General features: G+C 55.1%; 59 protein-coding genes, 2 tRNA genes and 1 pseudogene (1 of these 62 cut by a window edge). 23 read left to right on the top strand and 39 right to left on the bottom strand.

Annotated elements, in window-relative coordinates; translation table 11 throughout:
- The 4 genes from ACMWLG_RS02895 to fumD all read left to right on the top strand — a co-directional run.
- On the top strand, positions 1-362 hold the end of the coding sequence (locus ACMWLG_RS02895; protein ID WP_045401420.1) for a methionine ABC transporter ATP-binding protein. 661 nt of this gene lie to the left of the window's left edge; only the last 362 of its 1,023 coding nucleotides appear in the window; the start codon falls outside the window, past its left edge; the stop codon is at positions 360-362.
- A complete protein-coding gene (locus ACMWLG_RS02900) occupies positions 355-1,023 on the top strand; it encodes a methionine ABC transporter permease (protein ID WP_414762949.1) in 669 nt (222 codons plus the stop codon). The genes ACMWLG_RS02895 and ACMWLG_RS02900 overlap by 8 nt, the downstream gene beginning before the upstream one ends.
- Positions 1,024-1,050: 27 nt before the next feature.
- Positions 1,051-1,863 (top strand): MetQ/NlpA family ABC transporter substrate-binding protein, encoded by an 813-nt coding sequence (locus ACMWLG_RS02905; protein WP_045401416.1) that lies wholly within the window; start codon positions 1,051-1,053, stop codon positions 1,861-1,863.
- A gap of 110 nt (positions 1,864-1,973) precedes the next feature.
- The gene (gene fumD / locus ACMWLG_RS02910) at positions 1,974-2,183 is read left to right on the top strand and encodes a fumarate hydratase FumD (RefSeq protein ID WP_045401410.1); all 210 of its coding nucleotides are present in this window, start codon (positions 1,974-1,976) and stop codon (positions 2,181-2,183) included.
- Here fumD and ACMWLG_RS02915 read toward each other — a convergent pair.
- Genes ACMWLG_RS02915 through ACMWLG_RS02930 form a run of 4 tightly spaced genes read right to left on the bottom strand, consistent with a single transcriptional unit; the run spans position 2,164 to position 5,258 of the window.
- Complete coding sequence (locus tag ACMWLG_RS02915; protein WP_045401407.1) at positions 2,164-2,850, bottom strand: amino acid ABC transporter permease; 687 nt, start codon at positions 2,848-2,850, stop codon at positions 2,164-2,166. The genes fumD and ACMWLG_RS02915 overlap by 20 nt on opposite strands.
- On the bottom strand, positions 2,834-3,610 hold the full coding sequence (locus ACMWLG_RS02920) for an amino acid ABC transporter permease (RefSeq protein WP_045401405.1): 777 nt from the start codon (positions 3,608-3,610) through the stop codon (positions 2,834-2,836). Before ACMWLG_RS02920 ends, ACMWLG_RS02915 begins: the two co-directional genes overlap by 17 nt.
- The gene (locus ACMWLG_RS02925; protein ID WP_045401402.1) at positions 3,610-4,425 is read right to left on the bottom strand and encodes an amino acid ABC transporter ATP-binding protein; all 816 of its coding nucleotides are present in this window, start codon (positions 4,423-4,425) and stop codon (positions 3,610-3,612) included. Before ACMWLG_RS02925 ends, ACMWLG_RS02920 begins: the two co-directional genes overlap by 1 nt.
- Positions 4,426-4,427: 2 nt before the next feature.
- The gene (locus tag ACMWLG_RS02930; RefSeq protein WP_162467373.1) at positions 4,428-5,258 is read right to left on the bottom strand and encodes an ABC transporter substrate-binding protein; all 831 of its coding nucleotides are present in this window, start codon (positions 5,256-5,258) and stop codon (positions 4,428-4,430) included.
- A gap of 245 nt (positions 5,259-5,503) precedes the next feature.
- Between ACMWLG_RS02930 and ACMWLG_RS02935 the strand changes: the two genes are divergently transcribed.
- Complete coding sequence (locus ACMWLG_RS02935) at positions 5,504-5,671, top strand: hypothetical protein (RefSeq protein ID WP_014831607.1); 168 nt, start codon at positions 5,504-5,506, stop codon at positions 5,669-5,671.
- Between the two features lie 92 nt (positions 5,672-5,763).
- Here ACMWLG_RS02935 and ACMWLG_RS02940 read toward each other — a convergent pair whose 3' ends face one another.
- A complete protein-coding gene (locus ACMWLG_RS02940) occupies positions 5,764-5,904 on the bottom strand; it encodes a hypothetical protein (protein WP_003857665.1) in 141 nt (46 codons plus the stop codon).
- A 125-nt stretch (positions 5,905-6,029) separates the two neighbouring features.
- Here ACMWLG_RS02940 and ACMWLG_RS02945 point away from each other — a divergent pair, with 125 nt between their 5' ends.
- On the top strand, positions 6,030-6,812 hold the full coding sequence (locus tag ACMWLG_RS02945) for an MBL fold metallo-hydrolase (RefSeq protein ID WP_045401400.1): 783 nt from the start codon (positions 6,030-6,032) through the stop codon (positions 6,810-6,812).
- A gap of 72 nt (positions 6,813-6,884) precedes the next feature.
- On the top strand, positions 6,885-7,520 hold the full coding sequence (locus tag ACMWLG_RS02950; protein WP_023311344.1) for a carbonic anhydrase: 636 nt from the start codon (positions 6,885-6,887) through the stop codon (positions 7,518-7,520).
- Between the two features lie 28 nt (positions 7,521-7,548).
- Here the strand turns inward: ACMWLG_RS02950 and ACMWLG_RS02955 are convergent, their stop codons facing one another.
- The 4 genes from ACMWLG_RS02955 to mdtK form a co-directional block, all read right to left on the bottom strand.
- On the bottom strand, positions 7,549-9,144 hold the full coding sequence (locus tag ACMWLG_RS02955; RefSeq protein ID WP_045619804.1) for an FAD-NAD(P)-binding protein: 1,596 nt from the start codon (positions 9,142-9,144) through the stop codon (positions 7,549-7,551).
- A 119-nt stretch (positions 9,145-9,263) separates the two neighbouring features.
- Positions 9,264-9,340 (bottom strand) — tRNA-Val (locus ACMWLG_RS02960).
- Positions 9,341-9,344: 4 nt separating this feature from the next.
- Positions 9,345-9,421 (bottom strand) — tRNA-Val (locus ACMWLG_RS02965).
- 153 nt (positions 9,422-9,574) lie between these two features.
- Entirely contained in the window at positions 9,575-10,948 is a 1,374-nt protein-coding gene (gene mdtK / locus ACMWLG_RS02970) for an MdtK family multidrug efflux MATE transporter (protein WP_045401396.1), read from the bottom strand.
- 225 nt (positions 10,949-11,173) lie between these two features.
- On the opposite strand from mdtK, the gene ACMWLG_RS02975 reads away from it, so the two are divergent.
- On the top strand, positions 11,174-11,818 hold the full coding sequence (locus ACMWLG_RS02975) for a riboflavin synthase (RefSeq protein ID WP_023311347.1): 645 nt from the start codon (positions 11,174-11,176) through the stop codon (positions 11,816-11,818).
- A 31-nt stretch (positions 11,819-11,849) separates the two neighbouring features.
- On the opposite strand, the gene cfa is transcribed toward ACMWLG_RS02975, so the two are convergent.
- Both cfa and punC read right to left on the bottom strand, forming a co-directional pair.
- Complete coding sequence (gene cfa, locus ACMWLG_RS02980; protein ID WP_045401393.1) at positions 11,850-12,998, bottom strand: cyclopropane fatty acyl phospholipid synthase; 1,149 nt, start codon at positions 12,996-12,998, stop codon at positions 11,850-11,852.
- A gap of 298 nt (positions 12,999-13,296) precedes the next feature.
- Positions 13,297-14,487, bottom strand: coding sequence for a purine nucleoside transporter PunC (gene punC / locus ACMWLG_RS02985; protein WP_045401390.1), 1,191 nt, complete (start codon positions 14,485-14,487; stop codon positions 13,297-13,299).
- 114 nt (positions 14,488-14,601) lie between these two features.
- On the opposite strand from punC, the gene punR reads away from it, so the two are divergent.
- A complete protein-coding gene (punR, locus tag ACMWLG_RS02990; protein WP_023311350.1) occupies positions 14,602-15,513 on the top strand; it encodes a DNA-binding transcriptional activator PunR in 912 nt (303 codons plus the stop codon).
- An 18-nt stretch (positions 15,514-15,531) separates the two neighbouring features.
- Here the strand turns inward: punR and purR are convergent, their stop codons facing one another.
- A complete protein-coding gene (gene purR, locus ACMWLG_RS02995) occupies positions 15,532-16,557 on the bottom strand; it encodes an HTH-type transcriptional repressor PurR (protein WP_023335431.1) in 1,026 nt (341 codons plus the stop codon).
- A 297-nt stretch (positions 16,558-16,854) separates the two neighbouring features.
- Between purR and ACMWLG_RS03000 the strand changes: the two genes are divergently transcribed.
- Entirely contained in the window at positions 16,855-16,944 is a 90-nt protein-coding gene (locus tag ACMWLG_RS03000) for a YnhF family membrane protein (RefSeq protein ID WP_008500596.1), read from the top strand.
- Positions 16,945-17,107: 163 nt separating this feature from the next.
- A complete protein-coding gene (locus tag ACMWLG_RS03005; RefSeq protein WP_414762950.1) occupies positions 17,108-18,274 on the top strand; it encodes an MFS transporter in 1,167 nt (388 codons plus the stop codon).
- Positions 18,275-18,312: 38 nt separating this feature from the next.
- Here the strand turns inward: ACMWLG_RS03005 and sodB are convergent, their stop codons facing one another.
- Together sodB and ACMWLG_RS03015 are read right to left on the bottom strand one after the other, a co-directional pair.
- Positions 18,313-18,894 (bottom strand): superoxide dismutase [Fe], encoded by a 582-nt coding sequence (gene sodB / locus ACMWLG_RS03010; protein WP_023311353.1) that lies wholly within the window; start codon positions 18,892-18,894, stop codon positions 18,313-18,315.
- A 122-nt stretch (positions 18,895-19,016) separates the two neighbouring features.
- Complete coding sequence (locus ACMWLG_RS03015) at positions 19,017-19,790, bottom strand: C40 family peptidase (protein ID WP_023311354.1); 774 nt, start codon at positions 19,788-19,790, stop codon at positions 19,017-19,019.
- Positions 19,791-20,128: 338 nt separating this feature from the next.
- Here ACMWLG_RS03015 and grxD point away from each other — a divergent pair, with 338 nt between their 5' ends.
- The gene (gene grxD, locus ACMWLG_RS03020; protein ID WP_003832760.1) at positions 20,129-20,476 is read left to right on the top strand and encodes a monothiol glutaredoxin 4; all 348 of its coding nucleotides are present in this window, start codon (positions 20,129-20,131) and stop codon (positions 20,474-20,476) included.
- A 44-nt stretch (positions 20,477-20,520) separates the two neighbouring features.
- Here grxD and rnt read toward each other — a convergent pair whose 3' ends face one another.
- The 5 genes from rnt to eptA all read right to left on the bottom strand — a co-directional run bounded on the left by rnt (position 20,521) and on the right by eptA (position 25,193).
- A complete protein-coding gene (rnt, locus tag ACMWLG_RS03025) occupies positions 20,521-21,171 on the bottom strand; it encodes a ribonuclease T (RefSeq protein WP_023311355.1) in 651 nt (216 codons plus the stop codon).
- Positions 21,172-21,267: 96 nt separating this feature from the next.
- Positions 21,268-21,675 carry a lactoylglutathione lyase gene (gene gloA, locus ACMWLG_RS03030; RefSeq protein WP_013096923.1) on the bottom strand — a complete coding sequence of 136 codons (408 nt, stop codon included), beginning with the start codon at positions 21,673-21,675 and terminating at the stop codon, positions 21,268-21,270.
- Positions 21,676-21,775: 100 nt separating this feature from the next.
- Entirely contained in the window at positions 21,776-22,873 is a 1,098-nt protein-coding gene (locus ACMWLG_RS03035; RefSeq protein ID WP_023311356.1) for an alkene reductase, read from the bottom strand.
- A 53-nt stretch (positions 22,874-22,926) separates the two neighbouring features.
- Complete coding sequence (locus ACMWLG_RS03040; RefSeq protein ID WP_045401387.1) at positions 22,927-23,526, bottom strand: TetR/AcrR family transcriptional regulator; 600 nt, start codon at positions 23,524-23,526, stop codon at positions 22,927-22,929.
- Positions 23,527-23,567: 41 nt separating this feature from the next.
- Entirely contained in the window at positions 23,568-25,193 is a 1,626-nt protein-coding gene (eptA, locus tag ACMWLG_RS03045) for a phosphoethanolamine transferase EptA (protein ID WP_045401382.1), read from the bottom strand.
- Positions 25,194-25,342: 149 nt separating this feature from the next.
- On the opposite strand from eptA, the gene ACMWLG_RS03050 reads away from it, so the two are divergent.
- The 3 genes from ACMWLG_RS03050 to sodC all read left to right on the top strand — a co-directional run bounded on the left by ACMWLG_RS03050 (position 25,343) and on the right by sodC (position 27,126).
- Positions 25,343-25,582 carry a DUF1289 domain-containing protein gene (locus tag ACMWLG_RS03050; RefSeq protein WP_008500587.1) on the top strand — a complete coding sequence of 80 codons (240 nt, stop codon included), beginning with the start codon at positions 25,343-25,345 and terminating at the stop codon, positions 25,580-25,582.
- Positions 25,583-25,630: 48 nt separating this feature from the next.
- Complete coding sequence (locus ACMWLG_RS03055) at positions 25,631-26,527, top strand: aldo/keto reductase (RefSeq protein WP_045401379.1); 897 nt, start codon at positions 25,631-25,633, stop codon at positions 26,525-26,527.
- An 80-nt stretch (positions 26,528-26,607) separates the two neighbouring features.
- The gene (gene sodC, locus ACMWLG_RS03060; RefSeq protein ID WP_023311361.1) at positions 26,608-27,126 is read left to right on the top strand and encodes a superoxide dismutase [Cu-Zn] SodC; all 519 of its coding nucleotides are present in this window, start codon (positions 26,608-26,610) and stop codon (positions 27,124-27,126) included.
- On the opposite strand, the gene ACMWLG_RS03065 is transcribed toward sodC, so the two are convergent.
- From ACMWLG_RS03065 to ACMWLG_RS03075, 3 genes are read right to left on the bottom strand one after another with little or no spacing between them, the layout of a single operon-like run.
- Complete coding sequence (locus ACMWLG_RS03065) at positions 27,105-29,138, bottom strand: FUSC family protein (RefSeq protein ID WP_045401376.1); 2,034 nt, start codon at positions 29,136-29,138, stop codon at positions 27,105-27,107. The genes sodC and ACMWLG_RS03065 overlap by 22 nt on opposite strands.
- Positions 29,138-29,998 (bottom strand): HlyD family secretion protein, encoded by an 861-nt coding sequence (locus ACMWLG_RS03070; protein ID WP_045401373.1) that lies wholly within the window; start codon positions 29,996-29,998, stop codon positions 29,138-29,140. The genes ACMWLG_RS03065 and ACMWLG_RS03070 overlap by 1 nt, the downstream gene beginning before the upstream one ends.
- A 2-nt stretch (positions 29,999-30,000) precedes the next feature.
- Positions 30,001-30,237: a DUF1656 domain-containing protein gene (locus tag ACMWLG_RS03075; RefSeq protein WP_023311364.1), complete on the bottom strand. Its 237-nt coding sequence runs from the start codon at positions 30,235-30,237 to the stop codon at positions 30,001-30,003.
- A gap of 186 nt (positions 30,238-30,423) precedes the next feature.
- Here ACMWLG_RS03075 and slyA point away from each other — a divergent pair, with 186 nt between their 5' ends.
- A complete protein-coding gene (gene slyA, locus ACMWLG_RS03080; RefSeq protein WP_024909359.1) occupies positions 30,424-30,864 on the top strand; it encodes a transcriptional regulator SlyA in 441 nt (146 codons plus the stop codon).
- 36 nt (positions 30,865-30,900) lie between these two features.
- On the opposite strand, the gene ACMWLG_RS03085 is transcribed toward slyA, so the two are convergent.
- Positions 30,901-32,262 (bottom strand): GGDEF domain-containing protein, encoded by a 1,362-nt coding sequence (locus tag ACMWLG_RS03085; protein ID WP_045401371.1) that lies wholly within the window; start codon positions 32,260-32,262, stop codon positions 30,901-30,903.
- A 199-nt stretch (positions 32,263-32,461) separates the two neighbouring features.
- The gene (gene slyB / locus ACMWLG_RS03090; protein ID WP_023311367.1) at positions 32,462-32,929 is read right to left on the bottom strand and encodes an outer membrane lipoprotein SlyB; all 468 of its coding nucleotides are present in this window, start codon (positions 32,927-32,929) and stop codon (positions 32,462-32,464) included.
- A 255-nt stretch (positions 32,930-33,184) separates the two neighbouring features.
- Between slyB and anmK the strand changes: the two genes are divergently transcribed.
- The 5 genes from anmK to pdxY all read left to right on the top strand — a co-directional run bounded on the left by anmK (position 33,185) and on the right by pdxY (position 37,767).
- Complete coding sequence (anmK, locus tag ACMWLG_RS03095) at positions 33,185-34,309, top strand: anhydro-N-acetylmuramic acid kinase (protein ID WP_045401368.1); 1,125 nt, start codon at positions 33,185-33,187, stop codon at positions 34,307-34,309.
- Between the two features lie 93 nt (positions 34,310-34,402).
- Positions 34,403-34,726: a C-type lysozyme inhibitor gene (gene mliC, locus ACMWLG_RS03100; RefSeq protein ID WP_023311369.1), complete on the top strand. Its 324-nt coding sequence runs from the start codon at positions 34,403-34,405 to the stop codon at positions 34,724-34,726.
- A 57-nt stretch (positions 34,727-34,783) separates the two neighbouring features.
- The gene (gene pdxH, locus ACMWLG_RS03105; protein WP_024909355.1) at positions 34,784-35,440 is read left to right on the top strand and encodes a pyridoxamine 5'-phosphate oxidase; all 657 of its coding nucleotides are present in this window, start codon (positions 34,784-34,786) and stop codon (positions 35,438-35,440) included.
- A 125-nt stretch (positions 35,441-35,565) separates the two neighbouring features.
- The gene (gene tyrS / locus ACMWLG_RS03110) at positions 35,566-36,840 is read left to right on the top strand and encodes a tyrosine--tRNA ligase (protein ID WP_023311370.1); all 1,275 of its coding nucleotides are present in this window, start codon (positions 35,566-35,568) and stop codon (positions 36,838-36,840) included.
- A gap of 66 nt (positions 36,841-36,906) precedes the next feature.
- The gene (gene pdxY / locus ACMWLG_RS03115; protein WP_045401365.1) at positions 36,907-37,767 is read left to right on the top strand and encodes a pyridoxal kinase PdxY; all 861 of its coding nucleotides are present in this window, start codon (positions 36,907-36,909) and stop codon (positions 37,765-37,767) included.
- 60 nt (positions 37,768-37,827) lie between these two features.
- Here pdxY and gstA read toward each other — a convergent pair whose 3' ends face one another.
- From gstA to blr, 12 genes are all read right to left on the bottom strand, one after another.
- The gene (gstA, locus tag ACMWLG_RS03120) at positions 37,828-38,433 is read right to left on the bottom strand and encodes a glutathione transferase GstA (RefSeq protein ID WP_045401362.1); all 606 of its coding nucleotides are present in this window, start codon (positions 38,431-38,433) and stop codon (positions 37,828-37,830) included.
- Between the two features lie 100 nt (positions 38,434-38,533).
- The gene (gene dtpA, locus ACMWLG_RS03125; RefSeq protein ID WP_023311373.1) at positions 38,534-40,042 is read right to left on the bottom strand and encodes a dipeptide/tripeptide permease DtpA; all 1,509 of its coding nucleotides are present in this window, start codon (positions 40,040-40,042) and stop codon (positions 38,534-38,536) included.
- 590 nt (positions 40,043-40,632) lie between these two features.
- Positions 40,633-41,268: an endonuclease III gene (gene nth, locus ACMWLG_RS03130; protein ID WP_008500570.1), complete on the bottom strand. Its 636-nt coding sequence runs from the start codon at positions 41,266-41,268 to the stop codon at positions 40,633-40,635.
- Positions 41,265-41,951, bottom strand: coding sequence for an electron transport complex subunit E (locus ACMWLG_RS03135; protein WP_023311374.1), 687 nt, complete (start codon positions 41,949-41,951; stop codon positions 41,265-41,267). The genes nth and ACMWLG_RS03135 overlap by 4 nt, the downstream gene beginning before the upstream one ends.
- Before the next feature lie 2 nt (positions 41,952-41,953).
- Entirely contained in the window at positions 41,954-42,574 is a 621-nt protein-coding gene (rsxG, locus tag ACMWLG_RS03140; protein WP_045401359.1) for an electron transport complex subunit RsxG, read from the bottom strand.
- 10 nt (positions 42,575-42,584) lie between these two features.
- Positions 42,585-43,637 carry an electron transport complex subunit RsxD gene (gene rsxD / locus ACMWLG_RS03145; RefSeq protein WP_045353851.1) on the bottom strand — a complete coding sequence of 351 codons (1,053 nt, stop codon included), beginning with the start codon at positions 43,635-43,637 and terminating at the stop codon, positions 42,585-42,587.
- Entirely contained in the window at positions 43,638-45,773 is a 2,136-nt protein-coding gene (gene rsxC / locus ACMWLG_RS03150; RefSeq protein ID WP_045401355.1) for an electron transport complex subunit RsxC, read from the bottom strand.
- Positions 45,766-46,344, bottom strand: a complete 579-nt coding sequence (rsxB, locus tag ACMWLG_RS03155) for an electron transport complex subunit RsxB (protein ID WP_023311378.1) — start codon at positions 46,342-46,344, stop codon at positions 45,766-45,768. The genes rsxC and rsxB overlap by 8 nt, the downstream gene beginning before the upstream one ends.
- A complete protein-coding gene (gene rsxA, locus ACMWLG_RS03160; RefSeq protein WP_014883581.1) occupies positions 46,344-46,925 on the bottom strand; it encodes an electron transport complex subunit RsxA in 582 nt (193 codons plus the stop codon). The genes rsxB and rsxA overlap by 1 nt, the downstream gene beginning before the upstream one ends.
- A gap of 76 nt (positions 46,926-47,001) precedes the next feature.
- A complete protein-coding gene (locus tag ACMWLG_RS03165) occupies positions 47,002-47,442 on the bottom strand; it encodes a DUF2569 domain-containing protein (protein ID WP_023311379.1) in 441 nt (146 codons plus the stop codon).
- 86 nt (positions 47,443-47,528) lie between these two features.
- Entirely contained in the window at positions 47,529-47,744 is a 216-nt protein-coding gene (gene ydgT, locus ACMWLG_RS03170; protein ID WP_013096896.1) for a transcription modulator YdgT, read from the bottom strand.
- Between the two features lie 231 nt (positions 47,745-47,975).
- On the bottom strand, positions 47,976-48,101 hold the full coding sequence (gene blr / locus ACMWLG_RS03175; RefSeq protein WP_168112406.1) for a division septum protein Blr: 126 nt from the start codon (positions 48,099-48,101) through the stop codon (positions 47,976-47,978).
- A gap of 243 nt (positions 48,102-48,344) precedes the next feature.
- On the opposite strand from blr, the gene ACMWLG_RS03180 reads away from it, so the two are divergent.
- The gene (locus tag ACMWLG_RS03180; RefSeq protein ID WP_045401352.1) at positions 48,345-49,385 is read left to right on the top strand and encodes an oxidoreductase; all 1,041 of its coding nucleotides are present in this window, start codon (positions 48,345-48,347) and stop codon (positions 49,383-49,385) included.
- Positions 49,386-49,437: 52 nt separating this feature from the next.
- Here ACMWLG_RS03180 and add read toward each other — a convergent pair whose 3' ends face one another.
- From add to ACMWLG_RS03195, 3 genes and pseudogenes are all read right to left on the bottom strand, one after another.
- On the bottom strand, positions 49,438-50,439 hold the full coding sequence (gene add, locus ACMWLG_RS03185; RefSeq protein WP_045353860.1) for an adenosine deaminase: 1,002 nt from the start codon (positions 50,437-50,439) through the stop codon (positions 49,438-49,440).
- Positions 50,440-50,535: 96 nt separating this feature from the next.
- Complete coding sequence (locus ACMWLG_RS03190) at positions 50,536-51,708, bottom strand: MalY/PatB family protein (RefSeq protein ID WP_045401349.1); 1,173 nt, start codon at positions 51,706-51,708, stop codon at positions 50,536-50,538.
- 48 nt (positions 51,709-51,756) lie between these two features.
- A pseudogene (locus tag ACMWLG_RS03195) lies at positions 51,757-52,224 on the bottom strand (glucose PTS transporter subunit EIIB); the annotation flags it as partial.
- A gap of 418 nt (positions 52,225-52,642) precedes the next feature.
- Here ACMWLG_RS03195 and ACMWLG_RS03200 point away from each other — a divergent pair.
- A complete protein-coding gene (locus ACMWLG_RS03200) occupies positions 52,643-53,365 on the top strand; it encodes a YagK/YfjJ domain-containing protein (RefSeq protein WP_059368960.1) in 723 nt (240 codons plus the stop codon).
- The last annotated feature ends 767 nt before the right edge of the window (positions 53,366-54,132 follow it).

Genomic DNA, 54,132 nt, shown 5'->3' on the forward strand with positions numbered 1-54,132 from the left:
AAGAGGGCGACGTGCTGAGCGTCTTTACCCATCCGCAGCAGCCGATTACGCAGCAGTTTGTCCGTCAGGTAAGCCAGTACGCTGAGGAAGAAACCTTCAATACCGAACTGGCAAACGATCTGGAAGGCACGGTCATCAGGCTGACCTTTACCGGGCACAGCACCCATAAGCCGATTGTGGGTGAACTGACCCTGCGCTACGGCCTGCCGTTTAACATCCTGCACGGGAAAATGACGCAAACCGCCCACGGCGTGTTTGGCCAGCTCTGGGTGCACGTGGTGGCATCCGATGAACAACTGAACAATATCCTCGCCGACCTGAAGCACAGCGATATTGAAGGCGAGGTGATTAAACATGGCTGAGAATCTCTTTCCGCATCTGAAGTGGGATCAGCTCTGGGCGGCGACGCTGGAGACGCTGTACATGACCGCGCTGTCCGGCGTGGCGACCTTTGTGCTGGGCATCGTGCTGGGGCTGGCGCTGTTTTTAACCGCGCGCGGCGGATTGTTTCACAACCGCACGGTTTACAGCGTGATTTCGATTGTGGTGAACGTGTTCCGCTCCATTCCGTTCATCATTTTGATTGTCCTGCTGATCCCGTTCACCAAGACCGTCGTCGGCACCATTCTTGGCGCCAACGCGGCGCTGCCGGCGCTGATTGTGGGCGCGGCACCGTTCTACGCACGCCTGGTGGAAATCGCCCTGCGTGAAGTGGATAAAGGCGTCATCGAAGCAACGCGCTCGATGGGCGCACGACTGAGCACGTTAGTGTTTTGGGTTTTACTGCCGGAATCATCACCCGCACTGGTATCGGGTATTACGGTGACGCTCATTGCGCTGGTGAGCTACAGCGCAATGGCGGGGGTGATTGGCGCCGGCGGTTTGGGAAATCTGGCTTATCTGGAAGGATTCCAGCGCAACCATGGTGACGTCACGCTGGTGGCAACGGTGACCATACTGATCATCGTTTTCATTATCCAGTTCTGCGGCGATGTCATTACTTCACTGTTAGATAAAAGATAATCTCTAATAACACACAGGAACCACATCATGAAAAAAACACTGACACTGATCGCCGCCGCAACCCTGAGCGCCCTGAGCTTCGCGTCCTGGGCTGACACCCTGACCGTGGGCGCATCCAACACGCCGCACGCCGAAATTCTGGAGCAGGCAAAGCCAATTCTGGCAAAGCAGGGTATTGACCTGGAGATCAAACCGTTCCAGGACTACATTCTGCCGAACACCGCGCTGGCGGGTCATGACATCGACGCGAACTATTTCCAGCACATTCCTTACCTGAACAGCGTGCTGAAGGATCATGCGGGCGATAAGGACTACGATTTTGTCAGTGCGGGCGCGATCCACATTGAGCCAATCGGCATCTACTCCAAAAAATACAAGTCGCTGAAAGACCTGCCGGAAGGTGGCAAGATCATCATGCGTGACGCGGTTTCTGAAGAGGGTCGTATTCTTTCCATCTTCGAGAAAGAGGGCGTGATCAAGCTGAAGCCGGGCATCGATAAAGTGACCGCGCGCATCAGCGACATCGTCGAGAACCCGAAAAAGCTGAAGTTCACGCCGAACGTGGAAGCGTCTCTGCTGCCGCAGATGTACAACAACAACGAAGGCGATGCGGTGGTGATTAACGCCAACTACGCGATTGACGCGGGTCTGGATCCGGTTCACGACCCGATTGCGGTAGAGAGCGGTGAAAACAACCCGTACGCCAACATCATTACCGTGCATCGCGGCGACGAGAAGAAGAAAGATATCGTTGCGCTGGTGAACGTGCTGCACTCGAAAGAGATTCAGGACTGGATCCGCACCAGGTACAAAGGCGCGGTCATCCCAGTAAACAACTAAATTACTGATTTTACAGATGAAGCCCGGCGAGTCTCTCGTCGGGCCAGTATTTTGTATCCGGCAGGAGAATCATTTAAGCTCAACGTTTAACAGGCAATGGAGTGATGACGATGGGTAACGTGACCAAAGATGATGCGTTGTACCAGGAGATGTGCCGGGTGGTCGGAAAGGTGGTGCTTGAGATGCGTGATTTAGGGCAGGAGCCAAAGCATATTGTCATTGCCGGAGTCCTGCGTACCGCGCTGGCGAACCAGCGCGTGAAACGCAGTGAACTGACAACCGAAGCGATGGAAACGGTGGTTAAAGCGCTGGCCGGGTAATGCGCCAGCGTTTCGCAAGCTGTTCGAGCGAGCAGCAGAGCAGGTAGTAGACCACGCCCGTAAAGATAAAAATGGCTGCCGGGTAGATTTGCACCCGGTTGTTGACCTGTCCCGCCACCGTGGTCAGCTCCGGTACGTTCACGATAAACGCCAGCGACGTATCCTTCAGCAGGCTGATAAAAATCCCCACCAGCGACGGCAGAATATTCCTCAGCGCCTGCGGCAGCAGCACGCGCAGGAGTGTTTGCTGCGTGCTGAATCCCTGTGACAGTGCGGCCTCGTACTGCCCGGACGGTAGCGCGTTAAGCCCGGCCAGTACCGAGTGCATTACGGTTGCCGCGGTAAACCAGGCCAGGGCCAGCGTGACGGTCAACGCTCCCGGCAGATCGCCCCCGGTCATAAGCGGCAGAAGATACCACATCCAGAAAATTACGAAGATGAGCGGGATACCGCGAATCAGCTCTGCCCATAAAAAGAGGACCTTTCGCACGAGCCCGGTAAAGCGCCAGGCCAGACATGCGAGCACTATCCCTCCGGGCAGAGCGATAACGGCGGCCCCGGCAGCCATCATTAACGACAGCAATACTCCCCCCGGTTCACCCGTTGCCGCGCGTCCCCACAGCAGATAGTCGAGGTTATCGGTGATGACGTTAAGTCCGGCAATCATGTTTTTCACTCCGAGTGGCGGCGGCGCCTGGGCGTTTACGTTTCGCGTCAGGTCCGATGCGAACCAGCACCATCCCCATGACCAGGCCGGTCAGCAGATAGAGCGCGGTTCCGAGGGTAAACGCCTCCAGCGCGTGCGCGTTATAGCTCTCGATCTGCCTGACCTGATAGGTCAGCTCGGCGAAGCCAATCCCGCTGGCGAGCGAGGAGAGCTTCATCAGATTAAGATACTGCCCCACAACGGGCTGCCAGGCGTTGGCCAGCCCCTGCGGCAGAAGGATGTAACGAAACAGACGCCACGCGGAGAATCCCTGCGCGAGCGCCGCCTCCCGCTGTCCGGCAGGCACGGAACGTAAGCCCGATTCCACCTCTTCGATTAAAAACGCCGAGGTAAAGACGCCCAACCCCCAGGCAGAACATAAAAATTCGGGCGTAAACCACCAGACGTTACCAGGTAGAATTGACCAGCTGTGATCCGCGTTCACCGCGTCGCGGAACGCCTGCGGTAGCCCGTTCCAGGCGGCAAAATACCAGAACAGCAGTTGCAACAGCAGCGGCGTATTGCGAAACAGCGACACCCAACTGCTGACGACCGCGTTCCCGGGGCGTCCGCCGGAAAGGCGCAGGAGCATAAAAAACAGTGCGAGCAGGCTGGCCAGCAGCATCCCGGCAAGCGTTACCCACAGGGTGGTGAGGAATCCGGAGAGTATCCACTGCAGAGGCTGTCCGGTCAGTACCCCCTGCCAGTCGAGCGCGGGCATTACAGATGCTCCTGATGCAGCGGGTTGAGCACCTTCTGCAGGAACCGCTGCGCGCGCGGATGCGACGGCTGGCTGAAAAACTGCGCCGGCGGCGCGGTTTCCAGAATTTGCCCGCCGTCGATAAAGACAATCCGGTCGGCAATTTCCCGGGCAAACTGCATCTCGTGGGTCACCACGATCATCGTGATCCCGCTGTGGGCGAGGGCTTTCATCACGTACAGCACTTCACCAATCATCTCCGGATCCAGCGCGGAGGTGGGTTCATCGAACAGAATGATTTGCGGTGAGGAGGCCAGGGCGCGGGCAATCGCGACGCGCTGCTGCTGTCCACCGGAAAGTTCTGCCGGGAAATGGTGGGCTTTTTCCAGCATCCCGACCTTCTCCAGCAGGGCCAGCGCGCGCTCCCGGGCAGGCTGCGGCTTCCATCCGTGAACCTGCTCCAGCGCCAGGGTGATGTTCTGGCTGGCGGTGAGGTGGGCGTAAAGATTGAACTGCTGGAACACAAACCCCACGCGGCTGCGCAGCTGGCGCAGCCCGGTACCGGAGAGCTTTGCGGTAGGCTTGTTGTCGACCAGAATCTCTCCGCCGCTCAGGGTTTCAAGCTGGTTGATGAGACGGATCAGGGTGGATTTACCGGAACCTGAAGGGCCGAGGATGGCGACCACTTCACCGGGCGTGATGGTGAGGTTAATGTCGTTTAAAACCTGATGGTCACCGTAGCGTTTGTCCACGTGACGAAACTCGACGCTGGCCTGTTCCAGATGTGAAAAATCCGCGGCACCGGCCGCGGAGTGTGAAAATAAACCTGAGAGCATAATTATCTGGCTTCTATTTTAAAGGCGCGAGGCTGTGGGGAAGGCGTGTTTGGGCCAAACCAGACATCGTAGATTTTTGCTGCCTGACCGTTCTTCTCGAGGTTAACCAGCTCGTCGTTAACGGCCTTCAGCAGCGCCGTTTCGCCTTTTTTCACCCCAACGCCAATCTCTTCTTTGCTGAGCAGGTCGGGCAGGATTTTAAAGTTCGCTTTATCCGGCGCCTGCGCCAGCAGACCGGCCAGAATGGTGCTGTCCTGGGTGATGGCCTGTAAGTTACCGTTGCGCAGTGCCGTCAGCGCCAGCGGAATATCGTCATAAGAGAGCACGCGTGACTGCGGGAAACGCTGGTGAAGCGCCTGCTCGCCCGTCGTTCCTTTGACCGCGCCAATACGCGCCCGGCTATAGTCATCAAGCTTGTCCGGTGATTTAGCCGGCACGAGGAACTGCTGGCCGGTGACAAAGTAAGGCGTCGAGAAATCAATCACCTGCGCGCGTTCCGCGGTGATAGTGATATCCGCCACGATCAGATCGGCTTTTCCGGACTGCAGCAGCGGAATACGGTTAGCCGGATTGGTGGCAACCAGTTCAAGCTTCACGCCGAGCGATTTTGCCAGCGCTTTGGCGAAGTCCACGTCATAACCGACGATCTCGTGCGTTTTGGCATCAATAGAGCCAAACGGCGGGTTGGCGTCAAACGTGGCCACTTTCACCACCCCTGCGGCCTTAATATCCGCCAGCTGATCGGCCTGTGCCTGCGCTGAAAGCAGGCTGCCCGACGCCAGTAATCCCAGAACCAGTGTCCGTTTTGTAAACCCTTTCATGTTTGCTGCCATAGTCATTCGCCATCTCGTTGTTTTTGTTTTACCCCTCTACGCTCCCATAAGCGAAAGCTATCGCCAAATAAGAAATCGTTCTTTGCTATGAGCAAAAAAGCATTAGTGAACAAGGTGTTAATGAAGAGTGAAAAGAACGGGAGGCTATTTGCAAATCCTGCACATCGACAGTGGATTTTGGTATTTCCCCCGCGCGGCATTTGAGTGCTTAACTGAGATCAGACACGGCGAGAGAGGGTAAGACGATGAAAAAATGGATCAGCACGTTACGGCGGTTTTTTGCGACCCGACCAGTGAATGCGGAGAACAGCGCGCAACGTGTTCTTGAGTCAATACTGCCTGTCGCCAGCCTGTATGGCGTCGACGTCGCCAACATTGACCCGGAGTGGTTCCATGATAAAACGTCACGCTGAACTGCGCCGCACGCGCGAAACGTACTGGAACGAGGTGTGCGTGACGTGTAACGAGTGAAATAAAAAAGCACCGGCTTCCCGGTGCTTTTTTATTAGATCTTGCAGGCGTCGCCGCAGTCGTCGTCGGCGACAATCGCTTGTGCTTTTTTGTCTGCATCGTCCAGACGTTCCGCATTACGCTCTTCGGCTTCATCCAGACCGTTAAAGACTAAGTTATCGAGATCAATTTCCATGTGGCACCTGCTCTGTTCAGTTTTTGATACTGGCACAGTATAGGGCAAAAAAAGCCAGCAATGTACCTCGCAGCACATAAGGATAATCCCTGCCATACTCAGTGCTTTATCGCTGAGGAGAGCACATGATTACACTCTGTAAAACCTGCGGAACCGCCTACGATGCCCGCCCGGACAGATGCCCAATTTGCGAGGATGAACGCCAGTACGTGCCCGCCACGGGCCAGGCATGGACCGATCTCGACACCGTCACCGCCACGCATAGCAATAAATGGCAGCAGCTGGAGCCGCGGCTGTTTGGGATCAAAACGGTGCCCGCGTTTGCGATAAACCAGCGGGCGCTGTTCCTGCAAACGCCCCACGGGAATATCCTCTGGGACTGCATCGCCAACCTCGACCCCGCAACCAAAGCGCTCGTTACCGCCCTCGGCGGCATCAGCGCGATTGCTATTTCACATCCGCACTATTACACCACCATGCTGGAGTGGGCTGCGGCGTTTGATGCGCCGGTGTATCTGCACGCCAGCGACAAAGAGTGGGTCATGCGCGACAGCCCGGCCATTCATTTCTGGGAGGGGGATGCGCTGGATATTTTCCCGTCGGTCACCCTGCTGCGTCTGGGAGGGCATTTTACCGGTGGAACGGTGCTGCACTGGCAGGAGGGGGGCGGGGTATTGCTGGTGGGCGATATTCTGCAGGTCACGCCGGGTAAAGACGCCGTCTCGTTTATGTGGAGCTATCCGAATTATCTTCCGCTGCCGGCCCGCACCGTGGCGTCGGTGGTGAGTCATCTCGAAGGCAAAACCTTTGAACGTCTTTACGGCGCGTTTGAAGGGCAGAACATCCAGGCCAGTGCGGACGAGATTGTGCAGCGGTCGGGCCAGAAATATATTGCTTGTCTGAAGTAAACCACGATGGGTAAACTTTACGAGTGTGATCTCGATCATGCCTAAACTAAAACAGATAAAAGAGACATTGCTATGCAACATATCATTGAAGGTTTTCTCAGCTTTCAAAAAGAGATTTTCCCGCAACGTAAAGAACTCTTCCGCAGTTTAGCGTCCAGCCAGAATCCCAAAGCGCTGTTCATCTCATGCTCCGACAGCCGTCTGGTCCCGGAACTGGTCACCCAGCAAGAGCCAGGACAACTCTTTGTCATTCGTAATGCTGGCAACATCGTACCGCCTTTCGGGCCGGAGCCTGGCGGCGTGTCCGCCACTATCGAATACGCCGTGGTGGCGCTGGGCGTCACGGATATCGTGATTTGCGGTCACTCCAACTGTGGCGCGATGAAGGCGATTGCCGATAACGCGAACCTGGAGCCGATGCCTGCTGTGTCACACTGGCTGCGCTATTCAGACGCGGCGAAAGCCGTGGTTGAGAAGAAAACCTGGGATAAGCCGATCGATAAGGTCAATGCGATGGTGCAGGAGAACGTGTTTGCGCAGCTGAGCAACATTAAGACCCACCCGTCCGTCGCGGTGGGCCTGCGTAATAACTCCATCCGACTGCACGGCTGGGTGTACGACATTGAAAGCGGCAAAATTCTTGCCCTGGATAAAGCGACGAAAACCTTCGTTTCGCTGTCTGAAAATCCGGAAGTCTTCTTCGAGTAATCCGCGACAGCAGGGCATGGAAGCCCTGTCAGTTCTCGATATACGGTAATCTGCGCCGCGATCGAGACGCGGGTTTTTCCGCCGCCTTCGCCATTGCTTCCGCAATCTCTGCACACTCAGCCAGCCCCTGAACGAAGGGACGATCGTGCATCAGCCACGGTATCGCGCCGAAGGCAATGCGCCCGCGAACGGCGTCAGGCGCATTTAAGGTGTAATCCTCACCGACGTCCGGTATCTCTTCGCCCGTGGCTTCCAGCTGTTTGCGCAGCGTCGGAAAGGGCAGATCCTTCGTTTTGAGCGGCTTCTGCCCGCGCGCATCAATAAACACGTCGAAACGGTAAACGGTCTCTTGTGTAGTGATTACCGTTCGATCGCTGCCAATATCCAGCGCGTAATCGTCGCCGAGCGTCGCCACGCTAATGATGCCGGCTTCGCGAAGCGCGAGCAGCCTGCGGATAGACTGCGGAGGGATGGCCGCATAGTTGTCGATGAATACGCGGGCGAGGCCTTGCTTAAAGCGCTCTCTGTCCCGTTCGTTGAGGTGGGGAACAATCTCCTGAACCACCTCATGCAGCCGAAGCACGGTATAGCGCCAGGCTACGGTGCGCCGCTCGCGTTTGTTCCGCTCAACCTCGTTGAGATTCTCCTCTGCCCAGGTAAAGGGGCCGTGCCGTTTACGATCCTCAAACCAGGCCTCACGAATGCTGTCCGCATTCTGCTTATGCAGGGATATTTTCTCACACCACGTCGGGTCAGCCAGCTGAAGCTCTTTGACCATCAGGGTAAATATACGGTCGAGCAGGCCATCCGATCCTTGGGCAATCTCGCTTTCAGCCGCGCCTTCGGTCAATACCGACAGCGGTTCGTAAGGAATAGGGCAGTAAAAATCGGCTTCCGGCAGAATACCCGTTCGGGACATCAGGACAATCTTCAACGCGTCGCTGCCTTTATCCAGCACGAATTTATCATCACGAAATTCACCGTGCTGCATCACCACCGCCATGGCCGCGTCGAGACCGCTTAACGATGTCCCAATGATACCGACGCGGCAGGGAGGGATACTGGCGTCCATCAGACCGGACCACGGGCTTGGGAAGAACGTGCGCGTGGATTCGTCCTCGTCTGGCCAGACGTGGCCGGTGGCGATAACCGCAAGGTCGAATTGTTCAGGCAAGACGCTGCCGTTGACGGAAAGCGTAACGCCGGTTGTCGCGGGAATGATGTCTGTGACCTTCGCAGATTCATGGACATCAACGTTGAATCCCAGCCTTTTTGCCTCTTTTACGATGGAAAGAAAGCTGTCGCGGAAATATTGACCCAGCAGAAGCCGCGGCAGGAACTGCCGGTCATGCAGGCGGGTTTTATCAACCTTAAAGCGCGCAATATGGGCGTCACTCTGTTCCTTGAGCCAGTCGAGGTAGGTGATAAAAATGGGCGGGATTTCAATGCTCGCAATGTTCGCCAGCATTAGCCGGGAATTATCGTCGTCGTTATAGGGCATACCCACGCCAGCGTCTTCGGATTGTTCGAAAACGGAAATGGAGAGCGGCGTGCTGTTCTTGAGGAGGTGATAAAAGGTGTAAATCCCTGTGGGGCCGGAGCCGATAATCGCGATCTTCTTCATCAACACGTTTCCTGTGTTTTTTTCCATAAGAAAAGCGTAGCAGGAGAATAATGATGAAAATAAGGGATTAGGATAATTCAGGATATCAGAAGAGGATTTGCACCATTTCAGGACTGAAATGGTGCGTCCGAGTGGACTCGAACCACCGACCCCCACCATGTCAAGGTGGTGCTCTAACCAACTGAGCTACGGACGCAGAATGGTGCGTTCAATTGGACTCGAACCAACGACCCCCACCATGTCAAGGTGGTGCTCTAACCAACTGAGCTATGAACGCAACGTGTTGTCGGTGACAACGGGGACGAATATTAGCGGCACAGCACCGAGGTGGCAAGAGGGAAAATGCAATTTTCTCTCTGATTTCACGCGATTGCTGTATTACCGCGCAAAGTGAAGAGAAAGTAGCCGCCGGGTGGCGGCTACTGCGTATTTAACGGGCAGCGCGTTGCAAAATGATCGTTGATGGCTGGCGCTGCAGGAAGCGCATTCGCATCATCATCATAATCGCCGCCGACGTCAGGCCGATGATAAAGCCCATCCAGAACCCTGCCGGCCCCATGCGCTCAACCACTAAGTCCGTCAGGGCCAGAATATAGCCACACGGCAGACCCAGCACCCAGTAGGCGATGAAGGTGATAAAGAAGATGGAGCGCGTGTCTTTATATCCACGCAGCACGCCGCTGCCAATCACCTGGATGGAGTCAGAGATCTGGTAAATCGCGGCCAGCAGCATCAGGTGCGATGCCAGCGTGACCACTTCCGGGTTGTCGTTATAGAGCAGGGCAATCTGCTCGCGTAATGCAACGGTAAAGAGCGCCGTACAGACAGCCATGCAGACGCCGACGCCCAGCCCGGTCCGGGCGGCCGTTTGCGCATCCAGCGTTGAGCCCTGGCCCAGGCGGAAGCCGACGCGAATCGTCACCGCCGCCGCCAGCGACATCGGTAGGACGAACATCAGGGAGCTGAAGTTCAGCGCAATCTGGTGCCCGGCCACGTTCACAATGCCCAGCGGGGAGACCAGCAGGGCAACCACGGCAAACAGGGTCACCTCAAAGAACAGGGCGAGGGCGATCGGTAACCCTAACTGCACCAGACGCGTCATGATGTTCCAGTCCGGCGTGCTAAATCTTTTCTCGTTACGAATGTCGCGCATGGAGCGGGCGCGTTTTACAAAGGCGATCATGGAGAAGAACATCACCCAGTAAACGGCTGCCGTCGCCACGCCGCACCCGACGCCGCCGAGCTCCGGCATCCCGAAATGACCGTAAATAAAGACATAGTTCACCGGAATGTTGACCAGCAGGCCGATAAAGCCCATCACCATCCCGGGCTTGGTTTTCGCCAGGCCCTCACACTGGTTACGCGCCACCTGGAAAAAGAGGTAGCCGGGCGCACCCCAGAGCAGGGCGCGCAGATAGCCCACGGCTTTATCAGCCAGTGCCGGGTCAATGTTATGCATAGCGCGAATGATGTGGCCCGCGTTCCAGAGCACGACCATGATCAGCAGGGAAACAAACCCTGCCAGCCAGAAACCCTGACGAACCTGATGGGCAATGCGCTCGCGACGACCCGAGCCATTGAGCTGAGCGATAACCGGCGTGAGCGCGAGCAGCAGACCGTGGCCGAACAGGATGGCCGGAAGCCAGATTGACGTGCCGATAGCCACGGCCGCCATATCGGTGGCGCTGTAGCCACCTGCCATTACCGTATCCACAAATCCCATTGCGGTCTGGGCCACTTGCGCGACGATCACTGGTATAGCCAGTGCCAATAGCTGGCGCGCTTCATTCATGTACTTCTGCACGTGAACACCTTTATTTTGTAGTTATTTGAGAGACTAAAAAAGCCGCCGAAACGGGCAGCAAGAAGAAAATGCAGGGGGGTGCCAGCTATTGTAGCGGGCTTTAGCTATTTATCTAGTGAAAAAATCGCCAGAAAATGCGCTCCGCTGGCAACCTCTTTTTCCAACTGTTATTGTGGTGGGATTAAACGGTGTCACCACCGTCCGGAAAAAACAGGAGTTGTAAGCATGTTTACTGGTATTGTGCAGGGCACCGCCAAAGTGGTGTCCATTGATGAAAAACCTAATTTCCGTACTCATGTTGTTGAGCTGCCGGAATATATGCTTGAGGGTATTGAAACCGGCGCGTCGATTGCTCACAACGGCTGCTGCCTGACCGTTACCGAAATTAACGGCAACCAGATTAGCTTTGATTTAATGAAAGAGACGCTGCGCATCACCAACCTGGGCGAACTGGCGGTAGGTGATACCGTTAACGTTGAGCGGGCGGCGAAGTTTAGCGATGAGATTGGCGGCCACCTGATGTCCGGGCACATCATGACCACCGCCGAAGTGGCAAAAATCGTGACCTCGGAAAATAACCGTCAAATCTGGTTTAAAATGCAGGATCCTTCATTAATGAAATACATCCTCTATAAAGGATTTATTGGCATCGATGGGATTAGCCTGACGGTGGGTGAAGTAACGCCAACGCGTTTTTGCGTGCATTTAATTCCTGAAACGCTGCAGCGCACCACGCTGGGTGCCAAAAAACTGGGGCACCGCGTGAATATTGAAATCGATCCGCAAACCCAGGCGGTGGTGGATACGGTTGAGCGCGTGCTGGCAGCAAAAGAAGCGGCAATAATAAAGACCGCCGCAGAAGAAGAATAAAAAATAACCCCGGGCATCCGGGGTTATTTTTTTAGCGTGCGACACGTAGTCCGTGTTCAATCCCACGGCTGAATACCACCTGCCAGAGCTGAATATCCCGTGCGCGAAACGCCCCCGCGCAGGCATTCAGATAATAGCTAAACATCCGCCTGAATCGTTCAGAATAGTTGTCCGCAATCTCAGGCCAGGTCTCCTGAAAACGCGCATGCCATGCCATCAACGTGGTGTCGTAATCCGCGCCAAAGTTATGCCAGTCTTCCATCACGAAATGGGGTTCACTGGCGTTGGCAATCTGGCGGACGGAAGGCAAACAGCCATTCGGAAAGATGTATTTGTTGATCCACGGGTCGACGTTATTGTCGGTTCGCTTAGAGCCGATGGTGTGCAGCAGGAAGATGCCGTCCAGTTTCAGATTCCGATCCACCACCTCAAAATAGGTAGCGTAGTTTTTCGGCCCTACGTGCTCGAACATGCCGACGGAGACGATCCGGTCAAACTGCTCGTTCAGGTCACGGTAATCCTGCAGCCGGATATCCACGTCAAGACCCTCACAGCGCTCCCGCGCCATTTTTTGCTGTTCCGCTGAGATCGTCACGCCGACCACGCTGACGCCATAGTGTTTCGCCATAAAATACGCCAGCCCGCCCCAGCCGCAGCCGATATCCAGCACGCACATGCCGGGCTGTAGCTGCAGCTTTTCGCTGATCAGACGCAGCTTGGCCTGCTGGGCCTCTTCAAGCGTCGACGCGTCTTTCCAGTAGGCGCAGGAGTATTGCATGAAAGGGTCCAGCATACGGCTGAACAGGTCGTTGCCCAGATCGTAGTGTTCTTTGCCAACGATCCACGCGCGTTTTTTACTTTGCAGATTAAACAGTCGGGCAGAGGCGACACGCAAAGTGTCTTTCAGATTGCGAGGGAGTTGATTTTCAAGACCGGCACGCAGCACGCTGGCGAAAAAGGTATCCAGACGTTCGCACTCCCACCAGCCGTCCATATAGCTTTCTCCCAGGCCTAACGATCCCTCTCGCAGCACGCGTTTAAAAAAGTCGGGATGTTTAACCTGAGGATCGGATGGCGATGATCCATTGATAGTGATGCCTGCTCGACCTAACAGTTCACTGACGATCCGGGACCAGTTGTCGTCCGGAACGCTGACTTCTTCTATACACGATGAACTCATAGCTTCTCCATCACCCTACTGTGATCAGAACCTTAAAACAGCGTAGACGCTTTTTTTGGTTTGTGAGAAATCTCACGGTAAATACCGCGAGGCTAATATCCGACGTAGAACAGAGGAAGGGAGATAACCCTTGCCGAAATGCCTTCCATGGTAAAACGGGAGCACTCCGGCTCCCGTTAACACTTAATATTTATCGTATTTAATCGAACCAAATTTAGTATAGGCCTCAAAATTTGGTGATTCAACAGAAAATTCTTAGCAACCTAATCACTGAAAATTAACATAGTTTCTGGCGCGATTAGGCATGCGAGGTTTCTACCTGCGTGCTCTCACCCTGCGCGGAAGCCTGCATGCGATAGCCTATGACGGCCAGCGCAACGGTAGCCAGCATCACGCTGGTTGTCGTCAGCAGCGGCGTGGCAATCAGCGCGGAGACCACCAGGCTTGCCAGGAAGCACAGCCCCAGCTGCAGGGTGTTCTGCAGCGCAGCCGCGCGGCCTGTCGCCTGCGGGAACGGACGCAGTGCCTGGGCTACAACGATAGGGTAGATCGCCCCGTTGGCGATGGCCATCACGCAGAATGGAATCAATATTTCGGCCAGACCCGCGCCCGGAATAAAGCCAACGGCCCAGGTGCCGATGACGCTCAGCGCATAGAGCACCAGCAGCCACGGCAGCATCTGCTGGCCTTCCCATTTTTGCAGCGCCGCGCGACAGCCGTACCCGCCCACCAGGAACGCGATGGTCTGCGGAACGTAGCTCAGGCCAATGGCCGCCGGGCTATAGCCCATATCGTGCAGAATAAACGGCGAGCCGGTCAGCCACGCGAAGAAGCTTGCCGAGCAGGCGGCATAGATCAGGACATTCCCGCGATACGCTTTGGCGCTGAGCAGGGAAGTAAAGGTAATCGGCTTCGCGTCAGTATGCGCTTCTTTTTTATGCGCGGGCTTGAGGGCGAACGCCGGCAGCATCAGTACCAGAGTAATGGCAAACAGCGTGGCGAAAATGGCCTGCCAGTCGAAATGCGCGAGGATCCAGCTGCCCAGCAGGGGAGCGAGGGCAGGTGAGAGACCCACCAGCGGCATAATGGTGGCGAAAATACGGTTTGTGCGGTTAGCCGGGTAATAGTCGGTGACCAGCGCCTGCCAGGTCACGGCCGCGGCACAGACGCCCACGGCCTGAATAAACCGCAGCACCAGCAGCCAGGTGGCATCGCGTACCCATAACATTCCCAGGCAGCCTACCGCAAAAATGGCCAGGCCCAGCAACAGTACCGGTTTACGACCAAAGCGATCCGAGAGCGGTCCCCAGAGCAGCTGAGCGAAGGCAAAGCCGGCGAGGAATAAACTCAGGCTGGCGCTGATGGCGGCAGCAGGCGTTTGTAAATCTTCCTGCATGGCGGCAAACGCCGGCAGGTACATATCGGTGGCCAAAAAGCCCAGCACGCTCAAGCCGCCGAGCCAGACTAAAAAACCGTTCCTGGGTTGCACTGTTTTATTCTCCTGAGGAGGCAGGTATACATTGGCGCTGAGTGTAGGGAGTGCAAAGCCGCTTGTGAAACGCTAATATTTGGCGGATGCATTCAAAAATTTTGCAGGCAGAAAATGTGGTCAGATTATTCTCTTGAAGTGGTCGATGCTGTTGCGCGTAACGGCAGCTTTAGCGGTGCGGCGCAGGAGCTGCACCGCGTCCCTTCGGCCATCAGCTACACGGTGCGCCAGCTGGAGGAGTGGCTGGCGGTTCCGCTATTTGAACGGCGGCATCGTGATGTGGAATTAACGCCCGCAGGCGCGTGGTTTTTGAAAGAAGGGCGTTCTGTTATCAAAAAAATGCAGATCACCCGCGAACAGTGTCAGCAGATCGCTAACGGCTGGCGGGGACATCTTTCCATCGCGGTGGATAACATTGTTAAACCCGAGCGCACCCGGCAGATGATCGTCGATTTCTACCGTCATTTTTCTGACGTCGAGTTGCGGGTCTCGCAGGAGGTGTTTAACGGCGTCTGGGATGCGCTGGCGGACGGCAGGGCAGAGATGGCGATTGGGGCCACGCAGGCGATCCCGGTCGGGGGACGTTACGCTTTTCGCGATATGGGAATGCTGAGCTGGAAATGCGTGGTGGCAAGCGATCATCCGCTGGCGGCGATGGAAGGGCCGCTGAGCGATGACACGCTGCGCAACTGGCCGTCGCTGGTGCTGGAGGATACGTCCCGTTCATTGCCCAAGCGTATCACCTGGCTTCTCGACAACCAGCGGCGGGTGGTGGCCCCTGACTGGGAATCGTCGGCGACGTGCCTCAGCGCCGGGCTGTGCGTCGCGATGGTGCCCGTTCATTTCGCGCGTCCGCGCATCGATACCGGAGAGTGGGTTGAGCTGACGCTGGAGAATCCGTTCCCGGATGCGGCCTGCTGCCTCACATGGCAGCAAAATGATGTCTCGCCTGCGATGGCCTGGCTGCTGGATTATCTGGGAGACAGCGAAACGCTGAACCGGGAATGGTTACGGGAGCCAGCGTAGCTGGCCCCCGTAAAGCGATTAACGACGGTAGTCGCGGAACGGACCATCCGCAACGGAACGGCGTTCGATAAGACGCGGGTGAACTTCAATGGACTGCGACTCTTCACGCTTGTTGACGATTCTGTCCATCAGCATGTTAAAAGCCGTTTCGCCCAGCGAGTCTTTTGGCTGGTGAATGGTGGTCAGCGCCGGGGTGAAGAAGCGCGCGTTACGCACGTTGTCATACCCGATCACGGAAATATCCTGCGGTACGCGCAGGCCCAGCTCGTCGGCAGCGCAGAGCGCGCCCATGGCCATGATGTCGCCTCCGCAGAACACGGCGGTCGGACGGTGCGGCTGGGAGACGATCTGCTGCATCGCGCGGTAGCCCGATTCCGGCTCAAAGTCGCCCTGCACAATCCAGTTTTCCGGCACGTTGATCAACGCTTCTTCCATCGCTTTCATAAAACCGGCCAGACGGCCCGCGCCGGTGTTGCGCTCCAGCGGACCGGGGATCACGCCAATCTCGCGGTGACCGCGTTCGATCAAATAACGACCGGCCATATAGCCGCCTTCAAAGGCGTTATCGATAACGGAATCGGTGAAGTCTGCGCGCGCTTCGCCCCAGTCCATCACCACCATCGGAATATGGCGATACTCTTCCAGCATCGACAGCACTGACTCCGGATACTCGGAGCACATTACCAGCAGGCCATCAACGCGCTTTTGCGCCATCATCGACAGGTAGGCACGCTGTTTTTCAATGCTGTTCCACGCGTTGCCCAGAATCAGGGTATAGCCTTTCTGGAAGCAGTTCTTTTCGACCGCTTCAATGATCTCGGCAAAATAGGCCGCTTCACTGCTGGTTGCCAGCAATCCAATGGACTTGGTGTGATTAACCTTGAGGCTACGTGCAACCGCACTTGGCGAATAGTGCAGCTCTTTGATCGCTGCCCAGACGGCGTTGCGCGTCTCTTCCGCCACAAAGCGGGTTTTGTTAATTACATGTGATACGGTTGTAGTGGAAACGTTTGCGCGTTTTGCTACGTCTTTAATTGTTGCCATTAAATGTCACTCCAGACCATATCCTAAGCTCCTGAAAAACTTGAAGGTAAACGTTTGCCTTCTCTCACCCTTATCTCGCAATGTTGAATTGCGGCACGCCGGGAAAACGACACGGGACGTCAGGAGGGGGTCAATGGCCGGTACGCTAATAAATTTAGCGTGGAATTTTGTCCTATCTTGATGAAAAGGGGAAGAGGTAAAGTGGTTATCAGTATAAATCCAGGAAGATTTTTGACGTAATCTGTGCAAAAATGAGCAAGCTCACTTTTCGTGTGGGGATTAAAAGGAGAAAAATTGATGAGTTCCGATCTTAAGTTTTCGCTGTTCACCACCGTTGTTGTGCTGGCTCTGATTGTTGCGGCCGGTCTGACGGCTGCGCTGCACTGATTTACGCGGAGGGAGAGCCTTCTCCCTCCCGACTCCCCGGATTGTTACTTCTCTGGCAAAAATCTTTTGCCATTTTGTTAACTTCTCATTTTTTGTGATTGATGTCATGCTTTCCGCTTCTTTGTTCTGTGTCACCACATGACACGGCATTCGGAGTTGACGCATGAAAATCAATTTTCCCCTGCTGGCCCTGGCGATTGGCGCTTTTGGGATTGGCACCACTGAATTCTCCCCGATGGGGTTACTGCCTGTTATTGCCCGGGGCGTAGATGTCTCTATCCCTGCGGCAGGGATGTTAATTAGCGCCTACGCTATCGGCGTGATGGTCGGGGCGCCGCTGATGACGCTTCTGCTTTCGCACCGCGCGCGCCGCAATGCGCTGATTTTCCTGATGGCGATTTTCACCCTGGGCAACGTGCTTTCGGCCATTTCGCCAGATTACACCACTCTGATGCTATCGCGTATTCTGACCAGCCTTAATCACGGCGCATTCTTCGGGCTGGGATCGGTCGTGGCAGCCAGCGTGGTGCCAAAACACAAGCAGGCGAGCGCCGTGGCGACCATGTTTATGGGGCTAACGATTGCCAACATCGGCGGGGTGCCTGCGGCAACCTGGCTGGGGGAAGCGATCGGCTGGCGTATGTCCTTCCTGGCGACGGCCGGACTGGGCGTGATTGCGATGGTGGCGCTGTTCTTCTCCCTGCCGAAAGGAAGCGCCGGAGAACGTCCGGAAGTGCGTAAAGAGCTGGCTGTGCTGATGCGCCCGCAGGTGCTCTCCGCGCTGCTCACAACCGTGCTGGGGGCAGGGGCGATGTTTACCCTCTACACCTATATTTCTCCCGTCCTGCATGACATCACCCACGCAACGCCTCTCTTTGTGACCGCGATGCTGGTGCTGATTGGCGTGGGCTTCTCGATCGGCAACTATCTCGGCGGGAAATTTGCCGACCGTTCCGTGAGCGGGACGCTTAAGGGCTTCTTAACCCTGCTGATTGTCATCATGGTTGCCATTCCGTGGCTGGCGCGCAATGAGTTTGGGGCCGCGATTGCGATGGTCGTCTGGGGAGCCGCCACTTTCGCCGTGGTGCCGCCGCTGCAGATGCGCGTGATGCGTGTCGCGCACGAGGCGCCGGGACTTTCATCTTCCGTGAATATCGGTGCGTTTAACCTGGGTAATGCCCTGGGCGCCGCGGCCGGTGGGGCCGTGATTTCAGGTGGTCTGGGATACAGCTTTGTGCCGGTGATGGGGGCGATTATTGCCGTGCTCGGCCTGCTGCTGGTGATGATGTCGGGTCGTAAACAGCCTGAAGCAGCCTGCGCTGCGGAATAAACCAAAAACGCAGAAGGGCGAACCCTTCTGCGTGTCTCTTACGCGGCGAAGTTCTTCGCGACAAAGTCCCAGTTAACCAGTGCCCAGAAGTGCTCCAGGTAGTTCGGACGCGCGTTGCGGTAGTCAATGTAGTAAGCGTGTTCCCATACGTCCACTGTCATCAGCGGCTTAGCGCTGGTAGTCAGCGGGGTACCCGCGTTTGAAGTGGACACGATAGCCAGTTTGCCATCCGCCTCTTTAACCAGCCACGTCCAGCCAGAACCGAAGTTCTTGATGGCTGCATCGGTAAATTTCGCTTTGAAATCCGCGAAGCTGCCAAATGCGGCGTTGATAGCGGTAGCCAGTTCACCGGCAGGTTCACCGCCGGCATTCGGCGCCAGGCAGTGCCAGTAGAAGGTGTGGTTCCACACCTGAGCCGCGTTGTTAAAGACGCCACCCTCTGAGCTGCGGACGATCTCTTCCAGCGTTTTGCCTTCAAAATCGGTGCCCTTGATCAGATTGTTCAGGTTGGTGACGTACGTCTGGTGATGTTTGCCGTAATGATATTCCAGGGTTTCCGCAGAAATGTGCGGTGCCAGGGCGTCTTTTGCATATGGTAGTGCAGGTAATTCGAACGACATTGCTTCTCTCCTTATTGTATTTTGTGTTGCCAATAACCACACAGACAACATGGACAGGATAGCAAATTGAAAGGGTATGCAAAAGAGGAACTTACCCTGCCACGGATGTGGCAGGGCAGGGGTTAGCGAATGGTTTTCGGCGTCATCACGCGACGCGCGCCGACGTAGTGGCGTACCCAGTAGTCTTCACTGAGAGAGGTGATCTGAATATCCTGGCCGCTACGTGGAGACTGGATGAACTTCCCGTTGCCGACATACACGCCAACGTGGTCAGCCGTGCCGCGACCCTGAGTGCGGAAGAACACCAGATCGCCGTTTTCCAGCTCACCGCGGTCAACCGGTGAGGCATCGCGCAGGTGGTACATCTCATTGGCGGTACGAGGGATGCGGAATTTGACAAGATCTTTATAGGCGTAATAGACGAGGCCGCTGCAGTCAAACCCGGTACGCGGCGAACTGCCACCCCAGTGATAAGGTTTGCCAATCTGGCCCATCAGTTTGTTCATCGCGGTTTTTTGCGCTTTCTGTACACGCACTTTATGCACTTCAGCTATTTTCGTGACCTTCGTGCATTTCGCCTTGTGGCCTTTACGCGTGATGCATTTTTCAGTAACGAGGTTAGCAGCGGTTTGCGAAGCTTTACTTTTAGCGGAGTGGGCAGTGCGGGAAGGTTTTGTTTTCGTCTTGCTGGAAGCGGTCTGTTTCGTCTGAGCCGGTGTTTTTTTCTTGTCGTTCTTAGCGGTGGTTTTTTTCTTACGTTCTGTGGCTTTCACCAGATGGTTTTTTTGTACAGCAGAATGCCGCGCCTGCTGAGAGGCGTTTGCCACTGGCGTGAAAGTGAGTGAAGTAAACAGTAAAGCACAGAGCGTGATCGAGATTTTATTTATCCGCGCCACTGGGCAGTCCCCTGATAAATGCAGGTCATCAATAATACCCGCGTGTGATTTACAAAGCCCGTCGATTCTAATCTATAAAAACCCAGAAAGTTAATAGCATTTTTCAATCTACAATCGTGTTTCGTTAGCAAGTGCAAAAAAATTCATCGTTCTGTCGCACATTTGCCCACTCCCTAAGCAAAACCCTGACCGCCGCAGGGGTAAACACCATTTGCAATGCAACTTTTCGTGACTCGGGGTAGAATGTATAAACGTGACAAAAATGTTATTTTCCGATGCCAGTCTGAACCGCTACAATGTCAGACGAATGCCGTAACAGAAGTTAAAGGAAGCAAGACATGAGCACCACTATTGAAAAAATCCAGCGCCAGATCGCTGAAAACCCAATTCTGCTGTATATGAAAGGTTCTCCGAAGCTGCCAAGCTGCGGCTTCTCCGCACAAGCGGTTCAGGCGCTGTCAGCCTGTGGTGAGCGTTTTGCTTACGTTGATATCCTGCAGAATCCGGACATCCGCGCTGAGCTGCCTAAGTACGCTAACTGGCCGACTTTCCCACAGCTGTGGGTTGACGGTGAGCTGGTTGGCGGCTGCGATATCCTGATTGAAATGTATCAGCGCGGCGAACTGCAGCAGTTGATCAAAGAGACGGCGGCGAAGTACAAAACCGAAGAGCCGGACGCAGAGTAATTTTCTGCGCAAATAAAAAAGCGACCTGATAAGGTCGCTTTTTTTTATTCTTCGCTGTCGCCCATCGGCAGCGGCCAGCCGCCCAGACGCTTCCAGCGGTTGACGATCTCACAGAACAGCTCTGCGGTGCGCTCCGTGTCGTATAAAGCGGAATGCGCCTGCGTACCGTCAAAAGGTATACCCGCCGTGATGCAGGCTTTTGATAACACCGTTTGTCCCAGGGCCAGGCCGCTCAGCGCGGCGGTGTCGAAGGTCACAAAAGGATGGAAGGGGTTGCGTTTAAGCGCGGCGCGCTCGGCGGCGGCCATGGTAAAGCTGTGATCGAAGGTGGCGTTATGGGCCACCATAATGGCGCGGCTGCAGTTACTCTCTTTCATGCCTTTACGCACCATTTTGAAAATGGCGTGCAGCGCATCATATTCACTGACTGCACCACGCAGCGGGTTATGCGGATCGATACCGTTAAACGCCAGCGCTTCCGGCTGTAAGTTTGCCCCTTCGAAAGGTTCAACGTGGAAATGCAGCGTGGTGTCCGGTGTAAGCCAGCCCTGTTCATCCATCTTCAGCGTGATGGCGGCAATTTCGAGCAGCGCATCGGTTTTAGCGTTAAATCCGGCTGTTTCTACATCAATGACAACGGGATAAAAACCACGAAAACGGTCGCACAGACCGCTAAATTGAGCGTTATCGGACATCAGGGTCTCTTACCAGGGGAAAAAAGCAGAGCGCATTATGGCAAATTTTGCAGGGTGATGCAGTAAAACTACGGGCGCATGTTGCGCCCTGAGGGATCAGTTGCCCAGACCGCGACCCGCGTCTTTGGCTTCAATCAGCTCGATTTTGTAACCGTCCGGGTCTTCCACGAACGCAATCACGGTGGTGCCACCTTTTACCGGGCCCGCTTCGCGCGTAACGTTACCGCCGTTGCTGCGAATGCGCTCACACGCTTCGGCCGCGTTGTCCACTTCCAGCGCGATGTGGCCGTAGGCGGTGCCCAGCTCATAGCTGTCTACGCCCCAGTTGTAGGTCAGCTCGATCACCGCTTCATCCGTTTCCGGGCCGTAACCCACAAACGCCAGCGAGTATTTGTATTCCGGGTTTTCGCTGGTGCGCAGCAGCTTCATGCCCAGGACGTTAGTGTAGAAATCAATGGAACGTTGCAGGTCGCCAACGCGCAGCATGGTGTGAAGTAGGCGCATAATTTCCTCATTAACCAATGGAATAGACTGTCTTTTTGAACAGAAACGATGTTTTAGTATAGCGGCGAAGTATCGCCGCTATCAATGAACAACGGCGAGATTACAGAGAAGGGTAGTCGGTGTAGCCTTCCGCGCCGCCGCCGTAGAAGCTTTCCGGGCGCTGCGGGTTCAGGGCCGCTTTTTTCTGCAGACGGGCAACCAGATCCGGGTTGGCGATATAGTCGCGGCCAAACGCGACGGCATCGATCAGCCCTTTGCCGATCAGATCTTCGGCTTTCTCCGGGGTATAAGCCCCCGCACCGATGATCACCCCGTGGAAACGCTCGCGCACTTTCTGACGGAAAGCGTCCGTGTAAGGCTTACCGCCAGCCCAGTCCGGCTCGGACATGTGCAGATAGGCGATGCCGCGTTTAGCCAGTTCTTCGATCAGGTACAGGGCATCGGCTTCTTCGTTCGGACCGTTGTCGACGTTCTGGAAAGAACCGATTGGAGAGACGCGGATCCCGATACGATCCGGGCTCCACTCCTGGCATACGGCGTCAACCACTTCCAGCACCAGTCGAGCGCGGTTTTCAACGCTGCCGCCGTACTGGTCGGTGCGGTGGTTAGACGACGGTGACAGGAACTGGTGCAGCAGGTAGCCATGCGCGGAGTGCAGCTCAATCAGGTCAAAACCGGCTTCACGGGCGTTGGCCACGGCCTGGCGGAAGTCGTTCACGATACCCGGAATTTCATCCAGCTCAAGCGCGCGCGGCATAGAGGTATCCACGCGGATCGCATTGCCGTTTTCATCACGCAGGGACGTACGGGTATTTGCGCTCAGGGCCGAAGCGGAGACCGGAGCCTGGCCGCCAGGCTGAATGCTGCTATGGGAGATACGACCGGTATGCCACAGCTGGACCGCAATGCGGCCCTCTTCAGCGTGAACGCCCGCGGTGATTTTCTGCCATGCGGCGATCTGTTCCGGGCTGTGAAGACCCGGCGCACCCGCATAACCTTTAGCCTGAGCGGAAATCTGCGTGGCTTCGGTGATGATCAGGCCAGAGCTTGCGCGCTGACGATAGTATTCACCCATCAGTGGAGTTGGGATGTCGCCCGGCTCAATGCTGCGCAGACGGGTAAGCGGAGCCATAAACACGCGGTTTGGCGCAGTGACGGCACCCACTTTTAAGGGGGTAAATAATTTTTCAGCTGACATAAAGACTCCTGAGTAGACCAGTCGACTAGTAGTTGGGTAAATAAAAACGCCTGTTAAATGCCAGGCGCAGTAATGCTGTTTTTCACATGTGCCAGCGCGCTTTCCAGCGGCACGGCACTGCGCGAAATTTTTGCCTGCAGGTTAGCGCCTAGCCAGAGCGCATATAACACCTGCGCCTGGGTTAACGGCTCGCCGGAAAAGGCCAGCGTTTTTTCATCGCGGCCTTTCTCCAGCGCCTGGGCCAGCAGGGCGATAACGCCGCGGGCACCTTTATCCATCGCCGCGCGCATATCTTCAGAAAGATCGCACACTTCTGCAGACAGTTTAACGGTCAGGCATCCGCTAATAATGCCCTGCTGACAGAACTGGTTCAGCGTTTCCTGATAGTAGTTCAGAACACGATCCCGGTAGTTACCTTCACCCGACGCAAAGTGGGTCGCCAGACGCTGGTGGTAGCCAGCATAATGACGTTCCAGCATCGCTACGCCAAAAGCCTCTTTGGACCGGAAGTAGTGATAAAACGACCCCTTCGGAACCTCAGCGGTTTTTAATAGCTCGCTCAACCCCATACCGGTAAACCCGCGATGCATGCAAAGTCGCTCGCCGGTTGCCAGTAAATGTTCGCGGGTATCGTGTTCAGTATTTCTGCTCATGGCCGCACTCTAATAGACCGTTCGGTCTAATGCAAGCGAGTTTACTGACGACATGCGCTCAGTATATCCAGCTGTGGTTGATAAACCGTTGATTTCACGTCCATCATACCCAATACGGTTGAGAATAAATTGTCCTGGGAAACCGCATTTTTTGCTGCATGGTCACGCAAACACTGTTCGTTGATGCCAAAGTTTTTCGCGTAATCCGGTGACAGCCAGAACATAAACGGAATATGCGTTTGCTGCTCCGGCGCCAGCATATAAGGCGTACCGTGCAGATAAATACCGCTTTCGCCCAGCGATTCACCGTGATCTGAGAGATAAATCAGCGCGCTGTTCATGCTAGACTGGCGCGCTTTCAGCGCATCAATGGTTTTGCTGACCATGCTGTCGGTATAGAGGATGGTGTTGTCATAGGTATTGATCAGCGCCTGATGATCGCAATCCTGAATTTCATTGGTGTCGCAGGTTGGGGTGAATTTACGGAAGTTGTCCGGGTAACGGCGATAGTATGCCGGACCGTGGCTCCCCATCAGGTGGATAACCAGCACCGTATCTTGCTTCACGCCATCCAGCACGTTATCCAGACGGTAGAAGTTCACATCGTCAATACAGGATTTGTCTTTGCAGAACTGATCCAGCTGCCACTGCGTCATATCGGTATGTGGCACGCGATCGCAGGCACCTTTACAGCCGCCGTCGTTGTCGCGCCACAGCAGGTTGATACCCGCATGCTTCAGCACATCGAGCAGACCTTCCTGATGGTGAGCCAGGTCGGCATCGTATTTGCTGCGCGTCATGCCGGAGAACATGCAGGGAACGGAAACCGCGGTTTCGGTACCACACGAGGAGGCCTGCGGGAAGTTAATCACGTCCTGCTTTTTCAGTTCCGGGTTGGTTTCGCGCCCGTAACCGTTCAGGGAGTAGTTTGCCGCGCGCGAGGCTTCGCCGACGACAAGCACCAGAACGGTTTTCTTCTGTTGACCGGTAATCAGTGGCCCTTTATGGGCATCTTCACCAATGCGCACCAGCGTTTGATCGCCGGCAAACCAGCGCATCTTGCTGTACTTCACCACGGCGCTGACATAGTTCGCCGGGGTGACCATTTTGACGATGCTTTTGTTATTGCGGAACAGCGATGCGTAATCTTTATAAAACAGCGCGGCAATCAGGATAATCACCAGCAGAGCACCGAGCATCGCGGCAACGCGCGTCAGCAGCGCGTACCACCATTTACCGGTACGAATGCGGGTCAGAGCCAGCACCACGGAAGGCACAAGGCCAGCAATAACAATCCACAGAATCATCTGCGGCGTCACCAGGGCTGTCGCTTCCTGAGAGTTGGTTTCGAACACGTTCACAATCATGTTCTGATCGATCACCGCGCCATAGGTGTACATAAAGTAGGTTGCCGCAGCGCATCCGATCGTCAATACAATCAGCAGCGGCTTACGGATATAGGGGATATTCAGCAGGCTAAAGACAATCACCCAGCCGCAAAACAGCACCAGCGGTACGGACGCGGCAAAGAGGATGTCGTGCAGGTGCGAAGGGGCAATAATGGCCCAGCTGCGCTGGATAAACAGCCCGTTGATTAGCGTAAAAAAGAGTGCACAGCTCAGAGTAAATTTAATATCGTTACATTGTAACTTTTTGATTAACCACATCGATCGGTAAACCCGTTATTGTCATGATGGGCCGAGTATAGAGAGGGAAGATTAGTGAAACCTTAATGCCACAAATCTGTGATATAGGCCTTGCACGTGGTGCGATTAACGTCTTCACTGTAGGTGAGAGGAGCTTTCGGGAGGTGAGTGTGGCAGAGCAGCTGGAGTTTTTCCCCATCCAGAGCCCGTGCCGGGGTATTTGTCAGGTCGATGAACGCGGATATTGCCGCGGGTGCATGCGTACCCGCGATGAGCGTTTTAACTGGCAAAACTTTAGCGACACGCAAAAGCAGGAGGTGTTACGCCTCTGCCGACAGCGTCTTCTGCGCAAAATACGCGCAAACAAAGCGGGTGAAACCGAAGAACCCCAGCAACCTTCACTTTTTTAACACGGTAATTGCGTATACTCATGGCATTACGTCCTTGAGGAAAATGTTATGGTTCAGCGAATTACCCTTGCCCCCCAGGGGCCAGAATTCTCCCGTTTTGTCATGGGCTACTGGCGCCTGATGGACTGGAATATGTCCCCCCTTCAGCTGGCGAGCTTTATTGAAGAGCACCTTGATTTAGGCATCACCACGGTTGATCATGCGGATATTTACGGTGGATACCAGTGCGAGGCCGCGTTCGGCGAGGCGCTTAAGCTGGTTCCTGCGCTGCGCGATCGCATGGAGATCGTCACGAAGTGTGGGATTGCCACCACGGCAAAACCTGAACACGCCCTCGGTCATTACATCACCGACAGCGCGCATATCATCAAGAGCGCCGAGCAGTCGCTGGTCAATCTGGCGACCGATCGTATCGACCTGCTGTTAATCCACCGCCCCGACCCGCTGATGGATGCCGATGAGGTGGCGGAAGCCTTCCTGAACCTGCATCAGAGTGGGAAAGTGCGTCACTTCGGCGTCTCTAACTTTACCCCGGCACAGTTTGCGCTGCTTCAGTCTCGTCTGCCGTTTACTCTGGCCACCAACCAGGTTGAGATCTCCCCGGTACACCAGCCGCTGCTGCTGGATGGCACGCTCGATCAGCTGCAGCAACTGCGCATTCGCCCGATGGCGTGGTCCTGCCTGGGGGGCGGACGCTTGTTTAATGATGATGAATTCCAGCCGCTGCGCAACGAGCTTGAAACCATCGCCCGCGAACTGAACGCGGAGAGCATCGAACAGGTTGTTTACGCATGGATCCTGCGCCTGCCGTCAAAACCTCTGCCTATTATCGGCTCCGGCAAAATAGAACGCGTGCGTTCTGCGCTGGCCGCTGAAGAGCTGGAGATGACCCGTCAGCAGTGGTTCCGCATCCGTAAGGCCGCGCTGGGTTACGACGTACCATAAACCGCCTGAAGGTGACTTTCCGGTGAAATCTTTGCCCCTGGTATACACTTAAGGGGCAAAAAATAACCCGCGGAGGTCATATGAAGCGTTTTGCTCTGGCATTGGTCACGCTGGTTGTTTGCGCAGGGGCGCAGGCAGCCAGTGACGAAGTGGAAATGAATCTCGTCACCCCACAGGGTGTGGGTCAGTCCATCGGAACGGTGAAAATCACTGAAACCGATAAAGGACTGGAGTTTGCCCCCAACCTCAAAGCTCTCCCTCCCGGTGAACATGGTTTCCATGTTCATGCCAAAGGCAGCTGTCAGCCAGCTTTAAAAGAAGGTAAACCGTCTGCTGCGGAAGCGGCAGGAGGCCACCTCGATCCGCAGCATTCCGGCAAACATGAAGGCCCGGATGGAATGGGGCATTTAGGCGATCTGCCAGTGCTGGTGGTGAATAACGACGGTAAAGCCACCGATCCTGTCGTCGCGCCGCGACTGAAAAAGCTGGATGAGGTGAAAGGCAAAGCGCTGATGATCCACGTCGGCGGCGACAATATGTCCGATAGCCCTAAACCGCTCGGCGGCGGCGGGGCACGCTATGCGTGCGGCGTGATCTGATCCCCAATCGTTCCCGGTGGCGGTGCCTGTTCCAGCTGCGAGAGCGAGCAGTGCAGGCGCCAGATTATCGAGGCCAAATCACGGGCTGCGGGCAGATGATGCTGTGCCAGCGTATCGCAGATCCGCTGCAGCTCATTCAGCGTGGTTTCCAGCGGCCGCTGCTGGACACCGCGCTCGCTCATCACATTGCGCAGCAGGGAGATGCAAACATCCCGAACCTGCGACAGCGGATCGGAACGCGTTTCCCACGCGCGAAGCTGCCAGACCACGTGCGAGCAGTTCAACAGCACCACGCCCCAGCGCAGCAGCCAGCGCCGGGACAGCGCGTCCTGGCTGTTATTCAGCTGACTGACGTGATGATAGACCAGCGATTCATACTCGTTTTCACCCAGATGCGGTTTACGGCTGAGCTGGTCAACAAACCCTCTGCGTAACTCCCGGATATGCCTGCGGCTCTTGCGTGCATCGGAGCCGGGACGTAACACCGCGAAAGCCAGCCACGCCAGCCCCACGCCGAGGATCTTCGCCAGGTTATCATTGAGAAAATCGGCGTAATCATAAACCGGCGGATTCGTCACGGAGATAAACGAGCCCATAAAGACAATCAGCTGTCCCCAGAGGCCCGCCAGCTTAGGCATTTGCAGCTTCAGAAGCTGCATGGTGGTCAACAGGGGAAACAGGAACAGCAGGAACTGCCACAGATCGCTTATCTGTACCATCAGGCCAAACTTCACCACAAAGCTGAACAGCGACAGCAGCACCAGCGTGCGCAGCAGGAGCGTAAGCGAGTTGAACGGCGAGGCCGCGACGGAGTAAAGCACGCAGCTGATGGCGGCAAGCGTCAGGGCCGCCGTACCGGACTCCCACTGCGTGGTAATACTCCACGCCCCCACCAGCATCAGCGCACAGAAGGTGCGAAAACCGCTCCACAGCGCTTCCAGATAGTCGGTATGGCGCGCGAGTGCCGGGCTGCCGGGGACGTTGAACTCCGTCAATGGGGTCGCGTTTTCGATGGCCGTAATCCAGCGGCTGCTGCGCAGGTACAGACGGCAGAAGTAATTCAGGCGCTGCCAGAAGGCGCGATGGCGGTAGTCGTACTCATCAGCCGGGGCGAGCGGAGCGATAATCCGCGCTACGGTGTAAATGTCCGCATCCGGGCGCGCAAGGGCCGCGAGCAGCGTTTCAATCACGGCACGGGTGTTTTCAGGCGGCGTTGGCCAGTTGAGCAGCATCCGGCGAAGGCTGGAGATGGCGCTGGTCATGCGCAGCTGCTGGTGCAGCAGATAGTTAAGAAGTGTGTTCTGGCGGCGAAAGCGGTAGTGGCTCCAGAACGCCTGAATGCGCAACAGATTCATCGTCAGGATCTGTCCGATAACCTTTTCATGCGCGAGGCGGATATTGTCGCTGGTATCCGGTTGCCACAGCAGGCTCGCGTGTTCCAGTAACCGGGTATGCATGGTTTTCAGCGCGGTGATGAGCGCGGTGCCGTCGGATGTGCTGGGGAGGATCATCATCATGAAGCCACCGCTGAGGATCCCGACAATCACTTCACAAACGCGCGCCTGGGCAATATCCCACAGCTCGGTGGTGTCGAGCACGTTAACCACCGGAAAGGCGATAATGGCGGCGGTATAGCCCGCCAGCTGAAACGCGTAGGCGACGTTATTGGTAAAATGGGCGCAGGCCCAGGTACAGCAGCCCAGCCATGCGGCCAAGCTCAGCAGGAACAGCCACGGATCGTTCAGCGTATGGCCGGCGATAATTAACGCCGCGGTGGCGCCCAGCAGGCTGCCTGCGATGCGCCCAAGGCTTTTACTGATCACCCCGCCGACCGTCGGAAAACTGACCACCGCCGCAGACGTCATCGCCCAGTAGGGCTCATCCAGGTTCAGGTAATAAGCCACAGTTAGCGCAAGACACATGGCAATGCCGTTACGCAGCGCGTAGCGCCACTGGGGACGCGTCGCTTTCATCCACGGCGTGTTTTGCCAGGAGAGCCCCTGCAGCTTCATTAGCGGGTTCCGATAGAGACAGTGCAGGTGGTGCCAGACACCAGGGTAATGTCCTGCGGTAGACGGTCAAACTCAACGCGAACCGGAACGCGCTGGGCCAGACGCACCCACGGCACGTTCGGCTTTATGTCCGACACCAGACCGGAATCCGTTTCGACGCTTTGATCGTAAATAGCGCGGCCAATGCTGGATACGTGACCCTGTAACTTCTGCGAGCCGCTGTAAAGCGTAATGGCGGCAGGCGATCCCTCGCGAATATGGCGAAGCTTGGTCTCTTCAAAATAGCCCACCACGTAGAAGGAGTGGCTGTCGACGAGGGCAAAAACGGGTTGTCCCGTGGTGGCATAATTCCCCACGCGAGCGGAAAGGTTGGTTACCCACCCGTCAACCGGCGCGGTAATCACCGTTTGGGTCAACTCCCACTGGGCCTGCTTCAGCGTGGCTTCGGCTACGTTGACGCTCGCCTGCATGGCCTTTACGGTGATGTTGGCGGTGTCTAAATCTTCCGCTGAGATGTAGTTTTGCGACAGGTGGCGGCGGCGGTTGGCCTCGTTGTTAGCCTTTGCCAGATCCGACTGGGCTTTAGCCAGCTGCGCCTGGGCGTTCAGAATCGCAATGTGGTACGGGGTGTCGTCGATGCGGAATAAAATGTCTCCCTTTTTGACGAACTGGTTATCCTTAACCAACAGCGCCGTAATACTTCCCGACACCTGAGGGGTAATGCTGACCTGCTCAGCGCGAACTTTGCCGTCACGCGTCCAGGGCGATTGCATATAAAAATTCCACATCCACCAGCCCGCCACCAGCGCAAGGGCAAGGACAAGCAGGGTGGAAAAGTACTTTAGCGTTTTAAGGGACATATTCACCACACAGTCAAAACGGCAAGGCCCAGGCATACGGAAAGGGCAAACAGGGAAAGATCCATCAGCATGGGATGCCAGATTTCGCCGGAGTACATCCAGTCGCGGAGCAGGCGATGCGCGATGAGCCAGAGCATAAAGCCGACCAGAACGGCCTTAAACAGGGGAGGAAAATAGACTGACGCACCGAAGATCAGATCCTGAAGGGGTAAACCCTCTGAGCGATGAAAAAACGTCACGGGCAGAAATCCTTTGCAGTGAACAGAATGCCGCATCGGCTTGTCTTAGTATGATGAAGCATCACAATTCAGTGTAAGTCATACTTTTAAGTTGGATGAATGCAGTATTGCATTTGTTTTGGCAATACAAATGCTGCACACTATTCTAAAATCAGTATAATAACTTAGCAAGCTAATTATAAGGAGATGAAATTGGAATCGCCATTAGGTTCTGATCTGGCAAGGTTGGTACGCGTCTGGCGTGCTCTGATTGACCATCGCCTGAAACCTCTGGAACTCACACAGACGCATTGGGTCACGCTGCACAACATTCACCAGCTGCCGCCCGATCAGTCGCAAATTCAACTGGCAAAAGCGATAGGCATTGAGCAGCCGTCGCTGGTGCGCACGCTTGACCAGCTGGAAGAGAAGGGGTTGATCTCGCGGCAAACCTGCGCCAGCGATCGTCGCGCCAAGCGGATTAAACTCACCGAGAAAGCGGCGCCTATCATCACGGAAATGGAAGCCGTGATTACGAAGACGCGCGGTGAGATCCTGTCAGGCGTTTCACCGGCGGAGCTGGAAATGCTCATCAGCCTCATTGGGCGCCTCGAGCAAAACATCCATGAACTGCAGTCGCGCGACTGACAAACAACCAGGCCTTGCAGCAGCAAGGCCTTTTTTTTATTTAAAGACCACCACGCGGTTACGGCCGGTCTCCTTCGCTTCATACATCGCTTTGTCGGCATTTTCCACGCACGTTTCTGCGGCTACTGCGGCTGACGTCGCCGTAAACACCCCCATGCTGATGGTGATTGGCTCAGGTAGTTGACCGCCGCTGCTGGCGTTATCGAAGCTGCTCAGATTTAACCGAATGCGTTCCGCCACCTGGTACGCCGCGTCTGATGAGGTGTTGGCCAGCATCAGAACAAACTCCTCACCACCGATACGGGCCGCGATGTCCTGGGGGCGCACGGAATCCATCAGCAGATTAGCAACAAACTGCAGGACCTTGTCGCCCTGAAGATGTCCGTACGTGTCGTTGATACGCTTGAAGCGATCGAGATCGCTGACGATGACGGAAACCGGACGGCTGGGTTTGGCGATATCCAGCGCCTGCTTTAATGATTCATAAAAATAACTGCGGTTATACAGGCGCGTGAGCGGGTCGCGAATCGAGTTCTGGTAAGACTGCTGGTATTTTACGTGCGAGTCGCGATACAGCCTGAAGACATCGTAGAGCAGAACAAAAATAATCAGCAGCGTGGCGGCCGTTTCAAATAAGCGGGCGCGATACCAGGAGATACCTTCGGCATGTCCCCCCATCAACAGCATTGAGAGCGTGACGATATAGCAGACGCACAAAAAATTACCGCCCACCCAGAATAAATTGCGTACGCGCGTAATAAACATCAGAGTTGCTAATGTCACTACCCACAGAGCAATTAATGAAATATTAATAAACTGGCTCCAGAGAACCATAAACTGACGCGTTTCATTATCAACCAGGTCAATTGATAAGAGTTGTGAATGACTGGAATAGAACCAGGCCAATCCCACCGCACAGACCGTAAAGAGAAATTCGCCGCTCACAATCGCGATATGTGCTAATCGTGAAAGGGGAGAATTGCGCATGGTATAAAGTATTGCCGCAACGATGATGAGCACCGCCATTATTAGATGGCGGAACATATAGTAGATCATCGCATCGTTGTAGTTCACGACGTTAAACTGGTAGAGGTCCAGCCAGGCGGGAAAGCTGGACAGCGTTCCGACCATCAGCAGTGCGGAGCCCGCAAAGGCGAAGGCGAATGCCACCAGATACAACCGTTTTCTGTCGCACCAGTATTTCATCGCCATGAAACAGGCAATAAACAGGTGGAACACCAGCAGAAAAATGGTAAGCGTAGGGAATAGCAGCGGTGAAAAGGAGGGAACCCATTCAACGAGTTTTAAAAACAGAGTTTGTAATATCCCGATGACAACAATGCAACCAAGGCAGAACGCGATATAACGACTCTTTAAAGAACGACGATTCGCAATCATATACGTTATTAACGACTTTATAATGAATGAAGGTAAGAAGATTGCGAAGAGTTTAATAAATTAGCGCGCTAAATACTTTGCGCAGAAACAATATATGACGTGGTAAATAATAGGCGTGATGAATATATTTTGTAAATATATTTTTGGAAGTGATATATATTGTAAATGGATGTGGCCTAATGACCACATCCATTTTTAATTAACGTGGAGAAACGGTCACCTGACTTCCGTTGCTTGCCAGAACAACGCGCTGGCCTGCAGAGAAGCGAGTGCTGCCTTGTTTCTGTACAACCATGATCGTGCTGCCGTCGTCTTTACGAATTTCCAGCTCTACGCCCTGGGTTTTGTTCATCGCACCCTGAACGCCCTGGCCGGCTACGCCACCCGCAACGGCGCCTGCGGCTGTTGCCAGCGAGCGACCTGTACCGCCACCGACGGTATTACCGAGGAAACCACCCAGAACGGCACCGCCGATTGCACCCATTACGTTGCTTTCATCACCACCCTGGATCTGTACAGGACGTGCGTTAACAACGGTACCGTAAGTCACGTTCTGAACCTGTTTCGCTTCAGAAGCGCTGTAAACGTCGCCAGAAAGTGAACTGTCATTCACACAGCCAGCCAGAGTTAAACCAATCAGCGAAACGCCCAGTACACGTAAAATCATTTGAATCTCCTGTTCACCAAAAACGCCCAATTGGGGGCATCCGTTATGGCTAAATTATATGGCATAAGGAGCCATAGTTCATATCTTTGCACTAACAATAAGAAAATTGTACTTGAATTTGACTTAACGAGACATAAACAGGATCTGCCTGTGCTACCCGTCTGACATTGTTAAAAAATATTATCGCCGGATGGCAAAGCGGCGCCGTTTATGGTTGAGTGGGTATCCTTAGCCCACGCAACGTAAGGAAAGCGCATGAAATCGGGTCGCTACATTGGTGTGATGTCAGGCACCAGTCTGGATGGGGTAGATGTCGTACTGGCCGCCATTGACGAAAACATGGTGGCGCAGCAGGCGAGCCTGACCTGGCCAATCCCCATTTCACTGAAAGAGGATATTCTGAGTATCTGTCAGGGGCAGCAGCTTACCCTCTCCCAGCTTGGACAGCTTGATGTTCGCCTGGGGGCGCTGTTTGCGGATGCGGTGCAGGCTTTGATGCAAAAAGAACATCTTCGCCCGCAGGACGTGGTGGCCATCGGGTGTCACGGACAAACGGTCTGGCATGAGCCAGGCGGAGATGCCCCGCATACCCTGCAAATCGGCGATAACAACCAAATTGTGGCGAAGACGGGCGTGACGGTGGTTGGCGATTTCCGTCGTCGCGATATCGCCCTTGGCGGGCAGGGCGCGCCGCTGGTACCCGCGTTCCATCAGGCGTTACTGGCGCACCCTTCAGAACGGCGTATGGTGCTCAACATTGGTGGGATTGCCAACCTGTCGATGCTCATCCCAGGGCAGCCCGTACGCGGCTATGATACCGGCCCGGGCAATATGTTAATGGATGCCTGGATCTGGCGGCAGTGCGGACAACCGTATGATAAAAACGCTGAGTGGGCGAGCGGGGGGAAAGTGATTATTCCGCTGCTGCAGTCGATGCTGAGCGATCCATATTTTGCCCTGCCAGCCCCTAAGAGCACGGGGCGTGAATACTTCAACCTGGGCTGGCTTGAGCGTCAGCTGGCGCCATTCCCGGCGCTCGCGCCGCAGGATGTCCAGGCGACGCTTGCCGAGCTGACGGCCGTGTCGATCTCCGAACAGGTTCTGCTCAGCGGCGGATGTGAACGCCTGCTGGTGTGCGGCGGAGGAAGCCGCAACCCGCTGGTGATGGCGCGTCTTGCGGGGCTACTGCCGGGTACCGAAGTGACCACGACCGATGAGGCCGGCATCAGCGGGGATGATATGGAGGCGCTGGCCTTCGCCTGGCTTGCCTGGCGCACCATTGCGGGACTGCCGGGCAACTTGCCGTCGGTAACCGGCGCGCGTGAGGCGAGCGTCCTCGGGGCGATTTTCCCGGCAAATCCTCGTCATAATCAGAGTTAACTGAAATTCAGCGCGGCGCGTCGTCGTTAGAATGGAACGAAACAGGAGGGCAGCCATGCCCTCCAGGACCAGGAAAGTCTTCGGAATACGCCCATGAAAAAACTTCTTCTTATTGCCGCTCCTTTGTTGCTGTCAGGATGCAGCGTCTACAACCAGCTCCTTGAGCGCATGCAGACCGATACGCTGGAGTATCGCTGTGACGAAAAACCGCTGACCGTAAAGCTGAACAATCCACGCCAGGAAGCCAGTTTTGTTTATGACAATAAATTGCTGACGCTGAAGCAGGGGATGTCAGCCTCCGGCGCGCGTTATTCTGACGGTATCTACGTCTTCTGGTCGAAAGGCGACAGCGCCACGGTCTACAAACGCGATCGCATTGTGCTGAACAATTGCCAGCTCGAAAATCCGAAGCGTTGAGATTTTTACAGGGGCGGCGCACAATAGCGCCACCCACTCTCAATGTCAGCTAACGCCATGTCAGATAACGACGAACTGCAGCAAATTGCGCATCTGCGCCGTGAATACACTAAAGGCGGCCTGCGTCGCCAGGATCTTCCCGCTGAACCCCTCGTGCTTTTTGAACGCTGGCTGAAACAGGCCTGCGAAGCGAAACTCGCCGACCCCACGGCCATGGTCGTCGCAACGGTGGATGAAAACGGTCAACCGTATCAGCGCATCGTATTGCTCAAGCATTATGACGAGAAAGGGCTGGTGTTCTATACCAACCTCGGCAGCCGCAAGGCGCACCATTTAGAAAACAATCCGCGTATCAGCCTGCTGTTCCCCTGGCACATGCTGGAGCGTCAGGTAATGGTCACCGGCAAGGCGGAACGTCTCTCGACGCTGGAAGTGGTGAAGTATTTCCACAGCCGCCCGCGTGACAGCCAGATTGGCGCCTGGGTATCCAAACAGTCCAGTCGAATTTCTGCTCGCGGCGTGCTGGAAAGTAAATTCCTGGAGCTGAAGCAGAAGTTCCAGCAGGGGGAAATTCCTCTGCCAAGCTTCTGGGGCGGGTTCCGCATCCCGATTGAGCAGATGGAGTTCTGGCAGGGGGGCGAACATCGCCTGCATGACCGCTTTTTATACCAGCGCGAGAATGGCGGCTGGAAAATCGACAGACTGGCACCATAATCCCCGAAATTTGTTGATTTAAGCGCTAGCGCACACCGCGCTTGCGCTTTATTCTATGGTCCTTTCGCATCAGGCGAAAAGTCGTGTACCGGCAAAGGTGCAGTCGTTTATACATGGAGAATTTGATGGCAAGCAGTAACTTGATTAAACAATTGCAAGAGCGGGGTCTCGTGGCCCAGGTGACGGACGAGGAAGCGTTAGCAGAGCGACTGGCGCAAGGCCCGATCGCGCTCTATTGCGGCTTCGATCCCACCGCTGACAGCTTGCATTTGGGGCATCTTGTTCCATTGTTATGCCTGAAACGCTTCCAGATGGCGGGCCACAAGCCTGTTGCGCTGGTGGGCGGCGCGACCGGCCTGATTGGTGACCCAAGCTTTAAAGCCGCTGAGCGTAAACTGAACACCGAAGATACCGTGCAGGAGTGGGTGGATAAGATCCGCAAACAGGTTGCACCGTTCCTCGACTTCAACTGTGGTGATAACTCTGCCATTGCCGCGAACAACTACGACTGGTTTGGCAGCATGAACGTGCTGACCTTCCTGCGCGACATCGGCAAGCACTTCTCTGTTAACCAGATGATTAACAAAGAGGCCGTTAAGCAGCGTCTGAACCGTGACGACCAGGGTATCTCCTTTACCGAGTTCTCCTACAACCTGCTGCAGGGTTATGACTTTGCCTGCCTGAACAAGCTGCACGGCGTTTCCCTGCAGATTGGCGGTTCCGATCAGTGGGGTAACATCACCTCCGGTATCGACCTGACCCGTCGTCTGCACCAGAACCAGGTCTTCGGTCTGACCGTTCCGCTGATCACCAAAGCCGACGGCACCAAATTCGGTAAGACTGAGGGCGGCGCAGTATGGCTCGATCCGAAGAAAACCAGCCCGTACAAGTTCTACCAGTTCTGGATCAACACGGCGGATGCCGATGTTTATCGCTTCCTGAAGTTCTTCACCTTCATGGATATCGCAGAGATCAATGCTCTGGAAGAAGAAGACAAGAACAGCGGTAAAGCGCCGCGCGCGCAGTACGTGCTGGCGGACGAAGTGACCAAACTGGTTCACGGTGAAGAAGGTCTGGCCGCGGCAAAACGCATTACCGCAAGCCTGTTCAACGGTACCCTGAGCGATCTGAGCGAAGCGGACTTCGAACAGCTGGCGCAGGACGGCGTGCCGATGGTTGAGATGGAAAAAGGGGCTGACCTGATGCAGGCGCTGGTGGACTCTGAGCTCCAGCCTTCGCGCGGTCAGGCGCGTAAAACCATCGCGTCTAACGCTATCACCATCAACGGTGAGAAACAGGCCGACCCGGAATACACCTTCGTTGACGGTGACCGTCTGTATGGCCGCTACACGCTGCTGCGTCGCGGTAAGAAAAACTACTGCCTTGTCTGCTGGAAATAATTAACAGTCTCCAGGGGCGTGGGAAACCACGCCCCTTTTGTTTTTTCAGGGTTTGGTAAGAAAAAAATGAAGAACATCCTCGCCATTCAGTCCCACGTTGTTTTTGGACACGCTGGCAATAGCGCCGCGGAATTCCCGATGCGTCGCCTCGGCGTCAACGTCTGGCCCCTTAATACCGTACAGTTCTCTAATCACACGCAATACGGCAAATGGACCGGCTGCGTAATGCCGCCTTCGCACCTCAGCGAGGTTGTGCAGGGGATTGCCGATATCGACCAGCTTAAACGCTGTGACGCCGTGCTGAGCGGCTACCTCGGCTCAGCGGAGCAGGGGGAGCATATCCTCGGCATCGTACGCCAGGTGAAAGCCGCAAACCCGGCGGCAAAATACTTCTGCGACCCCGTTATGGGCCACCCGGAGAAAGGCTGCATCGTGGCGCCTGGCGTTGCAGAGTTTCACGTCCGCCACGCGCTGCCCGCCAGCGATATCATTGCGCCAAACCTGGTCGAACTCGAAATTCTCTGCGAGCATCCGGTTAACAGCGTTGAAGAGGCGGTAAGCGCGTCTCGTGAGCTGATCGCTCAGGGGCCTGAAGTTGTGCTGGTAAAACACCTTGCGCGCGCAGGGCTGAGTCAGGACCATTTTGAGATGCTTCTGGTGACGAAAGATGACGCCTGGCATATCAGCCGTCCGCTGGTGGATTTCGGCCTGCGCCAGCCGGTTGGGGTCGGGGATGTCACCAGCGGTCTGCTGCTGGTGAAATTACTGCAGGGGGCGACGATGCGCGACGCGCTGGAGCACGTTACCGCGGCGGTGTACGAAATCATGATTGCGACGAAAGAGATGCAGGAATATGAACTGCAGGTGGTTGCGGCACAGGATCGTATCGCGAAGCCGGAGCACTATTTCAGCGCAACCCGGTTATAACCGGCCAAAACGTGTAGGCCGGGTGAGCGTCAGCGCCACCCGGCAACACAGGCCGCTCGGTTAGTTCAACCCTTCCGCTTTCAGCGCCGCAGCTACTGCAGGACGCTCTGCCACGCGTTTCATATACGATGCAATATGGTCTAACCCTTCCAGGTTCAACTTAACCGCGCGCGCCCAGCGCAGCACAGTAAACAGATACGCATCGGCAATCGTGAAGCGCGAACCACAAATCCACTGTTCGTCTTTCAGCGATTCGTTAACGTACTGCAGCTTTTTCTCAAGAAGCGCACGCAGGGTCGGCTTGAACTCTTCTGGGGTATCCGGGCGGAACAGCGGCGTAAATCCTTTGTGCAGTTCGGTCGCAATGTAGTTCAGCCATTCCAGCGTCTTATAGCGAGAAATGGTACTGACCGGTGCCAGCAGCTGACGATCGGGTACGCTATCGGCCAGGAACTGCATAATCGCGACGCCTTCGGTCAGCAGAGTACCGTCATCCAGCAAGAGCACCGGAACTTGTCCCTTGGGGTTAATGGCAAGAAAATCATCGCCATTTTCCAGACGCTTTTTCATCAGATCAACGCCATCCAGCGTGAAATCTTTGCCGCTCTCGCGCAGGGTGATATGGGAAGCAAGAGAGCACGCGCCCGGTTTGTAGAACAGTTTCATCGGTAACTCCTTTTTGCTGAGGTTTCAGCTATGTTAGTGCGCCAACGGACAAAAAAAAAGCCGCTAATATGCATTAGCGGCTCGTCGTTTCTCAATAATCTTACGCGGTAGCGGTTTTGGTCGCTTCAGCCGTCTTGTCGTCGTCCTGAGTCATACGATTCAGTTTCGGCGCGGTCAGCAGCATCAGAACTGCAATAACCGCAGTCGCGATACCAATCTGCATGAACACGGTGCCGTAGACGTTAAGGGAGACCAGTGGGTCAGTGACGTTTTCAGGCACAGCCATCAGGTTCGCAATTTTACCCGCAATGATTGCCGCACCGGCAGTGGTCAGGAACCAGCTACCCATAATGAAGCCCATCAGACGCTGCGGCACCAGCTGTGCAACCATCGCCAGACCCAGACCGGAGATCATCAGCTCACCGATAGACTGCAGCGCGTAGCTCAGGATCAGCCAGTTAACGGACACGATACCCGCGTCGGTGGCAAATTTGGTACCCAGCGGCAGCACCAGGAACGCGCCGGAGCACAGCACCATACCGATCGCAAACTTGTGCGGCATCGGCAGACGGTCGCCCATCTTGTTATAGATAGCGGCCAGAATCGGGCTACCAATCATGATCCAGAACGGGTTCAGCGCCTGATACTGTTCCGGTTCGAACGCGATGCCCAGAATTGAGTGCTCAACGTTACGAATGGCGAAGAAGTTCAGTGAGGTTGGCATCTGGCTGTACAGCACGAAGAAGATAATCGCTTCCAGCATCAGAATGAACGCCACAATCATCTTGCGACGGGCAGCACCCTGCATGGCGAACGCTTCTTTCGCAAAGATAACCACGATACCCAGCGCAACCACGCCCAGAACGGCACGGGCGATACCCTGGTTGTGCAACAGCCAGGTGGCAATTGCCGCGAGGACAACAACGCCCACGATGGTGGCCAGCAGTTTGCCCATATGAACAGGCTCGAAGTCAGGTTTTGAACCGTAGTCTTTAACCCAGCTGCGGCAGAACAGGAAGTTCACCACGGTGATCAGCATACCCACGAAGCTCAGCGCGAACGCCACGCTCCAGCCGAACTTAGCTGCGAGCCATGGGGTTGCCAGCATCGAGAAGAACGAACCGATGTTGATGGACATGTAGTACATGGTAAATGCACCGTCCAGACGCGGATCGTCTTTGCTGTAGCAGGTAGAGAGCAGGGAGGACGGGTTTGCTTTGAACAGACCGTTACCGACGGCAATCGTCGCCATACCCATATACACGACAGCGGCATCGTGCCCTGACCATGCAACCAGACCATAGCCAATCGCCAGGACAATGGCGCCCAGCATGATGACACGTTTAGTCCCGAGGACTTTATCACCCAGCCAGCCGCCAATTGCGACCAGACCGTACACCAGAGCACTAAAGGAAGAGAACAGCGTGATGGAATCGGCTTCGGACATACCCAGCTGTTTTACCAGGTAAACCGCCATGATCCCTTGCAGGCCGTAATAACCAAAACGCTCCCATAACTCGATAGAGAAGATGAGATAGAACGCTTTAGGCTGTTTAAAAGCGTTAAGACTTACGCTTTCATCTGTTGGTTTATTGTTTGCAGTAGACACATATACCTCTTTTTTTACATCCCATATTAACGGGGGTGTTCATAGCGTGATGGCCGTCGTCCATACGCCTTATAGTTATATTGGGAGGAGAAACGGCGGGTAATGTTCACTATCCTGCCCCATCTGGCAATACATTTGTAATAATCTGTTACATATATCTGAAGTGGTATAATCGTCGGTTCATATAAATGTTATTCAGCGTTAAATTTCATACGATGATTAAAGGTAGTTTTTTCGACTGGCAATAACCCACTTCAACCGGCCTTTGGCGATATGTTCTGCTATTTGCCGCTTATCGCAGTGATATAGCCCATATTCTGAAAAATAGCTGGTCTTATCTTCGGCAATGGAAGGAGAGTATCTTGTCAGACAAAGGGTTTAGGCGGGTTTTGACAACAAAAATTCAACATGAAGTTATCAGGGTGATCGCGATCACAGATGTATAGAAATTTTTGGCTATGAAAAAAGTATTAACCTGTTTGAGCGTTAAACAACCGAACAAGTGACAGGTCAGGGGGAACGAAAGACGGACAAATAACGGCCAAAAGAAGGGTACCTGGTAGCCCTTCTTTTGGTAAGGGTTGTGACGATCAGGGATACACTTTTTCTTTGTATTCGCAGAGATCTTCAATAATGCAGGAGCCGCAGCGAGGCTTACGGGCAATACAGGTATAGCGACCGTGCAGAATCAGCCAGTGATGGCAATCAACCTTAAATTCGGCCGGAACCACCTTTAACAGCTTCTCTTCGACCTGCTCAACATTTTTCCCCGGCGCGAAGTTAGTCCGGTTAGACACGCGGAAAATATGCGTATCCACGGCGATGGTCGGCCAGCCAAACGCGGTGTTGAGCACCACGTTCGCAGTCTTACGCCCCACGCCCGGTAAGGCTTCCAGCGCGGCGCGATCTTCCGGTACTTCGCCCCCGTGCTGTTCCAGCAGGATCCGGCAGGTCTTAATGACGTTCTCGGCTTTGCTGTTAAACAGGCCGATGGTTTTGATATAGGACTTCACGCCTTCCACGCCCAGCTCCAGCATGGCTTTTGGCGTATTGGCGACCGGATAGAGCAGGGCAGTGGCTTTATTGACGCTCACATCGGTCGCCTGCGCAGAGAGCAACACCGCGATCAGCAGCTCAAACGGGGAGGTAAAGTTCAGCTCCGTCGTCGGATGCGGGTTCTCGTCCCGCAGACGGGTCAGGATCGCAATGCGCTTTTCTTTATTCATGAAGCCTTCTCGGGTGTCCCTTCCAGAACGCTACGCTCAGCCGCGCGGCGCTTACGTTTCTCATCAATCAGGTATTTTATCGCCAGCATCATGCCAAGGCCAATAAACGCGCCAGGGGGCAGCATTGCCAGCAGGAATGGCGTATCGGTGTGGAAAACTTCAACGCGCAGCGCTTTGGCCCAGCCGCCCAGCAGCGCATCTGCGCCGTCAAACAGCGTACCGTTACCGAGGATCTCGCGCAGCGAGCCCAGCACGAACATGGCGCAGGTGGCGCCCATTCCAATGGAAAAACCATCCAGCGCCGACATGGCGGGACTGTTTTTCACCGCGAACGCTTCCGCACGGCCAACGACGATACAGTTGGTGACGATAAGGGGAATAAAGATCCCAAGCGACTGGTACAGGCCGAATGCGTAAGCGTTGATGAGCATTTGTACGACGCTAACAACAGACGCAATGATCATGACGTAAATCGGAATACGAATTTCCGACGGCGTCCAGCGGCGCAGGGCGGAGATGGAGAGGTTGGTCAGGGTCAGCACCAGCGTGGTTGCCAGACCCAGACCGAGCGCGTTGGTGGCGGTGGACGTTACCGCCAGCAGTGGGCACATCCCCAGAAGCTGGACCAGCGCGGAGTTGTTCTTCCACAACCCCTGGACAATAACCTCTTTAACCTGGCTCATGATTACTCCCTACAGGCCGGAAGATTGTTGATTTGCGCGGGCAGCGTTTCGGCATACAGCCCGGCTCGTTTTACGGCGTTCACCACGGCGCGCGGCGTGATGGTCGCGCCGGTGAACTGGTCGAACTCGCCGCCATCTTTCTTCACCGCAAACGCGGTATCCCCTTCGCCATGGATAACTTTACTGGCGAAGTGCAAAATCCAGTCGCTCAGACGGGTTTCAATTTTATCGCCCAGGCCCGGCGTTTCATGATGCTGCGTCACGCGGGTACCCAGTATTGTGCCGGAGAAATCGCTGCCGACGAGCAGTTGAATGGCGCCGGAATAGCCGTCGGGCGCCGTCGCTTCCATCACCGCGCCTACCGGTTTATCCCCTTTGCGGGCAATAAAGAGGCGGTGAGAGCCTTTCCCAAGCTGCGGCGCGTCTACCACAAAGCAGCTCTTTTGCAGGTCATTATCGTAGAAATCTGATGGGATCACCTGATCGAACAGCGCCTTTTGCTGCTTTGAAGCCTGCTCTTCGATGGTCGTTTTGGTTAACGAGTTAACCAGGGCCGTCAGCCCGGTCAGGACCGCGGCGAAGACAGCCAGCGTGACGCCGTGTTTTTGCATCGTTTTTAACATGGCGAAACCCTTAGCGATGGCCGTACACGCGCGGACGCGTGTAATAGTCGATGAGCGGAACGGTAATGTTGGCGAGCAGGACGGCAAACGCGACGCCGTCCGGGTAACCGCCAAAGCTGCGGATCAGCCATACCAGCAGGCCTGCCAGCGCGCCGAAGATCAGGCGGCCGCGGTTAGTCGTTGACGCCGTAACCGGGTCCGTCAGGATAAAGAAGGCACCCAGCATGGTCGCCCCGGAGAGCAGGTGCATCTGCGGGCTGGCGAGTGATTCAGGAGAGAATACCCATCCCAGCGTGGCGCAAACCGCCAGCGTCACGAGGAAGCTGACCGGAATATGCCAGCGAATGGCTTTCTGCTGCAGCAGGAACAGGCCGCCCAGCAGATACGCCAGGTTGACCCACTGCCAGCCTGCACCCGCCAGCATGCCGCTGTAAATCGCGGATTTCATAATCTGCTCAACGCTGTGCCCGGCATGCAGGGACGTTTTAAAGGTATCGAGAGGCGTCGCCTGGCTGATGCCGTCCACGCCCATGCGCAGCGCGTTCATGTCAGCGCCCAGCGCCGTATGGCCGGTAAAGATAACGTGCAGGGCATCCATAAAGCCCGGAACCGTGGCCGCAATCTCGTGCGGCGGCAGCCAGCTGGTCATCTGCACCGGGAAGGAGATCAGCAGCACCACGTAGCCAATCATCGCCGGGTTAAACGGGTTATGGCCGAGCCCGCCGTACAGCTGTTTGGCAATGATCACGGCAAACACGGTACCGAGCACGACCATCCACCACGGGGCAAACGGCGGAATACTGATGGCGAGCAGCAGGCCGGTCAGCAGCGCGGAGTTGTCAGCCAGAATGCGTGACACCGCCATCTTACGCAGCTTCAGGACGAGTGCTTCCGCCGCGACGGCGCTGGCGCAGCCCAGGGCTATCTGGAACAGGGTTCCCCAGCCGAAAAACCAGCACTGAACGGCAATGCCCGGCAGCGCGGCCAGGCAGACCAGCATCATAATGCGTGATGTCTGACGCTGGTTGTGGGTGTAGGGGGAACTTGCGATTCTGAAAACCATTTAATCCTCGTTTACGGCTTGCTGTGCGGCTTTCTTCGCCTGAACGCGCGCAATGGCGGCGGCGACGGCGGCCTTGCGCGGGTCATCGTTGGCGGCCTGCGGCTGCTCTTCCTGCTGCGCTGCCTTACGGGCTTTGGCGCGGGCAATCGCTGCTTCTACGGCGGCTTTACGCGGGTCGACCGGTGGTGCTTCTGCTTCTGATACTACCGTTGGTGCCTGCTGCGCAGCCTTACGGGCTTTAGCCCGTGCAATCGCTGCTTCTACGGCGGCTTTACGCGGGTCGACCTGTGGTGCTTCTGCTTCTGATACTGCCTCTGGCGCCTGCTGCGCAGCCTTACGGGCTTTGGCCCGGGCTATCGCCGCTTCAACCGCGGCTTTGCGCGGATCGACCGCATCCTGCTCGATGACCACGCTTCGCTCACCCGATTTGCGGGCTTTGGCGCGCGCAATCGCCGCTTCAACGGCCGCTTTACGCGGGTCGATCTCAGTATCTGCCTGAACCGTTTGCGCTTTTTCCGCCTGACGCGCGCGAGCCGCAGCCTTTCGCGCTTCGCGAGCGGCAATCGCTTCGCTGTTATCCGGTTTTTCCCCGGCCTGGATCACTACCGTCTGGGCGGCATCGGCTTTTTTCTCACGAACGCGCGCCAGTGCGGCGTTAATCGCATCCTGATCTTTCCCGGCAGGCTGAACGGCGGCCTGCTTATGGCGTTCCTGACGGGCGATTTTTTCGCGCTCCAGTCGCGCCTGACGTGCTTCGAAACGTGCCTTGGCTTCCGCGGCGCGTTTTTCTTCCATGGAAATGGCATAAATCTCGGCCTTCTCCTGACGGAAGTATTGCACCAGCGGAATGTTGCTTGGGCAGACCCAGGCGCAGGCGCCGCATTCAATGCAGTCGGCCAGGTTATGGGATTTTGCCTTGTCGTGCAGCTGGCCTTTGCTGTACCAGTACAGCTGCTGCGGGAGCAGATCCGCCGGGCAGGCATCGGCACAGGCGCTGCAGCGGATGCAACCTTTCTCTTCCTGTTCTTCACCCATTTCGGTTGGGGAAGGGGCGAGCAGACAGTTCGTGATTTTCACTACCGGAACGTCCAGCCACGGCAGCGTAAAGCCCATCAGCGGGCCGCCCATGATCACCATCTGGTCGCTGGTCGGGCAAAATTCAGCCTGTTCCAGCAGATGGCGCACCGGCGTACCCAGACGCGCCCAGACGTTGCCCGGACGGGAAACCGACTCGCCGGTCAGCGTCACCACGCGCTCGGTCAACGGCTCGCCGTCAATCACCGCGCGTTTCACCGCATAGGCGGTGCCGACGTTTTGCATCAGCACGCCGATATCCGAAGAGCGTCCGCCGTGCGGAACCTGCTTGCCGGTCAGAATTTGCGTCAGCTGTTTTGCGCCGCCAGAAGGGTACTTGGTCGGGATAACGCGCAGGCTAATATCGTGACTGCCCGCCAGCACGGCGCGCAGCATCGAAATGGCCTGCGGTTTATTGTCTTCGATACCAATCAGCACTTCCCGCGGCTTAAGAATGTGCGCCAGGATGCGGATGCCTTCCACCACCTGAGCGGCGCAATCCTGCATCAGACGATCGTCGGCGGTGATATAGGGCTCGCACTCGGCGGCGTTGATAATCAACGTCTGGATGTTATCGCCACCGCCGCGCAGCTTAACGCCGGTCGGGAAGCCCGCGCCGCCCAGCCCGGCGACGCCGAACTGATGAATACGCTCGATAAGCGCTTCGCGGCTCTGGCTGCGGTAATCGCTCCAGCCGTCACGTTCAATCCAGCGGTCTTCGCCGTCGGCTTCAATGATCACGCTCAGCTCCGATAGAGCGGACGGATGGGCCACCGTATGAGGGGCAATCGCCACTACTTTACCGGAGGTAGGGGCGTGTATCGGCAGCATACGTCCACGGCCAAAGGTCAGCGGCTGACCGCGAAGAACCGTATCGCCTTCTTTCACGCACAGCTCGCCCTCAGCGCCAATATGCTGTTTGAGCGGCATGACGTAACGCGTCGCCAGCGGAATTTGACGCAGCGGCGTGCCGTTGGACTGGGTTTTCATCTCCGGCGGATGGATACCGCCGTCAAAGTCCCAAATCTTCTCTTTTCTGAAAGCAGAAAATAACTTAAGCATGTTGTTCCACAGGAATGATGCGAACCGGAATGGTTTGAAGATCCCACTTCCAGCTTTCGGTAGTCGTTTCAACCGGGCGCAGCTCAATACATTGCGTCGGGCAGGGGGCCACGCAGAGGTTACAGCCGGTGCACAGATCCGCCACGACGGTGTGCATGGCGCGGGTGGCGCCAACAATGGCGTCAACCGGGCAGGCCTGAATACATTTGGTACAGCCGATGCAGTTTGCCTCGTCGATCACGGCGAGGGCGCGAACCGGCTCCTGCACCTCCGCATCGCCATCAACGGGCTGCGGATCGACGTTAAGCAGGGCCGCAATTTTCAGCATCACCGCTTCGCCGCCGGGGGCGCAGCGGTTAATTTTTTCACCCTGAATTCCTACCGCTTCGGCATAGGGACGGCAGCCCGGGTAGCCGCACTGCCCGCACTGGCTTTGCGGCAAAAGCTCATCAATTTTTTCAACAACAGGATCGTCCTCTACGGCGAAACGGCGGGAGGCGTAACCCAGGATAAGGCCAAACACCAACCCCAGGACGCTGATAGAGGCGATGGCAATCCAGATAGCATTCATTACAACTTCACCAGACCACTAAAGCCCATAAAGGCCAGAGACATTAAACCAGCGGTCACCAGCGCAATCGCGTTACCGCGGAAGGGAGCAGGGATATCCGCTGCCGCCAGACGCTCGCGAATCGACGCGAAGAGGACCATAACAAATGAGAAACCGACGGCGGCGGAAAAACCGTACAGCGCCGACTGCATGAAGTTATGGCCAAGGTTGATGTTCAGCAGCGCAACGCCGAGAACGGCACAGTTGGTGGTGATCAGCGGCAGGAAGATACCCAGCAGGCGATAGAGGGCCGGGCTGGTTTTACGCACCACCATTTCAGTAAATTGCACAACAACCGCAATGACCAGAATAAAAGCCAGCGTACGAAGATAGATTAACCCCAGCGGGATGAGGATCCAGGTATCAATCAACCACGCGCAGATGGACGCCATCGTCATGACGAAGGTTGTCGCCAGCCCCATGCCCATCGCCGTTTCCAGCTTTTTGGACACGCCCATAAACGGGCACAGGCCAAGGAACTTCACCAGAACGAAGTTGTTAACCAGCACGGTGCCGACAAAGAGCAGTAAGTAATCGGTCATTATTTAGCCTGAAATAAAAAAGCCGCCTATTATCGGACAAACTCACGCAGGCGACAACAGGTTATCTGTAAGGTTATTACGGGTTCACGAAGGTGTTTTTTACCCGCGTCGAACGCTTGAAATAGGGGACCAGCAGCGCGGCGGCCAGTAACGGGAAAAGCAGCTGACGAACGGCCAGAGCGTCTGATACGGGCGAAAAAGCAAAGGCTTTCACCGCCAGCAGAACCGAAATCAGCAGCCAGATAATGTAGTGTTTAGGTACACTTTTGCGGCGCTTAAAGAAAGCGATGGTCAACCACAGGGTGTAGTACCACATTCCAATTGCGAAAACGAACGACACAAACCACATCGCAATATTCAGCACGCTTTGCGACATCAGTGTCTGGATGGCGTGAGGGGTAATCAGTGCGGTGGTATACAGCAGCAGCGCAAGCGATGCGCTTAATAAGGCAACCAGCAGCCATGCCAGTGGGGCGATTAACCAGCCTCCAATGCGTTCTCCAGGCGTTGCGGTCATGAACTCTCCCATAATCTGCGCGAAATGTTGTACAGCCAGTTTGCAGGGCGGAGAGTATATAACATTTCGCGCGGATGGCTACTTTCTTATAAAACGTAACGCCATACGGACTTAGGCACTTCACCCACGTTGAACAAACGACCTCCGGAAACCAGCTCCGCACGGCGATGGTCAGCGGCGCGATACATATTAATGATGTCCTGATTATCCGACAGGGTGTAGTTCAGATGGTCAAACAGTTTTTCCAGGCTCTCAAGCGAATTGATCTTGCGAAATTTTAATAAATAGTCCTGAACTGTCATATTAATAAGTTTCCATATAAAAGTGAGTAATACCAGTTAAGGTAATTCGTTCGAATAATAAACGGATTAATAAAGACGTAAACAGCCCACTCAGGTAACGCGACGAAATTAGGAGTTTTCTTTGCTGAAATTCAGGCATCAGACGATGCCTGGAAGAGAAGGTTAACCGTGTTCACCAGGGCTGGCAATAAGTAACTGACATATTATGTCACTCTTTATTGCAGTAACCGGTTACTTAGGTTGGGCGACTGTGACAGGCTCCGGCGGCTGGTAGTTATCGATATGGCTGGCAACACCCAGCAAAATGACCGAAACCCCAAGAACAATCCATCCCGCTAATTCAATGATTCGATTAATAATTGACGTCATGATTCGTAGTTGTACTTTATCCATAAATACAGGTCGCAAATGTTACAGCGACGTTTCCCCGACGGCAAGCGCTTTGGGAACGGTTCCCTTAAACAAAATCAGTGGGTTAATACTATGTAACAAAAACAACCCGTACAACCTGCTATTTTAAGTCATATGGCACATTATTAATCTGTGGTAATGCCAGGCTAGCCAGTGTGAAATAAGAACGTCATAAAAGAGGACGGCACTATGAGTGATAATATCCGCGTTGGGCTTATCGGCTACGGGTATGCAAGCAAAACGTTTCATGCGCCTCTGATAGCCGGAATGCCGGGGATGACCCTGGCTGCGGTATCCAGCAGCGATGCCGCTAAAGTCCATGCCGACTGGCCTTCCGTGCCGGTTGTCTCTGAGCCAAAACACCTTTTCAACGATCCGAATATCGATTTAATCGTTATCCCCACCCCGAACGACACCCACTTTCCGCTGGCAAAGGCCGCGCTGGAGGCCGGTAAACACGTGGTGGTCGATAAGCCCTTTACCGTCACGCTGTCTCAGGCTCGCGAGCTGGATGCGCTGGCAAAGAGTCTCGGCAGGCTGCTGTCGGTGTTTCATAACCGCCGCTGGGACAGCGACTTTCTGACGGTAAAAAGGCTTCTCAGTGAAGGCACGCTAGGGGAGATCCTCTTCTTTGAATCGCACTTTGACCGCTTCCGTCCGCAGGTACGAAACCGCTGGCGCGAGCAGGCTGGTCCAGGCAGCGGCATCTGGTACGATTTAGCCCCGCATCTGCTGGATCAGGCGGTCAATCTTTTTGGTCTGCCGGTGAGCATGACGGTCGATCTGGCCCAGCTCCGGCCCGGAGCGCAGACGACCGATTACTTCCACGCGGTGCTCAGCTACCCGCAGCGGCGGGTTGTGCTGCACGGCACGATGGTCGCGGCCGCGGAATCGGCCCGCTACATTATTCACGGCACGCGCGGGAGCTACGTGAAGTTTGGCCTCGATCCGCAGGAGGACCGGCTGAAAAGCGGTGAACGTTTGCCGCAGGAAGACTGGGGCTATGATATGCGCGACGGCGTGGTAACGCGGGTGGAAGGTGAGGAACTGGTAGAGGAGACCTTGCTGACGATCCCGGGCAACTATCCGGCCTATTACGCGGGCATCCGCGATGCGCTGAGCGGCACGGGCGAAAATCCTGTTCCGGCCAGCCAGGCGATTCAGATTATGGAGCTGATTGAGCTGGGTATTGAATCTGCCAAACATCGCGCCACGCTCTGTCTGGCATAATTTTAAATATTTTTGTAGGCCGGGTAAGGCGTAGCCGTCACCCGGCAAATGCTCAACCGCGAGCCACTTTATCTTTAAGCGCCTGCTTCTCTTCAGGCGTCAGGAAAGCGATCTCCAGCCCGTTGATCTGCGCCTGACGGATCTGCTCGCGGCTCAGCCCCGCCTGCGGTGCGGCGATGTTGTACTCGTGGATGATATCCACGCCCTGTACTGCCGGATCGTCCGTGTTCAGCGAGGCCAGCACGCCGTGTTCAAGGAACGTTTTCAGCGGATGATGCGCCAGCGTTGCGACGGTGCTGGTCTGAATGTTAGACGTCAGGCATGACTCAATCCCGATGCGCTGCTCCGCCAGGAAATCCATCAGGGCGCGATCTTCTACCGCCTTCACGCCGTGACCAATACGCTCGGCGCCCAGCTCTCGGATGGCCTGCCAGATGCTTTCCGGGCCAGCCGCTTCACCCGCATGCACGGTAATGTGCCAGCCGGCATCGCGCGCGCGGTTGAAGTGGGAGAGGAACAGACTGCCCGGGAAGCCCAGCTCGTCACCGGCGAGATCGACGGCGGTGATGGCATCGCGATGGGCCAGCAGCGCTTCCAGCTCCTGCAGGCAGGCGGCTTCGCCGAACGTACGGCTCATAATGCCAATCAGACGGGCCTGAACGTCGAAGGTTTTACATCCTTCGCGGACGCCTTCAATCACGGCTTCCACCACGCCTGCAACGGGCAGGTTGTGGGTCATCGCCATATAGCCCGGCGAGAAGCGCAGCTCGACGTAATGCAGGCCGTTACGGGCCGCATCTTCAATGTTTTCAAACGCCACGCGGCGGCAGGCATCCAGCGAGGCCAGCATCTTCACGCCCCAGTCGAGTTTGCTCAGGAAGCTGACCAGGTCCGGTTCATTGGAGGTCACCTGTACGTGAGGGATCAGCGACTCAAGCGTCTGCGCAGGAAGCGTTAAATTGAACTGGCGGCCAAGATCGAGGATGGTTTGGGCACGAATGTTACCGTCAAGGTGACGATGAATATCAGTTAAAGGCAGGCGTGTATCAATCATGGTCGCACTCTTTTCTGGTTAAAGTGCGCCATATTATAAAAACAAAACGGGGTAAAAAGCTATTTGCGCAAGGGAATATTCCGTTGCGCAAATTGATTACAGGAGCGTGTTAATCCCGGCAATGAGGCGTTGCACCCCTTGTTCCAGCTTGCTGCGTGGACAGCCGGCGTTCAGGCGAACAAAGCCGTTTCCCTCTTTGCCGTAGGTATATCCCGGCATGATGGCGACTTTTTGCTGCTCGATTAGCACTTTTTGCAGCGCCCGATCGTCAATGTTCAGCGGGCGCAGGTCAATCCAGGCCAGGTAGGTCGCTTCGGGCGGCTGCCAGTTCAGTTTCGGAAAGGCGCGGTTTACTTCCTGCGCGATATACAACAGATTCTCTTCCAGATATCCCCGCAGGGCATCCAGCCACGGCCCTCCCTGCTGATAGGCGGCGATATGCGCCGTTAGCGCCAGCACGGAAGGAGAAGAGAGCCCGTCCCGGCCTTTTAGTGCGCTGAGATAACCGTTACGGCTCTCCTCATCACCAATAAGGCCGTAAGCGCCCGTCAGCGCCGGAATATTAAAGCTTTTCGAGCCGGAGGTGAGAAGCGCCCATTTGCCGCGCGCCACCGCGCTCCACGGCGTGTGACGATGCTCTCCCCACACCATGTCCATATGAATTTCATCGCTGATAACCGCCACGTCATTGCGTGCGCACAGTTCAGCCATCTGCGTCAGCTCGTCCCTCGTCCAGACCTTGCCGGTTGGGTTTTGCGGGCTGCACAGCAGCAAAATTTTGTTTTCAGGTTTTGCCAGGGCCGCTTCCAGCGCAGCCATATTTCCCTGCCAGCCTGCGGCGTGCTTTTCCATCTCCACGGGCACCACATGACGCGCATTCCCTTCAATAGCTTTGTAAAACGCGTCGTATGCCGGGGTGTGAACCACTACGCCGTCGCCTGGGTGTGACCAGAGACGAATCAGCTCTGACACCATGTAGATAACGGAAGGACCATAAACGACGGTTTCCGTATCAATCGTGCTGTTAAAGCGCTGCTGGAACCAGTGCGCGACGGCGGCGAGAAACTCCTCGTTCTTCCAGCGGCTGTAGCCCAGCACGCCGTGATTAATGCGCTGATGCAGCGCGTCGGTAATGCAGGGCGCGGTGGCGAAATCCATATCCGAGATGGTGAAGGGCAGCAGATCGGCCGCGCCAAAGCGGTCGGCGACGTAGTCCCACTGCGTACACCAGGTGCCGTGTCGATCCACGACGGTAGAAAAATCAAACATGACGTGAGTCCTTAAAGTAAAACCCCCTCATGAGAGGGGGCTGAGGCATCAGGCTTCAACTGTTCGCATCAGGGTTGCCAGCTCATCCTTCACCGACTGGACCTGCGGGCCGATAACCACCTGCAAATTGTGCTGATTTAACTGTACCACGCCGATGGCCCGGTTGGCTTTCAGGGCGTTGGTATCCACTTTTGACATATCCGCCACCGACAGACGCAGGCGGGTGATGCAGTTATCGAGCGAGGTGATGTTATCCGCACCGCCCAGCGCCGCCAGAATGGCCGGTGTGTTGTAGCCGGATTTGCCCACGGTCCCGGCAACCGCCTGTTCAACGCTGCTCGCCGTATCGGTATCGCGGCCAGGCGTTTTCAGGTTAAAGCGGGTGATGGCGAAGCGGAAGATGCCGTAGTAAACCGCAAACCAGATAGCCGCCACGACCGGCACCAGGTACCACTTGGTGGACAGGCCGTGCAGGATCCCGAACACCACGAAGTCGATCACGTTGCCGTCGGTGTTCACTGAAGTGTAATGGGTATAATTGATATTTGCCGATGTACACTGTGAACAATCAGGTTACTGCAATGTTGAAAATTACAGCTCCCACTCAACTGTGTATACCGGAAGGAAGCCAAAGACAAGATTGTAAATCCCTTTGAATTTCTCCGTTGTTACCAACACCCCACACAATCATCATCCCTCTTTTATCAAGGCATGATTTCCGTTGCCCCCTTTCACTCCTTCTGATATGATAATGAGTTATTATAAATATTTCCGTAAACTTTGTTCCGTAGTATTTCTCTCCTCGAAAACATCCCCAACGTCAGATGCAAGGCGGCTTTGCGCTATCGCAAATGCCATCGTTTTACCGTGGTTTTAGGTAGTAACTATGTAGGGGGTGTGATCTCTTTCTGAGTACAAAAAGGTTAATTTAACAATGATGCAACAATCACAAACCCTATTCGAATCGTCGGTTTTATCGGCAACAAGTTTTCGTACCGTCTACCATGAACACGGACGTTACAAAACAATTAATGGCAACTCCTTTGTTCATGATGGTCATGCATACCGGATTAACACAAGAATCGGCTCTGGTGTTCGTCATGACATACTTATTTCAACAATCAACGAACTGAACGCAATCCTGAAGCTCTACAGTCGAGTGTTCCTTACCCGTTTTGATCTCCACCTCCCTGAGTTCACTTCTGTTGAAGCAGGTAACAAATACATACGCAACTTGTTCAAACGATTACGTGACTGCCTAGGGTCTGGGAATAACGGTTTATCGGAACCTATTATCGATTTTGCTTACGGTTGGGTTTGCGAACAGGAAAAGGCTTCACAACCCCATTACCATTGCTGGATTGCACTTCCACATCGTTCGGTAAGATGGTTTGGAACGCCAGAAAGAGGGATCGCTGGTATTATTACGGAAATCTGGATGAAACTGACAGGTGGTAAAGCAACGCTGGTAAACTTGGCTAAAGCCACTAAAGACTATCCCGATCACTACGTCATTCATCGTGAACATCCTTCATCACTCGAAGGTCCGGTATTCTGGCTTTCTTACCTGGCAAAAGAACGCGGTAAAGCGCAAACAGGGAAGGGAACGCGCATGTACTCAACATCAAAATTGAGTAGCAAAGTACTGAATTCGTAAATATCGCACAGGAAGCCCGTAGCGCGTTTTTCTTTCCAAGGTATGCAATCGCATTACCCATATCATGAAAATCGCTTACAGCCTCGCTCAGAGCGTTTTAAGGCATGATTTGTTCCTGGTTAACTTTATGCTTCGGTCAGATGCATGATAGTTCAACTATAGTTGCTATGCTGATACATTCATACATTACTTCAAAATTCCGAGCGCAGCGAGGGACACGAACGTAGTGAGTGTCTGTGTACTATGTACTGTTTATAATATTTATATTTTATATATAGAAAAAACAGTACATTTCCGTATGTTTTTTAATCAACGCTAACTATCCGTCTTCGCTTCGCTTGACGGAACTCGCTTCGCTCGCGGTCTTGTTTTTGGGTTGTTGGAACGTGCCCGTCATTCTTGATGCATGTTCCAGTTCCCTTTAATCGTAGGAAGACTTAATCCCACTTTTTGCTTGGCTGAGACCTCTTCATATTGGCTTCCAGAAGTCGCTTACGAATATCTGTTGCAACCGCCTAACTTTTACCTACCTTCCTTGCTCGGTCAAGACCTTCTTTAGTTCTCTATGCAATGTGTAGTCTATTGATATAATTAGTATTTTATTCGAGATTATGTAATTGTGTGAAAAAGGATGAAAAACACACTTTTTGTATTAGCATTAGCCTCCGTTGACCTGCTCCCCGTTGATTAGTACACCCCGATGTTAGTAATGTCTTCATAAGCCACATGAGGACATCCCCATGAAGAAGCGTTTTTCCGACGAACAG

The sequence above is a fragment of the Enterobacter sp. 01-M-02-SI-ECC genome (assembly GCF_047530595.1).
In the GTDB taxonomy this organism is placed as follows: Bacteria; Pseudomonadota; Gammaproteobacteria; order Enterobacterales; family Enterobacteriaceae; genus Enterobacter; species Enterobacter cloacae_M.

Excerpts from the sequence above, each read along its gene's own strand:
- ACMWLG_RS02900 (WP_414762949.1), top strand. The coding sequence starts at position 355 with ATGGCTGAGAATCTCTTTCCGCATCTGAAGTGGGATCAGCTCTGGGCG.
- ACMWLG_RS02905 (WP_045401416.1), top strand. The coding sequence starts at position 1,051 with ATGAAAAAAACACTGACACTGATCGCCGCCGCAACCCTGAGCGCCCTG.
- fumD (WP_045401410.1), top strand. The coding sequence starts at position 1,974 with ATGGGTAACGTGACCAAAGATGATGCGTTGTACCAGGAGATGTGCCGG.
- ACMWLG_RS02915 (WP_045401407.1), bottom strand. The coding sequence starts at position 2,850 with ATGATTGCCGGACTTAACGTCATCACCGATAACCTCGACTATCTGCTG.
- ACMWLG_RS02920 (WP_045401405.1), bottom strand. The coding sequence starts at position 3,610 with ATGCCCGCGCTCGACTGGCAGGGGGTACTGACCGGACAGCCTCTGCAG.
- ACMWLG_RS02925 (WP_045401402.1), bottom strand. The coding sequence starts at position 4,425 with ATGCTCTCAGGTTTATTTTCACACTCCGCGGCCGGTGCCGCGGATTTT.
- ACMWLG_RS02930 (WP_162467373.1), bottom strand. The coding sequence starts at position 5,258 with ATGGCAGCAAACATGAAAGGGTTTACAAAACGGACACTGGTTCTGGGA.
- ACMWLG_RS02935 (WP_014831607.1), top strand. The coding sequence starts at position 5,504 with ATGAAAAAATGGATCAGCACGTTACGGCGGTTTTTTGCGACCCGACCA.
- ACMWLG_RS02940 (WP_003857665.1), bottom strand. The coding sequence starts at position 5,904 with ATGGAAATTGATCTCGATAACTTAGTCTTTAACGGTCTGGATGAAGCC.
- ACMWLG_RS02945 (WP_045401400.1), top strand. The coding sequence starts at position 6,030 with ATGATTACACTCTGTAAAACCTGCGGAACCGCCTACGATGCCCGCCCG.
- ACMWLG_RS02950 (WP_023311344.1), top strand. The coding sequence starts at position 6,885 with ATGCAACATATCATTGAAGGTTTTCTCAGCTTTCAAAAAGAGATTTTC.
- ACMWLG_RS02955 (WP_045619804.1), bottom strand. The coding sequence starts at position 9,144 with ATGAAGAAGATCGCGATTATCGGCTCCGGCCCCACAGGGATTTACACC.
- ACMWLG_RS02975 (WP_023311347.1), top strand. The coding sequence starts at position 11,174 with ATGTTTACTGGTATTGTGCAGGGCACCGCCAAAGTGGTGTCCATTGAT.
- cfa (WP_045401393.1), bottom strand. The coding sequence starts at position 12,998 with ATGAGTTCATCGTGTATAGAAGAAGTCAGCGTTCCGGACGACAACTGG.
- punR (WP_023311350.1), top strand. The coding sequence starts at position 14,602 with ATGTGGTCAGATTATTCTCTTGAAGTGGTCGATGCTGTTGCGCGTAAC.
- purR (WP_023335431.1), bottom strand. The coding sequence starts at position 16,557 with ATGGCAACAATTAAAGACGTAGCAAAACGCGCAAACGTTTCCACTACA.
- ACMWLG_RS03000 (WP_008500596.1), top strand. The coding sequence starts at position 16,855 with ATGAGTTCCGATCTTAAGTTTTCGCTGTTCACCACCGTTGTTGTGCTG.
- ACMWLG_RS03005 (WP_414762950.1), top strand. The coding sequence starts at position 17,108 with ATGAAAATCAATTTTCCCCTGCTGGCCCTGGCGATTGGCGCTTTTGGG.
- sodB (WP_023311353.1), bottom strand. The coding sequence starts at position 18,894 with ATGTCGTTCGAATTACCTGCACTACCATATGCAAAAGACGCCCTGGCA.
- grxD (WP_003832760.1), top strand. The coding sequence starts at position 20,129 with ATGAGCACCACTATTGAAAAAATCCAGCGCCAGATCGCTGAAAACCCA.
- rnt (WP_023311355.1), bottom strand. The coding sequence starts at position 21,171 with ATGTCCGATAACGCTCAATTTAGCGGTCTGTGCGACCGTTTTCGTGGT.
- gloA (WP_013096923.1), bottom strand. The coding sequence starts at position 21,675 with ATGCGCCTACTTCACACCATGCTGCGCGTTGGCGACCTGCAACGTTCC.
- ACMWLG_RS03035 (WP_023311356.1), bottom strand. The coding sequence starts at position 22,873 with ATGTCAGCTGAAAAATTATTTACCCCCTTAAAAGTGGGTGCCGTCACT.
- ACMWLG_RS03040 (WP_045401387.1), bottom strand. The coding sequence starts at position 23,526 with ATGAGCAGAAATACTGAACACGATACCCGCGAACATTTACTGGCAACC.
- eptA (WP_045401382.1), bottom strand. The coding sequence starts at position 25,193 with ATGTGGTTAATCAAAAAGTTACAATGTAACGATATTAAATTTACTCTG.
- ACMWLG_RS03055 (WP_045401379.1), top strand. The coding sequence starts at position 25,631 with ATGGTTCAGCGAATTACCCTTGCCCCCCAGGGGCCAGAATTCTCCCGT.
- sodC (WP_023311361.1), top strand. The coding sequence starts at position 26,608 with ATGAAGCGTTTTGCTCTGGCATTGGTCACGCTGGTTGTTTGCGCAGGG.
- ACMWLG_RS03065 (WP_045401376.1), bottom strand. The coding sequence starts at position 29,138 with ATGAAGCTGCAGGGGCTCTCCTGGCAAAACACGCCGTGGATGAAAGCG.
- ACMWLG_RS03070 (WP_045401373.1), bottom strand. The coding sequence starts at position 29,998 with ATGTCCCTTAAAACGCTAAAGTACTTTTCCACCCTGCTTGTCCTTGCC.
- slyA (WP_024909359.1), top strand. The coding sequence starts at position 30,424 with ATGAAATTGGAATCGCCATTAGGTTCTGATCTGGCAAGGTTGGTACGC.
- ACMWLG_RS03085 (WP_045401371.1), bottom strand. The coding sequence starts at position 32,262 with ATGATTGCGAATCGTCGTTCTTTAAAGAGTCGTTATATCGCGTTCTGC.
- slyB (WP_023311367.1), bottom strand. The coding sequence starts at position 32,929 with ATGATTTTACGTGTACTGGGCGTTTCGCTGATTGGTTTAACTCTGGCT.
- anmK (WP_045401368.1), top strand. The coding sequence starts at position 33,185 with ATGAAATCGGGTCGCTACATTGGTGTGATGTCAGGCACCAGTCTGGAT.
- mliC (WP_023311369.1), top strand. The coding sequence starts at position 34,403 with ATGAAAAAACTTCTTCTTATTGCCGCTCCTTTGTTGCTGTCAGGATGC.
- pdxH (WP_024909355.1), top strand. The coding sequence starts at position 34,784 with ATGTCAGATAACGACGAACTGCAGCAAATTGCGCATCTGCGCCGTGAA.
- tyrS (WP_023311370.1), top strand. The coding sequence starts at position 35,566 with ATGGCAAGCAGTAACTTGATTAAACAATTGCAAGAGCGGGGTCTCGTG.
- pdxY (WP_045401365.1), top strand. The coding sequence starts at position 36,907 with ATGAAGAACATCCTCGCCATTCAGTCCCACGTTGTTTTTGGACACGCT.
- gstA (WP_045401362.1), bottom strand. The coding sequence starts at position 38,433 with ATGAAACTGTTCTACAAACCGGGCGCGTGCTCTCTTGCTTCCCATATC.
- nth (WP_008500570.1), bottom strand. The coding sequence starts at position 41,268 with ATGAATAAAGAAAAGCGCATTGCGATCCTGACCCGTCTGCGGGACGAG.
- ACMWLG_RS03135 (WP_023311374.1), bottom strand. The coding sequence starts at position 41,951 with ATGAGCCAGGTTAAAGAGGTTATTGTCCAGGGGTTGTGGAAGAACAAC.
- rsxG (WP_045401359.1), bottom strand. The coding sequence starts at position 42,574 with ATGTTAAAAACGATGCAAAAACACGGCGTCACGCTGGCTGTCTTCGCC.
- rsxD (WP_045353851.1), bottom strand. The coding sequence starts at position 43,637 with ATGGTTTTCAGAATCGCAAGTTCCCCCTACACCCACAACCAGCGTCAG.
- rsxC (WP_045401355.1), bottom strand. The coding sequence starts at position 45,773 with ATGCTTAAGTTATTTTCTGCTTTCAGAAAAGAGAAGATTTGGGACTTT.
- rsxB (WP_023311378.1), bottom strand. The coding sequence starts at position 46,344 with ATGAATGCTATCTGGATTGCCATCGCCTCTATCAGCGTCCTGGGGTTG.
- rsxA (WP_014883581.1), bottom strand. The coding sequence starts at position 46,925 with ATGACCGATTACTTACTGCTCTTTGTCGGCACCGTGCTGGTTAACAAC.
- ACMWLG_RS03165 (WP_023311379.1), bottom strand. The coding sequence starts at position 47,442 with ATGACCGCAACGCCTGGAGAACGCATTGGAGGCTGGTTAATCGCCCCA.
- ydgT (WP_013096896.1), bottom strand. The coding sequence starts at position 47,744 with ATGACAGTTCAGGACTATTTATTAAAATTTCGCAAGATCAATTCGCTT.
- ACMWLG_RS03180 (WP_045401352.1), top strand. The coding sequence starts at position 48,345 with ATGAGTGATAATATCCGCGTTGGGCTTATCGGCTACGGGTATGCAAGC.
- add (WP_045353860.1), bottom strand. The coding sequence starts at position 50,439 with ATGATTGATACACGCCTGCCTTTAACTGATATTCATCGTCACCTTGAC.
- ACMWLG_RS03190 (WP_045401349.1), bottom strand. The coding sequence starts at position 51,708 with ATGTTTGATTTTTCTACCGTCGTGGATCGACACGGCACCTGGTGTACG.
- ACMWLG_RS03200 (WP_059368960.1), top strand. The coding sequence starts at position 52,643 with ATGATGCAACAATCACAAACCCTATTCGAATCGTCGGTTTTATCGGCA.